This is a genomic window from Comamonas denitrificans (genome assembly GCF_017368815.1).
GTDB classification, from domain to species: Bacteria; Pseudomonadota; Gammaproteobacteria; order Burkholderiales; family Burkholderiaceae_C; genus Comamonas; species Comamonas denitrificans.
The window spans coordinates 1-57,091 of the sequence record NZ_JAFNME010000017.1; the positions used below are offsets into that span (position 1 = coordinate 1).

Genomic DNA, 57,091 nt, shown 5'->3' on the forward strand with positions numbered 1-57,091 from the left:
CGCTGAAAATGCGCTCGCCTCGGGAGTTCAGGAGGCAGCGGGCTGCACAAGTGCGCCAGGAACCGGCGATGGACCAGGCGCTTTATTGCGACTAGGACGGGGACGGGAATACGGGGACAACATCAGGTGCTGGCCTGGTGGTGCTTCTTTTAAAAGAGCTGTTTGCGCTGATATTTATTGATGTTTTATGGTTTTAATGCTTTAAAGCTTATGTTTGTTGGCGGTAACAGCTTTGTTTTTTGATTTTTGGGGCTGCTGGCCGGGTTTCGCCCCGGCAGGCGACTAACTTTCTTGCGCGCGCAAGAAAGTCAGCAAAGAAAGCGTGCTGCGCAGCTTGGGCACCGCAGAACTCGCTACGCGCCCGTTGGGCGCTGCGCTCGGACAACTGCGGTGAGTCAGACGGGAGGCGACTTGCCTGTTAGTGGGGCTGCGCTCTGACGGTGAGGTTGGGGTAACGAAAGCCGCCTCGCTTGCTGCGCAGCTTCGGTTGTCGGTGGTGGCTCAGTAGCCCAGGGTGAGCCCGTCGGGGTTGCGCGGGTCGGAGTAGCCCCACAGCGCCTGGCCTTGCACTTGAATGGTTTGGGTGCGGCCCATGGCGGGTTTGACGACCACGTTCTGGCCCTTTTGGCGCAGCAGGTGCAGCGTGTCGGGCGAGAAGCCTTTTTCCACGCGCAGCTCGTCGGGCATCCACTGGTGGTGAAAGCGCACGGTGGCGGCGGCCTCGGCCGGGTTCATGCCAAAGTCGATGCCATTGACGATTTGCTGCAGCACGGTGGTGATGATGCGCGCGCCGCCGGGGCTGCCGGTGACCAGCCAGGGCTGCTGGTCTTTGAGCACCAGGGTGGGCGTCATGGACGACAGCGGGCGTTTGCCGGGCGCCACGGCGTTGGCAGCGCCGCCGACCAGGCCGTAGGCGTTGGGCACGCCAGGTTTGGCGGAGAAATCATCCATTTCGTTGTTCAGCAAAATGCCGGTGCCTGCGGCCACGATGCCACTGCCAAAGTTGGTGTTCAGCGTGTAGGTCACGGCCACCATGTTGCCCGCCTGGTCCACCACCGAGTAGTGGGTGGTTTGGTCGCTCTCAAAGGGCAGCGGCTGGCCGGGCTTGATCGTCTGGGCGCTGCGGGCACTGTCCGGGCGAATCTGCTGCGCTAGCGTATCGGCGTATTTTTTCGAGGTCAGACCGGCCAGTGGGACGCTGACAAAGGCCGGATCGCCCAGGTACTCGGCGCGGTCGGCGTAGGCCAGTTTCATCGCTTCGGCCATGTGGTGAACGGTTTGGGCGCTGTTGGGCCCCCAGTCCCTGAGCGGCCAGCGCTCCAAAATATTCAGCATTTGCACCAGGTGGGCACCGCCGGAGGAGGGCGGCGGCATGGTCACGATCTGGTAGCCCCGGTAGCTGCCACGCACCGGTTCGCGCTCTACCACCCGGTAGCTGCGCAGGTCGTGCAGGGTCATGGGGCTGCCGTGCCGGGCCATTTCGGCAGCGATTTTCTGGGCGATCTCACCTTCGTAGAACGCCTTGGCCCCGTTCTGGGCGATCAGGCGCAGCGAATGCGCCAAGTCTTTTTGCACCAGCCGCTCGCCCGCGCGCAGCGGAGCGCCGTTTTTCCAGAAGATGGCCTGGGTGGCGGGCCAGCGACCCATGGTGGTTTGGGCCCGTTCCAGCGCTTGGGCCAAGGTGGTGCTGACCGGGTAGCCCTGTTCGGCCAAATCAATGGCCGGTTGCAGCACATGCGCCAGCGGCAGCGTGCCCCATTGCTGCAGGGCGTGGGTCAGGCCCGCCACGGTGCCGGGCACGCCAACGGCATGGTGGGTGTAGAGCGATTTGCCGTCGATCACCTGGCCTTGGGCATCCAGGTACATGGTGCGCTGGGCGCTGGCCGGGGCGGTTTCGCGAAAATCCAGCGCCACGCTTTGGCCGCTGGCCGCCTCATGCACCAGCATGAAGCCGCCGCCGCCAATGTTGCCCGCGTTGGGCAGGGCCACGGCCAGGGCAAAGCCAACGGCCACGGCGGCATCTACGGCGTTGCCACCGCTCTGGAGCACCTCTAGGCCAATGCGCGTGGCCAGGGCCTGCTCGGTGGCGACCATGCCATTTTTTGCCACCACGGGGTGGAACACGTCCATGCCCGCGTCGTAGGCTGCGGCGGCCTGGGCCGTGGCTGGGGTGGGGGGCAGCAGCGCTGCCGAGGGCGGCCGGGGCGCCGTGCTGCAGGCCGTCAGCAGGGCCAGCGCCAGAGCGCAAAGCGTGCGGGAGGGGGTGGACGGGCGCATACAACTCCTGTTATTTCAAATTTTTCACCAGCACCTGGCTTTTGCGGCTCCAGTTGTACTTGGCCTTGCGCTCTTGCGGCAGCCAATCGGGGCTGACCGGTTCAAAGCCGCGCTTGATGAACCAGTGCATGGTGCGGGTGGTCAGCACAAACAGCGTTTTCGCCCCCTGGGCGCGGGCGCGTTGCTCGATGCGCTTGAGCAGCTTTTCCCCATCGCCCGTGCCCTGGCTTTTGGGGGAGACGGTGACGGCGGCCATTTCAGCGGTCATTTCGCCGTCCGCCCCGTGGGGGTAAAGGTGCAGGGCGGCGCAGCCAAAGATCACCCCGTCGTGCTCGATGACGGTGTAGTTGGCAATGTCTTGCTCGATTTCGGTGCGGTCGCGCTTGACCAGGGTGCCGTCGTTCTCAAAGGGCTCGATCAGCTGGATGATGCTGCCCACGTCGTCAATGGTGGCCTCGCGCAGCTCTTCAAGCTTTTCATCAATCACCATGGTGCCGATGCCGTCGTGGACGTAAATCTCTAGCAGCAGGGCACCATCAACGGCAAAGGGCAGGATGTGGCTGCGCTCTACGCCATGCTCGCAGGCCCGCACGCAATGGCGCAGGTAAAAGCTGGTGTCGGTGGGCTTTTCCGCAGGGGGCAGTTGCGCCAGCATGCGCCGCGCGGTGGCCAGGGAAATTTCGGTATCAATCGGGTTGTCGTCGCTGATGGGCAGCAGCGGGTCGGTGGCAACGCCGGGCACTTCGGTCAGAAAAATCAGCTTGTGCGCTTGCAGCTCGCTGGCCACGCGGGTGGCTACCTCCTCCATCGACAGGTTGAAGGCTTCGCCCGTGGGCGAAAAACCAAAGGGCGAGATCAGCGCCATGGCATCCGACTCCAACGCCCGGCGGATGCCTTCAACATCGACCTTGCGCACCAGCCCGGTGTGCTGAAAATCCACCCCATCGACGATGCCCACCGGACGGGCGGTCAAAAAGTTGCCCGACATGACCCGCACCCGCGCCCCGGCCATGGGGGTGTTGGGCAGCCCTTGGCTAAAGGCAGCTTCGATTTCGTAGCGCAGTTGGCCGGCAGCCTCTTGGGCGCAATCCAGGGCGATGCTGTCGGTAATGCGCATGCCGGCGGCGTACTGCGGCTCGTGGTTTTTCAGGCGCAGTTGTTCGTTCACCTGTGGGCGAAAACCGTGTACCAGCACAATTTTTACGCCCATGGCCTGGATCATGGCCAGGTCTTGCACGATGGCTTGCAGCTTGCCCGCAGCAATGGCTTCGCCGGTGATGCCGACGACAAAAGTTTGCTGGCGAAACTTATGGATGTAGGGTGCCACCGAGCGAAACCAGGGCACAAAGGTGAAATTAAAGACGGTAGACATGGAGGAGGGCATGATGGCTGCCAAGTGTAGCGACCTGCGCTGCCCCCCTTGTTGCCTGAATAAAAAAAACAGTCAAATAGTGCTTTGACGCTTACTGGTAAAGCGCGTCTAGCTCTTTATTTTGCGTGCTTGCCAGGCCATGATGGCCAGCACGATCACCACCAGGGGCTGCATGCCGATGTTGATGCCGCTCCAGCCCACGCTGTGCAGCAATTGCCCTGAGCCAAACGAGGCTATGGCCACCGTGCCAAACACCAAAAAGTCATTCAACGCCTGCACCTTGGTGCGCTCGGCCGGGGTGTAGCAGGCGGTGAGCATGGCCGTGGCCCCAATGAAGCCAAAATTCCACCCCACGCCCAGCAAAATCAGCGAGCCCCAAAACTCCGACAGCCCTTCGCCCATCAGCGCCAGCAGGCCCGAGGCGGCAATCATCACCAAGCCCAAGGCGGTGATTTTGCGCTGGCCAAAGCGGCCAATCAGCCGCCCGGTAAAAAAGCTGGGGCCAAACATGGCCAGCACATGCCACTGGATGCCCAGGGCAGCCTCGCCCACGCTGTGCCCGCAGCCCACCATGGCCATGGGGGCGGCGGTCATCAAAAAAGCCATCAACCCATAGCTGATCACGCCTGCGGCGGCGGCCTCGATGAATTGCGGCGTGGCGGCAATCGCTTTTAACGGTCGGGCCGTGCCGACAATGGCTTGCTTTTGCGGCGCGGGCAGGCGCAAAAGCAGCAAGATGGGCAACGCCAGCGCTGCCAATGCCGCCTGGCTGTAAAAGCTGCCGGCAAAAGGTGTGGCTGGCAGGGCATCGCGCGTCCAGATCACCACCTGGGGGCCGATGATGGCGGCAATTAAGCCCCCAACCATGATGCGCGAGATGGCCTTGGCCTGCAGGTGGGGCGCGCCCACCGCATCCGCAGCGGCAAAGCGGTAACTTTGCACACAGGCGGCGTAAAACCCGGCCAAGGCGGTGCCAATGCAAAAGGTCACAAAGTCCGACTGTGCAATGCCCTGCGCAGCGATGATGCCCGAGACCACGCCCAGCACCGCCCCCAGCACATAGGCCCAGCGCCGCCCCAGCCGCTGCATGAGCCAAGCGGCCGGCAAAGTGGACAGCGCCAAGCCCAGTTGGTAGATGCTGACGGGCAAGGTGGTGGCCGTTGGGTTGCTCGAAAGCTGCTGCCCCACCAAGCCCCCCAAAGAAATGATGATCGGGGGCGATGCCCCACCCAACGCCTGCGCGGCGACCAGCAAGCTCAGGTTGCGGGCTTGAAAGGACGAGGGGGTAGCGGTGGTGGAGGGCGTTGGGGAGACCATAGATCAAATTGCAAATTATTTAACTATTTAATTATATAGTTAAATAAGTTTTCCTTGCCCGATGGCCATCACCCGGGCGCTAGGGAGCATCCCAGCCGCGCGTTCGGAGCTTGTCGCTTTTAACTTGTACAGAGCCTTAGAACGTGTTCATGATCTCGAATGAAGGTGTGGGGACGCGGTTCGGGATGGGTTGCGAGGCGCAAACCACAGCAATAGCTTGGCTATTGCGAGGATTTGCAACGACGCAGACCGCCCGAAGCCGCGCCCACACACCCATGAGGAGATCGTGAACACGTTCTTACTGCGTGCTGCGCAAAACCAGCACATCAATCGCTGCAGGCACCCCCAGCCGCTGGGTAAAACCGGCCCACAATCCTGCGCCGTTGCTGACGAACAAGGTCATATCCCCCACGGTGTAACGACCTCGGACAAACCCCTTGTTAAACGGGGCAACCACCCATTGGTCAAACCCACGAATGTGCCCCCCATGGGTATGGCCTGCAATGTGCAAATGCACGCTGTGCTGGGCGGCGTACTCACGCGCCATTTTGGGCTGGTGGCCCAGCAAAATATGAAACTGCGCTTGCTGCGCCTGGGCCTGCTGCGCCACGCTCACGATATCGGGGGGGACACCACCACCATTGTTGTGGCTTTGGGCATACGCCGGGTCGCCCACGCCAGAAAGCGTTAAGCGCTTGCCACGCACCTGCACCGTATGGGCCTGATTGACCAAATAGGGCAGACCCAATTGCCCAAACACCTTGGCCCAGTCGTCAAAGCCGCTGTAGTACTCGTGGTTGCCGGGGGCGACCCAAACGCCATGCGGTGCATACAAATCGGCCAACGGGGCAATGTTTTGCGCTTGGGTGGCCACATCGCCATCCACCAAGTCCCCGGGCAAGACGATGAGATCGGGCTTGGCCGCATTGGTGCGCTCGACCACCTCGCGCACATAAAACGCGTTGTTGATGGGGCTGGCGTGCAAATCGGCAATCACCGCAATGCGCAAGCCATCGAGTTCGCGCGGCAGTTTGGCCAGGGGCAGCTCTTGCTCACGCACTGCGGGCACCCGCAGGCCCTGAATGGCCCCATGGCCGCAGACCAGCAGCATGGCGCTCATCACAATCAAGGTGTAGTGCGGCTGCCAAAGGATTTTGGCCACCCCGGGGTAGCGCAACATCTTGCCCAGCACAGCCACCGTATCGCGCAGCACCGCCACGGCCCAGGCACCGGCGATGCTGGCAAACAACCAACCAGCGGGTACTTGCAAATAAGCAATGGCGGTATAGCTCACTGTTGTGTTGCGAATGGCCCAAATGAGCATCGCAGGCAAAGCCCCCAAAATGGCGGTGGCGATGACGGCGATGGCGTAATATTTTTTCCCCGTGCGCAGCAGCGGGTGCCATAGCCACAGTGCTGCCAGCAAGGCAAGCGGGGCGAGAAAAATCAGCATGAATAGGCAGTGGTCCGTCGTGTGCTTGGCTTTGTAAGATCAAAGCGTGCGTTGTAAGATTTTTTTAAAAAAAGCGGCGACAAATCTGCGGGGGAGTGTAGAGAAGATTTCTTTCAAAACAATTTATAACGGGTGTAATCGGTGTAATTACTTGTAATTGCTTGAAAATAATCCGCAAAAATAGGATAGGCAATTAATTCCTTAGATCACGTAACAGCACGCGAGCCATCCCGGTCGCGTGCTTTATTGTTTGCACACTGCAATAGCCTGGCTGGCGCAATTAGACTCGGGCGAACTCATTAATAAAATTTATGCAACAACAAGACATCCTCATCAACTGGGCTCCCCAGGAAACCCGCGTCGCCATCGTGGAAAGCGGCGCGGTGCAAGAGCTGCACATGGAGCGCACTCTGGAGCGCGGCCTGGTCGGCAACATCTACCTGGGCAAGGTGGCGCGGGTTCTGCCGGGGATGCAATCGGCGTTTATTGATATTGGCCTGGAGCGGGCCGCCTTTTTGCATGTGGCCGATGTCTGGCACCGCCAAGAGGGCGGCGAAGCGCCCATGTTCGCCCGCGAAGCGCCCGAGCCAATTGAGCGCCAAGTGTTTGAAGGCCAGCCCATCATGGTGCAGGTGATTAAAGACCCCATTGGCAGCAAGGGGGCGCGGCTCTCGACTCAGATCAGCATTGCCGGGCGGTTGCTGGTGTTTTTGCCCCAAGATGACCACATTGGTGTGTCCCAAAAAATCCCGGCCCCAGAGCGCGATGCTTTGCGCAAACGGGTGCAAGCTTTGGCCGAAAGCAGCTGTGCCCAAACGCCTTGCGGAGGGTTTATCTTGCGCACCAATGGCGAAGATGCCCAGGATGATGAATTGGCCGAGGACATCGCCTACCTGCGCAAAGCCTGGGCACAAATCAAGGCCAGTGCCCAGCGCTTGCCGCCGCTATCGCTTCTGTACCAAGATTTAAACCTGCTGCAGCGTGTACTGCGTGACATGGTCGGCGAGCACACCAACAGCATCCGCATTGATTCGCGCGAGCAATTCGATCATTTGCTGGCATTTGGCCAAGAATTTATGCCGGCTGCGGCAGCAAAACTGCAGCTCTACAAGGGCGAACGCCCCATTTTTGACCTGTACTCGATTGACCAAGAAATCACCAAAGCCCTGGGCAAACGCGTTGATCTGAAGTCGGGCGGTTACCTCATCATTGACCAGACCGAGGCACTGACCACTGTGGACGTGAACACCGGCGGCTTTGTCGGTGCCCGCAATTTTGACGACACCATCTTCAAAACCAATTTGGAAGCCGCGCAGGCCATCGCCCGGCAGCTGCGGCTGCGCAATCTGGGCGGCATCATCATCGTGGACTTTATTGACATGAGCCGCGACGATCACCGCACCCAGGTATTGGCGGAATTTAAAAAGCAGTTGGCCCGCGATCGTGTGAAAACCATGGCGGGCAATTTCTCGCACCTCGGGCTGGTGGAGATGACACGCAAGCGCACGCGTGAATCTTTGGCACATTTGCTGTGCGAGGCCTGCCCAACCTGCCAAGGCAAGGGCAGCGTTAAAACCATACGCACTGTGTGCTATGAAATTCTGCGCGAAATTCTGCGCGAATCGCGCCAGTTCAACCCCAAAGAGTTTCGCATCGTCGCCCATGCCGATGTAATTGATCTGCTCCTGGAAGAAGAAAGCCAGCATCTGGCGGGCCTGATCGACTTCATTGGCAAACCCATTTCCCTGCAGGCTGAAGTCGGCTTGGGTCAAGAGCAGTACGACATTGTTTTGTTGTGAGTAGGGCAAAACAGGGCCATTACTCATTACTATCCCCATCCGCTTTTTTTGTTGCGCTTCGCTGTTTTCTTGTATGCCAGCCTGACTGACGTGAACGCCAACAAAAAAGGCGGCCTCAAGAGGTCGCCTTTTTGTATGCAGGGGTTGTGGGGCTAATCGGCCAACAACTGGCGCAGCACAAATGGCAGGATGCCGCCGTGGCGGTAGTACTGCACTTCGATGGGGGTGTCGATGCGCAGTTTCACGCTCAGTGGCTGCTGCGTGCCATCGGCGCGGTGGATGATGAGCTGGGCCAGACTTTGCGGGGCCAGGTCGGCCTGGGGGATGACATCGACGCGTTCGTTGCCTTGCAGGTTCAGGCTTTCCCAGCTGTCGCCGGGTAGAAACTGCAGGGGCAGCACGCCCATGCCAACGAGGTTGGAGCGGTGAATGCGCTCAAAACTCTTGGCAATCACCGCCTGAATGCCCAGCAGCTGCGTGCCCTTGGCGGCCCAATCGCGGCTGGAGCCGGTGCCGTATTCCTCGCCCGCAAAAATCACCGTGGGCGTGCCGGCCGCCTGGTAGAGCATGGCGGCATCGTAGATGGGCATTTTTTCGCTTTTGATGCCGCCCTTGCCATCGCCGCTGTAGTACAGCGTCACGCCGCCTTCCTCGCGCGATCCGCCTGCTAGCGGGGGAATCATCAGGTTTTTAATGCGCACGTTGGCAAAGGTGCCGCGCATCATCACCTCGTGGTTGCCCCGGCGCGAGCCGTAGCTGTTGAAATCGGCTTTGGCTACGCCGTGCGCTTTGAGCCATTGGCCTGCGGGCGAGCTTTCCTTGATGGCCCCAGCGGGAGAGATGTGGTCAGTGGTGATCGAGTCGCCAAACAGCGCCATGATGCGGGCACTGCGAATGGGCTGTGCGGGCGAGGTGGTGTCCGGCGTGAGGGTGAAATCGTCAAAAAACGGCGGCTGCGCAATATAGGTGCTGGTGGGCCAATCGTAAGTGTCGCCGGTGACACCCGTGATGGCTTCCCACAGAGCGCCAGGTTCGGTCTTGACCTTGGCGTAGTTGGCGCGGAAGGCCTCGCCCTGCATGGCGCTGGCGACCAGGGCCTGCACCTCTTGGTTGCTGGGCCAGATGTCGCGCAGGTACACCGGCTGCCCATCTTTGCCAATGCCCAGCGGATCTTTTTGCAGATCAAGGCGCACCGTGCCGGCAATGGCGTAGGCCACCACCAACGGCGGGCTCATGAGAAAGTTGGCCTTGATGTTGGGGTGAATCCGTGCCTCGAAATTGCGGTTGCCCGACAACACCGAGGCGCACACCAGGTTGTTGCGGGTAATCACATCGTTCAGCTCAGGCGTTAAATCGCCCGCATTGCCAATGCAGGTGGTGCAGCCGTAACCGGCCAGGGCAAAGCCGAGTTTTTCCAGCGCAGGCAGCAAGCCGGTCTCGGTCAAATACTGGGTGACGACGCGCGAGCCGGGGGCCAGCGAAGTCTTGATGTGCGGCTGCACCGTCAGGCCTGCTGCCACCGCCTTTTGCGCCAGCAACCCGGCGGCCAGCAGCACGCTGGGGTTGCTGGTGTTGGTGCAGCTGGTGATGGCGGCAATGAGTACATCGCCATCGGCAATGCCCTGGCTGGCGGCCTGAGAGCCGTCGATTTCGCACGCCGAAGGCTTGTGCTCAGCGCTGTGGGCGCTGCTGAGGGTAGGGCGGTTGCTGTCCATTTCGACCACGGAGCGCGGGGCACCCAGGTCGGCGCTGGCGCTGTTGTCTGCTGGGCCGCCTGCGCCGCATTCGATGGGAAAGCGCTGGCCCAGCCGTGCTGCGGGCAGGTTAAAGCCGTTGTCGGCCATCGGGGCGCTAAAGAGTTGGTCGAATTGGCGGGCCACGTTCTCCAGCGCAATGCGGTCTTGCGGGCGTTTGGGGCCGGCCACGCTGGGGTGGACAGTGGACAAATCCAGCGTCACCACGCGCGAGTAGTTCAGCTCGCCCGCCTGGGGCACGCCAAACAGGCCCTGGGCGCGGAAGTAGGCTTCAAAGTCGGCAATGGCCTGCGCACTGCGGCCTGTGCCCCGGAAGTAGTCCAGGGTTTTGTCATCGACCGGGAAAAAGCCCATGGTGGCACCGTATTCCGGCGACATATTGCCGATGGTGGCGCGGTCGGGCACCGACAGGCTGGCCGTGCCCGCGCCAAAGAATTCGACGAACTGGCCGACGACCTTTTCCTGGCGCAGGCGCTCGGTAATGGTCAGCACCAGGTCGGTGGCCGTCACGCCCTCGCGCAGTTGGCCGGTCAGCTCAAAGCCGACCACATCCGGGGTGAGGATGTACACCGGCTGGCCCAGCATGGCCGCTTCGGCCTCGATGCCGCCCACGCCCCAGCCGACCACGCCGATGCCGTTGATCATGGTGGTGTGGCTGTCGGTTCCGACCAGAGAGTCGGGGTAGCAGATGCCGTCTTTGGTCTGGTGGATGCCGGGGGCCAGGTACTCCAAATTCACCTGGTGGACGATGCCAAAGCCCGGCGGCACCACGCCAAAGGTGTCAAAGGCCTGCATGCCCCATTTCATGAACTGGTAGCGCTCGTGGTTGCGCTGAAATTCGAGCTGCATGTTCTGCTCCAGCGCCTGCGGGGTGCCGTAGTGGTCCACCATGATCGAGTGATCGACCACCAGATCGACCGGCACCAGCGGCTCAACCGCCTGGGGCGCTTTGCCCAGTTGCTGGGCAGCGGCCCGCATGGCGGCCAAATCCACCAGCAAGGGCACGCCGGTGAAGTCTTGCAGCACGACGCGGGCGACGACAAAGGGAATTTCCTCGGTGCGCTCGGCCTGGGGCTGCCAGTTGGCCAGCTGGGCAACGTGCTCGGGCAGCACCTTGGCCCCATCACAGTGGCGCAGCACGGCTTCGAGCACGATGCGCAGCGACACCGGCAACCGCGCCACGTTGGGAAACTGTTTGGCCAGCTCGGGCAGGGAATACAGCTGGCCCTGGCGACCTTGGCCCAAGGCCAGCGGCTGGAGGGTGGCAGCAAATGCGTGGGGAGTGTGGGACATGGTCGAAATCCTTTCTGAGGGGCGTTGGAAAGAAATGGGCCAGGCCATTGTGCCCCTTGCTATCCATAGCACCCCTATTGAAAAACCATTGACCCAGTGCCAGCAATAAAAACCAGGGAGTTTTACGATTGACGGCATCTCAATAAGCCGATATAGCGTTTTCAAAGGGCTATGAACTATCTTTTAAAGAGCTGCTTGCGCTTATTAAATAACATTTAATTAAATATTTAACCCAACTATGCAAGCTTTATGGATGGTGGCAGCTGCTTTTTTATTTGCCACTATGGGCGTGTTTGTGAAATACGCCAGTGCCTCGTTCACCACGGCCGAGGTGGTTTTTTACCGGGGCATCATCGGCATGGCCATTGTGTGGTGGCTGGCCCGCCGCCAAGGCATTGGCTTGGCCACCCGCCACCCGGTGATGCATGGCTGGCGCTCACTGGTGGGGGTGCTGGCCATGTCGGGCTGGTTTTATGCCGTCACCAAAATGCCGCTGGCCACGGGCATGACGTTTAACTACATGAGCAGCCTATGGATCGCCTCGTTTTTGGTGGCCGGCGCGCTGTGGACGTGGCGGCCCGGTTATGCCGGGCCACGGCGCTCGCTCAATATTGCGTTGTTGGGGGCCATCGTGCTCGGGTTTGTCGGCGTGCTGCTCATGCTGCGGCCCAATATCGCCCAGCCCCACGGGCTGGCGGGGGTGATCGGTTTGTCCTCGGGCGTTTTGACGGCCATGGCGTACATGCAGGTGTCCGCCCTGGCGCGGGCGGGCGAGCCAGAATCGCGCACAGTGTTTTATTTTTGCCTGGGCTGTGCCGTGGGTGGCGGTGCCGTCATGCTGGGGTGGGGCGTGTCACCGTGGCCCGGGCTGGGCCCAAGCTTGCTGCTCTTGCCCGTGGGCATCTTGGCCGCAGGCGGGCAACTGTGCATGACGCGGGCGTACTCATTGGCGCAAACCCCTCGGGCCACCTTGGTTGTGGCCAACTTGCAGTACACCGGGCTGATTTTTGCCAGCCTCTACAGCCTAGTCTGGTTTGATGATGCCATCCCCTGGCAGGGCTGGGCCGGCATGGCGTTGGTCGCCACCAGCGGCATTGCCGCCACGGTGCTGCGCACCCGCGAGAAAGCGCTTGCAACCCCAGCGGCGGTTCCTGCCAGCGTAGTCGCAGGGCGTTAAAACGGGGGGCACAATCAGCAGCGTTCGTACCCTTTCGCGCCATCCCATGCGCAAACCCACACCGAAAGCTTGTTGATGACCTCTGCCCCTTCTTTCCCCCTGTTGATTTCTGCCGTCCAACTGCAAAGCCTGCAGGCCAGCGGTCGGCCGTTGATGGTGTTCGATTGCAGCTTTGATCTGGCCCAGCCCAGCGCTGGCATGGCCCAATACCAAGAGGCCCATATCCCCGGTGCCCTCTATGCCGATCTGGACAAGCACCTCAGTGCCCGCCCCGGTGACCCCGCCGCCAGCGGGGGCCGCCACCCCCTGCCCAGCCGCGAAGCGTTTGCGGCGTGGCTGCGCTCCGTCGGCTTTAACAACGCCATGCAAGCCGTGGTGTACGACCGCCAGGGGGTGAACTACTGTGGCCGCCTGTGGTGGATGCTGAAATGGGCCGGGCACGAGGCCGTGGCCGTGCTCGATGGGGGCTTGCCCGTGTGGCAAGCCGCTGGCGGTGCCGTGCAAAGCGGTAGCAGCCCGGTGCCCACAGCGCCCGGCGACTTTGCCTTGCAAACGCCGCTGCGCCGCCTGGTCAGCGTCGATACCGTGCAAGCGCAGCTAGGCAGCGCGGCCCAAACCATTGTGGATGCCCGCGCCCCCGCGCGTTTTCGCGGTGAAGTAGAGCCGCTGGACCCCGTGGCAGGCCACATCCCCGGTGCGCTGAACCGCCCGTTCAGCGACAACATTGCGCTGGATGCCCGCTTCAAGCCCGCCGAGTTGCTCAAAGCCGAGTTCGATGCGCTGCTTGCCGGGCGCGATCCGGCCAGCGTGGTGCACCAGTGCGGCAGCGGGGTCAGCGCCGTGCCCAATCTGATTGCCATGGAAGTGGCCGGCTTTGCCCCCACCGCCTTGTTTGCCGGCAGCTGGAGCCAATGGTGCAGTGACCCCAGCCGCCCGTGTGCCCAAGGAGCCTGAAAAGGGCTGTGAGGGCAGGGCAGGCGCAAAGGACCGCAGTCGGCAAGAGTGGGGCGTAAGCGCCCCGCTTTTTCCCCGACAAACTTTGACCACCTGGGCGATGATGCGCAGCGTGCTAACAATAGATTTAAAACTGATAGCAAGGCCCGCAGTAAAAGGGCAAGGCTGGGGGCGAAAGCACTGTTTATTCCAGCCTTTCAGCGTTAGCAGCTACGGTTACAGTAGCACTACAAAATAAAACAGCAGCAGGCAGTGGCGCTTGCTCTTTGTAAGAAAAAATCTGACACGCCACCTTCTCCGCATCTGACAAACCCCCTTCCGCATTTCTGACAGGCGGTATGGGCCAGCGCCGACTTAAGTTATCCCCCCTGTTTGGCCACAATTGCTTCCAACAACAGCGCGGAACCAATACCGCACCACAGGCAGGCCGACCTGCCATTTTTTCAAGACAGGAAGCACCATGACCAACGAACAAATCCTTGCCGAGATTCGCGAAGCCAACCTCACCTACCTGATGCTGGCGCAAAACCTGATTCGCCAGGACAAGGCCGAAGCCATCTTCCGCCTGGGCCTGAGTGAAGAAGCCTGCGATTTGCTGGTGACCCTGTCGGCAGGTCAGGTGCTGAAATTGGCCTCACGCAACACCTTGCTGTGCAGCTTCCGCGCTGACGATGAAATGGTCTGGAGCTTGCTGACCAACCACAGCAGCAACAAAAACACCAACGACGCTTTGAACACCCTGCACGCCAACATCGTCATGGCAGGCCGTGTTTCCGAAGTTTTGTAAGCCCCCTTGCACCATTTCCCGAAGGAGTCCGCCATGTCTGCCACCACAGCCAGCGCAAATGCCAGCACCAGCGCCAAAAGCGTGCTCAATGAATCGCGCCAGATTGAGCGCGCCGCCATGCTCATCGAAATGGGGGCCCGCATGCAGGTGTTGGAATCGGAAACCAGCTTGTCGTATGAGCGTTTGATCCGCCTGTACAAAGAAATCGCGGGCAAATCCCCCTCCAAGGGCCAACTGCCGTTTTCTACCGACTGGTTCTTGACCTGGCAGGAAAACATCCACAGCTCGCTGTTCCTGAATATTTACGAATACCTCTCCAAAGGCGTAGATGCCGATGCGATTGAGGTACTCACCAAAGCCTACCGCCTGTATAACGAACAGGTGCAGGCGCTGGACTTGGAGCCCCTGCTGTCCTTTACCCGCGCCTGGCGCTTGGTGAAATTTGTCGATGCACAAATGCTCACCCGCACCCAGTGCAGCAAGTGCACCGGCATGTTTGTCAGCGAAATGTATGAAAACGCCAAACACTACGAATGCGGCCTGTGCAATCCACCCGCACGTGCTGGCAAAAGCAAGGCCGCTGGCTCGCTAGCGCTGCACTAATACGGCCACCGCTGATTTTTTGTTTACCCTTCTTGATGCCCGGCTTTGCCGGGCTTTTTTTATCGTTGCGAAGGATGCCAGCATGGTTTGTGCAAGCAACTTGGAGTTTTGTTGTTGCTACACTTTTAAAAATACAATGTGCATTATGTCAAATGTAGAAAAAGGCAAAGAATCACGCACAAATGCAGCGCTCAGAAAGCAAAGACCTGAATCGCCCAGGGTTTTGTAGACAGTTGAGAGCCTCCTATTTCCTGTCCAATAGGAGCCCGTATGAGCAGTCAACGTTACCCCGAAGAATTCAAGACCGAGGCGGTCAAACAAATCCTTGACCACGGCCACAGCGTGGCCGATGTCTCCAACCGCCTGGGCGTAAGCACCCACAGCCTGTACAAATGGGTGCGTGAACGCCAAATGCCGCTGGCAGCACGCACCCAGCAACTGAGCCAAAGCGATGAACTGCGCCGCCTGAAGGCCGAGCTCAAACGGGTCACCGAGGAGCGTGACATCCTAAAAAAAGCGGCGGCGTACTTCGCGCGGCAGTCCCGCTGAAGTACGCATTCATCGCTCAGCACCAAGCTCTGTACAGCGTGCGACGCATGTGCCGTGCTTTGCGGCTGCACCCCAGCGGGTACTACGCTTGGAAGTCGCAGCCGCAAAGTGCCCGCACCCAGGACGACCGCAGGTTACTGGGCTTGCTCAAGCACGCCTAGCTGGAAAGCGGTGGGGTGTACGGTTACCGCAAACTCACCCTGGACATGCGTGAGCTGGGCGAGCAGTGCAGCAAACACCGGGTGGCCAAGCTGCTCAAGCAAGAAAGCTTGCAGGCCCAGCGGGGTTACCGCAGGCGCTCGAGCTCCCGAGGCGGCCAGCCTGCTGTGGTCGCACCCAATGTGCTGGAGCAGCAGTTCTCGGTGGAAATGCCCAACCAGGCGTGGGTGACGGACATCACCTACATCCGCACTCACGAAGGCTGGCTGTACCTGTCGGTGGTTATTGACCTGTTCTCGCGTCAGGTGGTGGGTTGGTCCATGGGCAACCGCATCGACACCCAATTGGCTTTGGATGCCTTGCTGATGGCCGTCTGGCGGCGCAGGCCCAGCAAAACGGTGCTGGTTCATTCCGACCAGGGCTGCCAATTCACTAGCCATGAATGGCAAGACTTCCTCAAGAGCCACAAACTGCAGCCCAGCATGAGCCGACGGGGCAACTGCCATGACAACGCTGTCGCAGAGAGTTTCTTCCAGTTGCTCAAACGTGAGCGCATCCGCCGTAAAACCTATGCCACCCGGCAAGCTGCCCGCAGCGATGTCTTCAACTACATCGAAATGTTCTATAACCCCAGACGTCGTCATTCCAGTGCTGACGGCCTGCCGCCTGCCGAGTTTGAGCGGCGTCACTTCCTGAGGCTCCAAGGTGTCTAGGAAATCCTGGGCGATTCAGTGTGATCTGGGCTGCTCAACAACTGGGCAGTCACTTTATTCAGAGCAAAAGTGCCGACTATATATGGCACAAAAAGCTATCAAAGCTGTAGCAGTCCGTTAGACAATTGCAAATCCGTTAGACAAAAGGGTTTGCACCAAAACGATGCAAACCCTTGATTTTATTGGTCGGAGCGGCGGGATTCGAACTCGCGACCCTCTGCTCCCAAAGCAGATGCGCTACCAGGCTGCGCTACGCTCCGACTAAGCTAGTATTCTAACCACTTTTTAAGCTACTTTTTTAAATTTTTAAATTTTCTTGTACCAGTCGCTGCGTCATCTCGGCGGCAGTGATGGGTTTGCAGTACCAATAACCTTGCCCAAAATCGCAACCTGCTTCCAGCAAGATGCTGTGCTGCTCTTGGGTCTCCACCCCTTCTGCAACCACTTGGATGCCCAGCTGGTGCGCCATGACGATGATGGCTTGGCACAAGGCAACATCTTCTGAAGCACGGTGCAAGTTGCATACAAAACTGCGGTCAATTTTGATGTAATTAATATCAAAACGTTTTAAATACGACAGCGAAGAATAGCCCGTTCCAAAATCATCAAGCGCCAGTTCAATACCTGCAGTTTGCAAGGTGTTGATGTTTTCATCACTAATTTTGTCGGATTCGAGTAGCATGCGCTCGGTAATTTCTATGACCAAGGCTTGGCTTGGAATTTTAAGTTGTGCAAGTTTTTCCAACCACTGCTTGCAATCTAAATCGGTGCTTAATAATTGAACCGGTGAGACGTTCACACTAATTGAAAAATCGGACTTATATTGAGTACGCCATACAGCCAATTGCTGCATCGCTTCATTAAAAATCCAATTTCCCAAAGGAACGATCATCCCGGACTCTTCAGCCAGAGGAATAAAATCCCCGGGATTGACCCGGCCTCGCAAAGGTTGATCCCAGCGGATCAAAGCCTCTGCCTTGACTATTTTCCCTGTCTGCATTGCCACAATGGGTTGGTAATAAAGCAAAAACTCTTTTTTGTCCAAACCTTTTTGCAAATCACGTAGCAGCATACGACGACTTTGTGCTTCTTGCTCCATCTCAATATCAAATACGGCAAATTGATTACGTCCTTTATCTTTTGCTGCGTACATCGCCAAATCCGCATGTTTGAGCAAAGTCCGCCCATCTTGCCCGTCTTCAGGATAAAAAGTAATTCCAGCACTGACAGAAATATTAACAATATTATTGGTTAAGTTGTAAGGCTTAGAAATATTTTCTAAAACTTTTTTGCAGATAGAAAATATATCTTCCCTGCTCTTTGTATTGTGTAATATCAAAACAAACTCATCACCGCCGAGGCGAGCAACCAAGTCTGTGCTGCGAACACAGGATTGCAGTCGGGAAGCCACTTGGCGAAGCAGCTCGTCACCCTCATCATGCCCAAAGGTGTCATTGACTTCTTTAAAAAAGTCTAAATCCAAAAACACCAAAGCAAATATTTTTTGCTCACGTCGAGAAAATTCAATTGTACTCAGTAAACTTTCCTGGAACATTTGGCGATTAGGCAGCTGGGTTAAATTATCAAAATGGGCCTGTCGCCAAATAACAGCCTCCCGCTGTCGTAATTTTGTTACATCGGTAAAAAGTCCAATATGGCTATTAATAGAGCCATCGGTGTTGAAGGAAGTGGTAATTGTGAGGCGCTCAATGTATTCTTCACCATTTTTTCGGATATTGTAAATATCTCCAGACCATGTGCCCGATTTTTTCAAAGCATCCCACATAGTTTTGTAAAAATCACGGTCATGCCGCCCTGAACTGATAATATTTAGTCGGCGACCAATAATTTCATCTGCACGGTAGCCCGTGATAGTGGTAAAGGCAGGGTTAATGTCCAGCACCACACCATTAGGGTCCGTCACGACCATGGCTTCGCTGGTGTGCTGATAGACAAGGGCTGCGCGGCGCATGGAGTCTTCGGTGCGCTTGCGGGCACTAATATCAATCAGCATGCCAATGATAGCGGGCTGCCCTTGGTACATCATGGATGTACCGAAAATTTCAACGTCAAATGTTGTTCCATTTGCGTGAGCTGCTATGGTTTCATAGCGCGTAGAATGCGCACGCCCTTCGAGACGATCAAGAATCTTGGCCCGTACCAGAACGCCGCTTTTGGGTGCAAACATGCGTACTGCCTCGAAATTGCTGGTGAGGTCTTCTTTCGAGTAGCCGAGCATTGTTGCCAGCTGATCATTGGCATAAATTAACTTCATTTCAGAAGAAATCATATAAATGCCAGCCACATCATTTTCAGCCAGACCATTGAACATGGCCTGCATTTGCGCTACTGCGCTGCGTTCGGTAGCGATATCGAGCAATAATTTTTCGATTTGTTCTGCGGCCTGATTTAATACTGCGGCCAATTGTCCCAGCTCATCGCTGGCAGTTATTTTATTTCGTATGCTGTAGTTACCTACGATCATTTCTGCACATTGGGCAGAAATTTCTTGCACAGGGCGCAAAACCCGCAATTGAATTATAAAAAATCCAATCAATAAGACAAAAATATCGATTCCAAACAGCAAAAAACTAGCCCATAAAGCACGCTGTTGAACTTGGCCAGAAAATTCAACTAATTGATTCAGTAAATTCTCAGAATGTGCCCATAAATCATCGCTGGCGGCCATGATTTCCAGTACTTGGATGCGTGAAAGGTTGTTTTGTGCGTGAATGGTGGCGTGGGCGGCATTGACGACCGTCTGGAAATGCTGCCAAGCGTGGTGCAATTGATCCAAAGTGGGGGTAAATAGCGGATCAACCGGGCGCACTGCCAAGCCATAGGCTATACCCCCCTGGCGCAAGGCGGTATAAGACTCCGTAAAACTTGCGTAGCGCTCCTGCACTTCGGGCCAATTGCCCCCTTGGGCGAGATTCTCGGCCAATGCCTCTAACGCAATGCGCTGGCTGAGCATGCGCATTTTTCCAGCCAAGTTCACCGTAGCGCCAATGTCATCAAATCGGCGCAGCATGGCTTGCAGGGTCACAACGTTGCCCAGCGCTAACAAGGCAACCAACACCACTACCAAAATGGTTTTTTGCTTGAGCGTGCGCGGCCACAAAGACATAGCTTGATTCATCCAACAAAAGTTCGGCTGCAGTGTAATCGTTTGCAACTAAAAAATACTTTTTTTGTCTTTTTCAGACATAAAAAAACCCCAACTGAAGTTGAGGTTTGCGCATTGGAAATGCAAAAAGGTTTTACCGTGGCGATGGGCCTGGGCCACGACCTGCCAAGTGGCGGAAAGTAATGCGGCCTTTAGAAAGGTCATAAGGCGACATTTCAAGAGAAACTTTGTCGCCGGCCAGAATGCGAATATGGTGTTTGCGCATTTTTCCACCGGTGTAGGCGATCAACTGGTGGCCATTTTCCAAGGTGACGCGAAAGCGCGAGTCAGGCAGCACCTCGGTGACTTGCCCTTGCATTTCAATCAATTCTTCTTTTGCCATGTGCAATCTCTTTAATCAGGAATAGCTGCCTTGACTGAGAACCTTGCGCATAGCAGTTGCTCAAGATGAGCATTGCAAGCAAGCGGCTGGTGTCTGCCAGCGCCATCATCAGAAAGGCCAAGTACTACAAGCACGAAAACCGTAGATTATAACCTTGTTCCTGATTTGTGCTGTGCCTAAGCCACAAGGTTTACTTGCCGCACTGCCCTTGCTGGCACACGGTAGTGCGTTCGGCCACGCGCTTGCGGTAGTTTTGTCCCGGTTGCCCAAAGCGGCCCAGTTGTTCGCAAACATCACCACTGGCATCAAAGGCATAGCCTTGTTGGCCATCAACTGCCAGCAGCTCAACCTTGCCCAAGTTCCACGCCGCAAAGCGGGCCGGGTCGCGCCATTGCTCAGAGCACAAACCGTGCATGACGAAATTGTTGTAATCCAATTCAGAAATAGTGGCTTTTTTGCTGCGCAGGTGCAGCACGCCTTGGGCATCCATCTCAGCGGCCAGCAAACCATTGCCTTGCAGAGGGCGCTCTAGGCTTGGCGGCAGGTTTTTCACCACCAACTCTGCGGAAGCAAGCGTACAAATACCAGCCAGTAAACAGGCCAAGCGTTTTTTCATAGGGTCCCCAACCGGCTAAAAAAGAAGAACAGAAGCCGCGCATTGTGCGCGGAAAACCAGGGGTTTCTACTATTTATCGACGTTGTTTGGGGTTTTTGGGGCGGCTGCAAGTGGGCTTGCTGCCTGTGTCTGGCTGCCATGCAATGTCGGCCCGGGCAATTTCCCGCCATTGGCCCGGTAGCAAGCCGGCCAAGCTGAGATTCGCCAGGCTTTGCCGGACTAGGCGCAAGGTGGGGTGGCCAATGGCGGCCGTCATTTTGCGCACTTGGCGGTTTTTCCCCTCCACCAGGGTAATTTCCAGCCAGACATCCTGCACCGTTTTACGCACCCGCACGGGGGGCGTGCGCGGCGGCACTTCGGGCTGGGGGGCCAAAATTTTGGCCTCGCAGGGCCGGGTTTGGTAGTCCTCGATGCGCAGGCCGCTGCGCAGGCGTTGCAAGGCGGCTTCGTCGGGAACGCGCTCGACCAAGGCCCAATAGGTTTTGGGCTTGGCGTTGCGCGGGTTGAGCAATTGCTCAATCAGCGGGCCGTCATCGGTTAAAAGCAGCAGCCCTTCGGAGTCTTTGTCTAGTCGCCCTGCGGGGTAGATGCCGCTGGGCAGGTCAAACTCGGCCAGGCTGCGGGCACCGTCCTCGGGGGTGAATTGCGAGAGCACCCCGTATGGCTTGTGAAACAGTACGTAGCGCGGCATTTAGCGGCTGGGGCGCACAAGCAAAACGGCCAAAACAATGGCAAAGGCACCAAACCACAGGAAAGACCAATTGGCAATGCTGCCGCCTAAAAATGTCCAATCGACGGCCGAGCAGTCGCCCGAGCCGCGAAAGAGCATGGGCAGCGCACGGCTAAAGGAATAGTTTTCGACGATGCCGTAAAAATCGCGGCCGCAGGTGGAAAACTCGGGCGGATTCCACTGCAGCCAGCTTTGGCGGGCGGCTGTAAAGGCGCCAAAACCGGCCAGCAGCAAGGCCAGAGCGGCCCATATTTTTTGCCATGTTTTTTGCGGCCTTAGGCTTGCCAGTCCTGTGGTGATAGCTACACCAACCAGAGCGTACCGCTGCACGATGCACATCGGGCAGGGGTCCAGCCCCACCGCGTGTTGCAGGTACAAACCAAAAGCCAGCATGGCCACACAGGCGGCGCTCATCAAGGCCAAGCTGCGGCGCGGTGCCGCAAAAATCCATTGCATAAAAATCCTTTAACGAATGCCTGAAAAATGGGACGCGACAGGCCTTCGTTAAACGCTGCGCCTGCCTTAAATTCCGGCCCCCTGATCGACAAACACTTTGGCGCGGCGTGGCGTGACCAGCAAGGTTTCCCCTTCGCGCAGCCCCAGGGTGTGAAACTCGTGGGCCGAGATGTGTGCCTCGATTAATTTTTCAGAGGCGTGATTGTGGGCCACTTCGGGTGCCTGCTGGGCAATAAGTTCCAGCCGTGCCACCGGGCCGACCACAATGGCGCGGTCCAGTTGCGCCAGCAAGCCCCCGGCCACACGGGTGACCCCTGCGGCGGGGCGGCTGACATCGAGCTCGTGCGGGCGGATATACGCCCAGGCCTGGGCATCGTTGGCCCCTTGCGCCTCGGTGCTGGCCAGCTCCAGGCCGGTGGCAAATTTCACGCTGCCATCGTGGGCGCGGCCTTGGAACAGATTGACATCGCCCAAAAAACCATAGACAAAGGGGCTGGCCGGGTTGTCCCAAACCTCTTGCGGGGTGCCGACTTGTTCGATTTTGCCCTGGTTGATGACGACCACGCGGTCGGCCACTTCCAGCGCTTCTTCTTGGTCGTGGGTGACAAAGATGCTGGTCACATGCAGCTCATCGTGCAGGCGGCGCAGCCAGCGGCGCAGCTCTTTGCGCACCTTGGCATCCAGAGCGCCAAAGGGTTCATCCAACAGCAGCACCTGCGGCTGCACGGCCAGGGCGCGGGCCAAGGCGATGCGCTGGCGCTGGCCGCCCGACAGTTGGGCCGGAAAGCGCTCGGCCACCCAGTCCAGCTGCACCAGCGAGAGCAGCTCCAGCACCCGGGCGCGGATTTGCGCCTCGCTGGGGCGCTCTTTTTTGGGCTTCATGCGCAGGCCAAAGGCGACGTTGTCAAACACGGTCATGTGCTTGAACAGGGCGTAGTGCTGAAACACAAAACCCACGCCGCGCTCGCGCACGTGGACGCCGGTGGTGTCCTGCCCGGCAAAGTGGATGCTGCCGCTGTCCGGCGCTTCCAGCCCGGCGATGATGCGCAGCAGCGTGGTCTTGCCGCAGCCCGACGGCCCCAGCAAAGCCACCAGTTCGCCTGAGGCGATGTTCAAATTGACATTGCGCAGGGCGTGAAAATTGCCAAAGCGTTTGTCGATGTTGCGTACTTCAATGCTCATTTTTAATAGCTCTTACCGCTTTGTTTTCAATATATTGAGATAGTTTTCTACCTGAAAGCTTTTAAACACTTGCGGTAGCTGCTGCACTAATAGTAGGCCGCTCGGCGGGCAATTCGGCGATGGCTTTCATCTGTTGCTCGGCTTTCCACTCCGCCACGGTTTTGATCGCCAAGGTCACCAGGGCCAACAAGGCCAGCAGCGAGGCGGCGGCAAAGGCGGCCACGGACTGGTATTCGTTGTAGAGAATTTCCACGTGCAGCGGGATGGTGTTGGTCTGCCCCCGGATGTGGCCGCTGACCACTGACACCGCGCCAAACTCGCCCATCGCCCGGGCGTTGCACAGAATCACGCCATAGACCAGGCCCCATTTGATATTGGGCAGCGTGACATACCAAAAAGTCTGCCAGCCATTGGCCCCCAGCACCACGGCGGCTTGCTCCTCGTCAGTGCCCTGGGCTTGCATCAGCGGAATCAGCTCCCGCGCAATAAAGGGGAAGGTGACAAACACCGTGGCCAGCACAATGCCGGGCACCGCAAAAATGATTTTGATGTCGTGCGCGGCCAGCCAGCTGCCAAACCAGCCATTGGCACCAAACACCAGCACGTACATCAGGCCGGCGACCACCGGCGAGATGGAAAACGGCAGGTCAATCAAGGTGATGAGAAAGGCCTTGCCCGGAAACTCAAACTTAGCCACACACCAGGCTGCGGCCACGCCAAACACCAGGTTCAGCGGCACAGCAATCACGGCGGTGAGCAAGGTCAGCTTAATGGCCGACCAAGCATCGGGGTCCGTCAGGCCCTCAACATAGGCATCCCAGCCTTGGCGCAAGGCTTCGGTAAACACGGCGGCCAGCGGCAGCACCAAAAACAGCAGCAAAAACGCCAGGGCCAGGCCAATCAGCAGGTTGCGCAGCCAGGTGGCCTCGGTGGTGCCCGCCTGGGCACGGCGCAGGGCGCGGGTATCAGTGGTGGGGGAACTCATGCTTGCATCCCTGCGTGGCGGCGCTGCCAGGCTTGTAAAAGGTTGATCACCAGCAGCATGATGAAAGAGATCACCAGCATCACCACCGCCACCGCAGTGGCCCCGGCCACGTCGTATTGTTCGAGCTTGCCGATGATGATCAGCGGGGTAATTTCAGACACCATGGGCATGTTGCCGGCGATAAAAATCACCGAGCCGTATTCGCCCAGCGCCCGGGCAAAGGCCATGGCAAAGCCGGTGAGCAGGGCCGGGATGATGCTGGGCAAAATCACCAGCCGAAAAATCTGCCAGCGGTTGGCCCCCAGGCTGGTGGCGGCCTCTTCCAGCTCTTTTTCAAAATCTTGCAGCACCGGTTGCACCGTGCGCACGACAAAAGGCAGGCCAATAAAAATCAGCGCAATCACAATGCCGCCGGGCTGAAAGGCCAGCTCAATGCCCAAGGGCTCCAGGTACTGGCCGACCCAGCCGTTACCGGCCAACAGCGCCGTCAGCGAAATCCCAGCGACGGCGGTGGGCAGGGCAAAAGGCAAATCCACCAGCGCATCCACCAGCTTTTTGCCAACAAAGTCATAGCGCACCAACACCCAGGCAATCAGCAGGCCAAACACCAAGTTCACACTGGCGGCCAACAGCGAAGCGCCCAGCGAGAGTTTGTAGGCCGCCAGCACGCGCGGGGCGGTGGTGGCCTGAACGAAGTCGGCCCAGCTCATGGTGAAGGTCTTGGCCAGCAGTGCCAGCAGCGGAATCAACACAATGATGCTCAGGTAAAACAGGGTGTAGCCCAAGCTCAGGCCAAAACCGGGCAGCACCCGGCCGGGGCCTTTGCGGGGGGAGCGCGGCGGGGCACCGAGCACAATCGAAGTCATGGCAAGCCTTTATGCGTGCGTTTGAATGCTGGGTTGCTGCGCGGGCTTTACTTGCCGACTTGGTAGAGCTTGTCGAACTGGCCGCCGTCGTTAAAGTGCACTTTTTGCGCTTCGGCCAAAGAGCCAAAGTATTTGCTCACGGCAAATTGCGCAATGGGCTTGAACTGGTCTTGGTGCTTGGCCAAGATGGCTTCCGAACGGGGGCGCAGCGCATGCTTGGCGGCAATTTCTTGCGCTTCATCGGAGTACAGATAGTCCAAATACGTTTTGGCCAAGGCGCTGGAGCCTTTTTTGGCTGCCGTGCGCTGCACGATGGCCACGGGGTTTTCAGTGCTGATGCTTGTCGATGGGTACACCGAATCGACTTTGCCTTTGCCAAATTCACGCTCAACCGAAACCACTTCGGATTCAAACGTAATCAGCACATCGCCAATATTGCGCTGCAAGAAAGTGGCCGTGGCATCGCGCCCGCCCTTGGCCAGCACGGGGACGTTTTTGTACAGCTTGCCAACAAACTCTGCCGCTTGCGCATCGGTGCCGCCTTTTTCACGCACGCTGCCCCAGGCACCCAAATACGCGTAACGGCCATTGCCCCCGGTTTTGGGATTGACGACGATGACTTTCACATCGGGGCGAATCAAATCGTCCCAGTCCTTGATGTTTTTTGGGTTGCCTTTGCGCACCAAGAACAGCATGGTCGAGGTGGTGGGCGAGGCTGCGTGCGGAAATTGGGTCGCCCAGTCTTTGGCTACCACGCCGTTGTCGGCCAAAAATTGCACATCCGTGGTGGTGTTGAAGGTCACCACGTCGGCCTCTAAGCCATCATTGACCGCACGCGCTTGGGCGCTGGAGCCAGCGTGCGACTGGTCAATCTTCACGTCTTTGCCGGTGGTTTTTTTGTAGTGGGCCACGAACGCGGCGTTGTAGTCTTTGTAGAACTCACGGGCCACGTCGTACGAGACGTTCAGTAGCTTGTCTTGCGCCAAAGCGGTGCCGCCCAGGGCCAGGGCAGTGGCAACAACAATCGATTTCACAGTGGTGGAGAACATGGCAGGCATCCCTGATGGTGTTATGAAGAATGCCGTGATTGTGCGAATGTGCTCTTAAAACTCAAAACAATATATATTTTTTTGTTTATTTCAAATCGATCTAAAGGATTGGTGAAAAGACAAAAACCATGCACAGCCGTGTCCGCAGCCCATGGCGCATCCCTAGGTAGAATCCCGCGCTTTTGCACACTTTCGGATTGTTATTTATGCCTGCCCACCCTCGTCCCTGCACGCTGTGCCTTGCCACCCACTTTGCCTGCCCTGCGGCCCACCGCCCCGGTGCCAAGCCCCCCTTGTTGTTCTAAGCCAAGAAAGGCACCATCGTGAGCACACAGCCCCCCTCCTCGACCGCCGCCGCGGCCACCCACCCCGCCCATGGCATCGCCCGCCTGCAAAAAACACTGGTGATGTGGCAAGTCATCATGATTGGCCTGGCCTATATCCAGCCCATGACGCTGCTGGACACCTTTGGCATGGTCTCGCGCGACAGCATCCAGCACGTGCCAACGGCGTATATGTTTGCGCTGGCAGCCGTGCTGCTGACCTCAATCAGCTACGGGCACATGATTCGCAAGTACCCCTCCTCCGGCTCGGCCTACACCTATGTGCAAAAGTCGATTCACCCCAATGCCGGGTTCATGGTGGGCTGGTCATCGCTGCTGGATTATTTGCTCTCGCCCATGGTGAATATTTTGCTGGCCCGCATTTATTTGACCGATATGTTCCCTGAAGTGAACCACTGGGTATGGATCATCGGGCTGACCATGCTCATGGTGGCCATCAACCTGCGTGGTATTCGCTTTGTGGCCAACTTCAATAGCCTGATTGTGTTTTTGCAGATTTTGATCATCGGCATCTTCACATTCTTGATTTACGAAAAACTGGCCGCCGGTCAAAACGCGTTGGGAGGCATTGACGGCCAAACCGCCGATGGCTTGTGGAGTTTTAGCCCTTTTTGGAGCGAAAAAACCGAAGTCGGGGCCCTGATCACCGGGGCGACGATTTTGTGCTTTTCCTTTACCGGCTTTGATTCGCTCAGCTCTTTGGCCGAAGAAACCAAGGACACGAAAAAAACGCTGCCCCGCGCCATGTTTTTAACGGCCTTGATCTCGGGCCTGCTGTTTATTTTCTGCACCTACTTTTTGCAGCTGTTTTTTCCGGGTGACCCCAGCCAATATTTCAAACTGGTGGATGAAACCCAACCAGAAATTTTGCTCCTGGTCGGCGGTGCGCTGTTCCAGTCGGTGGTGCTCAGTTTTGCGATTGTCACCGTCCTGGCTTCGGGCATTGCCGCCCATGCCGGCGTGTCGCGCCTGATGTATGTGATGGGGCGCGATGGCGTGCTGCCCAAACGCTTTTTCGGTCATATCTCGCCCAAGGGCTACACCCCCTCGTACAACATTTGGCTGGCCGGGGTGGTTTGCCTGTCTGCCGGTTTTTTAAGCTTGGAATTTGTTGTCGCCCTGATCAGCTTTGGGGCGCTTACGGCCTTTAGCTTTGTCAATTTATCGGTCATCAGCAGTTACGGTTTTCGCGATGGCCGCTTGAAACACCCCAAGGATTTTTGGCAGTTTTTTGTGCTGCCGCTGCTGGGCTTTGCCTCGATTGGTGCGCTGTGGCTGGAGGTGGAGGAAACCTCGCTCAAAGCCGGTATCTCCTGGGCCGCAGTGGGCTTGATTTACCTGGGCTGGCTCACCAAAGGCTTTCGCCGCGCGGCACCCCAACTGCACGAAGAGGATTTTGAGCGGTAAAAGTTGCCACGGTCATCTGGCAATCCCGTCTTCCCCCCAAAAAAAGGCCGGCGTCAAGCCTTTCGTGCAAATCACGTGGGGCTTGAAAGCATATACGGGGCAATAGGTTAGCTCTGTTCCGTGCCGCTTGCAGGAGATGCGGCGTTGTAGGCTGGGAGCCACATGAGAGTCTTGGGGAAGTAAGCCACATCGTACTGTGACGGTGAAAACTATCCAGACAGCGGGCTTGACTTGTTCGTCATAGTAGCCCATTCCTTCGCGCACCACCCAAACCCGAACGGACGCTAAACCAGCTCCGAAGACAGGATGTCTGACCTTGAACCGTGGATGCCAGAGGCATTTCGGTTGATAGTTTTCGTCAGCAGAGCGAATAGGCACAACTAGATCATGTTCGGGAAGTGCACGGAGGCGATCGCTGCGGTTGACGACTTGCCAGGCACAGCGCGCTAGAGTCCAGGAAAGCTACACGCTGAAAAAAGCTGGGCTACTAACGCCGTTTAAACTTGCTTCCGCAATAATTCCTTGCATACTTGGCGGGCAGCTATTTTAAACGATAAAATCCGCCATTTCCCATCAATCAAAATATGGAAGCTAAAAATGATAAAAGAAAATGAAATCAATATTGATTCTTATATAAAAGCAATATCCGATAGGAAAATAATCTACGAAGAAAACGTGGCTTACATCATGCCGGAAGGCAGCGCCGATGGCATTGATATCCTGAATGAGTATTCGCCAGACTTAAGGAAAGATTTAGAAGAATTTGGCGTAAATTCGGTGGTTGTCAAAGGAGATGAGCATACTTACAAAGCATTAAGAAGTGCAGACATAATTTTGCCTTTAATTCTTGGAATCCCATTTGCTGTACTTGCTAATTTTCTAACAGATTGGTTGCGATCCAATATAGAAAAAGGCAAGACGGTTTCTGTAAAATTCATAAAGAAGGATGGGGAAAAATATAAAGAAATAACCATAGAAGGATTGGGTGAGGATGTTGAAAAAATCATCGAAAGCCTGAAGGATCACTAATGGGAAGAGATGAGGACGACGAGCCAGCCTACGAGGCTATACTGATGACATCGGGAAGAGTCAATCTCTCCGAAATGGAAAAGAACAGCTTTAACGAAGCGCAAAATATTATTCAAGCTTATAACGCAGGGGAACTAGAGAATCCAGAACCCGCGCTCAGAAGCGCATTGGATATGCTGCTGAATGTTTTCTGGATCAACAAAGATTTACGTATTCCAGTTTCAAGGCAAATGCACTCTATAGGAAAGGTGCTGCATGAAACATATGGGTGTGCATTCGGATTTGAAAATGGGCTTTATTACACAAAGTGCCCAAACATGCTTTTACATCGTGATTTTGGATTTAGCATGCGAGGGTTTGAAAAATACAAATGCTCCATATGCAACATAGATCCTGTAGACTGCCTTCATAGGACTGGGCGAAAGTACAATAATGTTGAGTGCAATAGGTTTGGCGGGCGTTGCAATATATGCTGTGAAGAAAATTCCTCATGTAGTCATAATTTGGGCGAAGCATATGATAACGTCGAGGCCATAAAAATCGTCTACGACATGCAGATAACTACATTTGATGTGGTTAGGGAGCCTGATTTTGCACTTGCAAGAGTGACTAAAATACCTTTCTCAAAGCAATTCATAACAAAAGGTATCGGTGAAGATCCGCACTCTTCTGAGTTTATATACGGCAGTACAGTACTTAACTGCGATCATTGTATTGGTTGCACGGAATACAGCCCAAATGCGAATGGTGGACTTTGGGTGAAACCATAACGGCAGCCATATTATTGGCAAGAATTGAGACGCCTAAACTCTTTCCTGAACCCCCGATCCCCCGCCATGAACGCTTCCAGCATGTGCGGGATCAGCGTCGTGGCATCGACCGCCTCGCCATACGCCTGCGCGTGCAGCGCGGCGTAGCGGTCGAGGTCGGCTTTCAGGCTGGCCGGGCAAGCGAAGGTCAGCTTGACGCTTTCGGTCTTGGGTAACGGCCCCAGCCGCAGTTTCCTGGTCGTGCTCATCGTGAAGTCCCCTTGTTGAAGAACAACGGCTGATAGGGCCGCAGCACCAGATCACGGTTGACGATGATGCGCACCGGCAAGCCAGGGCGGCTGGTCAGCGTGGGCTGGATGTTGAGGTTGCGCCGGGTCACTTCCTGGCCGACCTGGTTCACGGTGTCCTGCAGGCTGTCGCGCCCAGCGATGATGACGCGATCACCGTCCTGGCGGTTCTCGGGTGCAGCCAGTTCGGCACCGACGCCCAGCAGTGTGGTCAGCACGGCACCTGCAAAGATCCGATCCCAGTGCCAGTCCACGTCGTCTTCCAGACCGGCATAGCCCGCCGGGTCGGTGCCGATCAGGTCGTCGAGCGTGAGCGATGACGTATCCGGCAGGATGATGCGGTTCCACATCACCTGCACGCGGCTCTGGCCGTAGCTGACTTGGCTGTTGTACTTGCCCAGGATGCGCGAACCCTGCGGGATCAGTAGGAATTTGCCAGTGGCCGTGTCATAGATCGGCTCCGTCACCGTGGCGATCACGTCGCCCGGCAGGTCGGACTTGATGCCCGTGACCAGTGCCCCGGCAATGACCGTTCCGGCCATCACCTGATACGGCGAGGTGGGCATTTGCAGGTTGCCGGAGTTACGGGTTTCCGTAGAACCACCTATCAGGAACGCCTCTTTCTGGTCTTGCCGGTTCTGCACGGCAGTCGGATCGGCGGGCTGGGCCGCCGTCGAGGCCGGGCCGGCGGCCATCGGGTCGAAGGCCGCATTGGCGGCAAAGCCCGGTGCGGCAGTGACCTGCGACTGCGCCACGGGCGTTGCCTGCGGGGAGCCGGTGCGGAAGAATACCGAAGAAGCTGCCGCAGCTTCTGCTTCCTTGCGCAGCGCATCGTTAGGATCGTAGCCGGGCGCGGCATAGGAGGCGGCAACTGGCTGCTGCGAATTGACGATGGCTGGCCCCAGATCCCCCGGCAGCGGTGGCCCCAGCCCCGGCACATCGGGCGGCAGCGCTGGCAACTTGGAATAGTCGGTAGGAAGTTGGTCGAGGCCTTCCGAGCGCGACACACGATCCACGTTGTACAGCTCCGTGGATTCGCCCGCACCGCGTTGCTGCGGTTGCAGCGACCAGATCAGTGCGCCCATCACGCCAACCGACAGGCCGCCGGCGAGGATGGCCAGCGTGCGCCGGTTCAGGCGCGTGACCGGGCGCGGTTGGGCGCGCAGCGCCACCGCCTCGGGTGCCACCTTGTCCACCTTCGGCGTGGCAAGGTCGGGGGTATCGTCCTGGCTCATGCTCAGTTCCTCCCGGCAATGCCATCGGTGCGCTCGATGCGCACTACATCGCCCTTGTCAGCGCCCAGGCGCAGTTCGGCCGCACCGAACAGGCGATCCACGATGTAGTACGGCGAACGGAAGCGGTAGTTCACCAATTGTCCGTCGCCCTGTGCACCGATGACGAACAGCGGCGGCAGCTCGCCCTGGGCGATGCCTGCCGGGAACTGGATATAAACCTTCTCGCCATCATCGAACGCCCGCAGCGGCTTCCACGGCGGATTGCTGCCGCTGATTGCATAGCGAAAGCGGATGTTCTCCAACGACAGACCCGCATCGACCGGAGCGACAGCGTTGGCAGCCTGTGCCTGGCGCTGCAAGGCCAGCATTCGATCCTTGGGGTAGTCCCAGGACACCGACGCCATCCATGTCTTGTCGGTCGAAGTCAGTTCCAGCAGGTACGTCCTGCGGCTGGTGGTGATGACCAGATTGGTCTTCAACCCGGAACGGATTGGTTTGACCAGCACATTGACGCGCAGATCGGCCCCGCTGCCGCTGGAGGTGTCGCCCACGATCCAGCGCACCGTGTCGCCAGCAGCGACCGTCACCAGTTCCTCGCCGGGCTGGAGCGCGATCACCGTCACGCGGCCCACGGACGCATAGACCTGGTACAACGCACCATCGGTAAAAGGCCAGACCTGGATCGCATTGACGTAGCCCTCGCGGGTCGGCGCGATCCGCGCTTCGGCATTGGCGCGGGAGACGCGCACCTTCTCGTCGGCAGGCTCCGGCGTGGTCGGGGCCGCAACAACGTCCGGCAGCGGCTTCAACTGTGCGGGCAATGCCAACGGCTCGGGCACAGCCACGACTTCGATGGGTTTGGGCGGCTCGGGCAATGGCTGCGCCTGCACCGGCTCATCGAGCGAAATGACCGGCGGCGGTTTGCCCTGCGTGGCGCAGCCCGCAAACAGAACAGTCGATGCCAGCAGGATCACCGGCAATGCGGTTTTACGGAAATGTGCATTCATGGTTTGGCTCCTTCAGAAGAATCCAGTTCACGGCTCCACGACAAGCCATTGACGTAGATGCCCAGCGGGTTACGGCGCAGGCGTTCTTCGGTGCGCGGGGTCTGCTGCACGATGGACACCACCGCCGTCCATCGCTCCAGCCCGGCCGCCGCGCCATTGACGTAGCGGCGTTCTGTCCAGCGCACGTTGAACGACGCATCGCTGGCGCGAACCACACTGGTGATCTGCACCGTCACCGACTCCTTGCCGATGCGGGCGAACGGGTCATTCACCCGCGCGTAGTCGTTGAGCACCGCCGCGCCCCGGTCGGTGGTGTAGTCGTAGGCGTCGAGCCAGTTCTGGCGCACAACGATGGGGTCGATGGACAGCGAGCGCACCAGCGTCACGAAGCGCGCGATGTGGTGTGCCGTCTGGGCATCAGTGGGCCGGTACGGCGTGGCCGCTTCGCCCACGGTGCGCACCTGGCCGGACTGATCGACCTCGATGACGTAGGGCGTGACGATGGACTGTGCTGAGCGCCACACCAGGCCACCGGCCATCAGCAGCGCGAGCACCAGGCAGCCAAAGGCCATCAGCCGCCAGTTTTTCGCCTGCACGCGGGCCGAGCCGATGCGCTCGTCCCACACTTGGGCAGCGGCTTGATACGGAGTGGCAGGCTGTGGCGTATCGGCATAGCGCACCTGCGGTCGTTTGAATCGCATGGAGTTCTCCTTGAAAGTCAGCTATCGGAATCCCGCAGGCTCGGGCCTTGGCCCGAACCGCCGCCGTCGCCACCGCGCAGCGTGTGCGCGGCCGTGGTGGTGGCCTGGGTGAGTTGTTGGCGGCGTTGCAGGCGCTTGGCCCAGCCGGGTTGTTCCTGCTTCTGCGCGTTGGCATCGCCAGCGGCGGCTTGCCCGGAAGCGGCAGTGCCACCGCCTGAGCCGCCATCGGCGCCAGAGCCTTGCCAGCCTGCTTTGAGTGGCGCGGCCGCCTTGGCCGCCGCTGTCTTGATGCCCGCACCGGCGCGTTGGCCTGCCGCCTGTGCGCCGCCCTTGGCGACATTGCCCAGCCCCGCCATCGCGCCCTTGGCTCCGCCGCCCGCAGCGGCAGAACCGGCCTGGAATGCCGACTTCGCGCTGCCCGCCGCCGATGTCGCAGCCCGCGCACCAGACCCGGCGAGCTTGGCGGCAGCCGGTGCCATGCGCGCTCCAGCCATCACGGCACCGCCCACGCCGGTGGCCGCAGCACCTACGGCCACCGCCGCGCCTGCGGCACCAATCGCAGCACCAGCCATTGCCCCGGCACCCAACTGCGGTGCGCCGGAGACCAGCCCGGTGGCGATGCCTGGGCCGAAGATCCCCAGCGCCAGCAGCGTGAGCGAGGCCAGCATGATGACCACCGCATGGTCGATGGACGGCTCGGCTGGATGCACCTGGAACTCTGCAAATAGGCCCGAGCCGATGCCGACGATGACGGCCAGCACCAGCACCTTGATGCCCGAAGACACCACGTTGCCCAGCACTTTCTCGGCGAGGAAGCTGGTCTTGTTCCACAGCGCAAACGGCACCAGCACGAAGCCCGCGAGCGTGGTCAGCTTGAACTCGATCAGCGTGATGAAAAGCTGGATCGCCAGCACGAAGAAACACAGGATCACCACCGCCCAAGCCAGGAACATGACCACGATGGGCGTCATGTTCACGAACACTTCGGGGAAGCCCGCCATGTCGCTGATCTGCTCAAGGATGGGGGCCGCCGCGTCAATGCCGGTCTTGGCCAGGCGGCCTGGTTGCAGGAACTCGCCCATGCTCATCGTCGAGCCGCTGGCCGTCAGGCCCAGGCCCGCGAATGAGCGGAAGACGATGCTGGCCAGCCAGTTGAAGTTGTTGATGATGTAGGCGAAGGCGCCGACGTACAGCACCTTGCGCAGCAGCTTGGCGATCACGTCCTCGCCCTGGCCGGTGGCATGGCTCATCGCCCAGTACAGCCCGGCAATCGTCATGTCGATGACGATCAGCGTGGCGGTGAGGAACGCGACTTCGCCCTGCAGCAGCCCAAAGCCCGAGTCGATGTAGCGCGAGAAGGTAGCGAGGAAGCGGTCGATGACCGTCACGTCATTCATGGCGGCGCTCCGTCAGTTGCCGTAGAAATCCACGCGCTGCGGCGTGTAGGGCGTGCCATCACCCAGGAAGCGGCGCGTCACTTCACGGCCACGTTCGACAGCCGCCGCTTGGCGTGCCAGTTCCAGCACGGCGGCGCGTTCCTGCGTGATCTGGAGTTGCTGCGCCTGGATGGACTGCTTGGCCTGCAAGGCCAGAAGCTGGTTGGTCGCCTGCATGGCTTGCAGCGCGCCGGTGGCGGACTGGCTCTGGCTGACCAGATCGGACAGCGCGCTTTCGTCTTGCGCCAGGTTCTGCGACACCTGCGCCTGCATCCGCATCGCGGTATGCAGGCCGTTCAAGGTGTTCTTCCAGCGTTCCTGCGCGTCGCGCAGCATCTGGTCGCCGCTGACGGTCGCGGCGTACTGCTCCGGGTACAGCCGGGCGAAGGTGGCATCCATGCTCTGCACGTCGTAGGCCAGGCCGCGAGCCTCGGCGATCAGCCGCTCGGTGGTCGCCAGTGTCGAACGCAAGCGATTGACGACGTTGAAGTCCAGATTCGCCAGATTACGCGCCTGGTTCATCAGCATCTGGGCTTCGTTCTGGAGTTGGTTGATCTGGTTGTTGATCTGCTCCAGCGTGCGCACGGCGGTCAGCGTGTTCTGCACGAAGTTGGACGGGTCGAACACCGTCAGCGCGGATGCAGGCTGTGAGGCCAGCAGCGATACCGACAGCACGGCGGCGAGCGAGACGGACAGCAAACGGGGTTGGGTCTTCATGGTGAAACCTCCGGTCGTTGAGAAGCGAGGAAGGACGCTGCTGCCGGTGAGGACGGCAACAGGTCGGCAGCCCAATCGAGGCCGCGATGGCGCAACCAGGCACCGGCGAAGCCCGGTGTGCCGGCATCCAGCAGCACGCGATCCATGTCGCGTTGGTCTTGCGGGGTGGATGCACTCGCGAAGGCCAGCGTGGCTGGCCCCAGGTCGAGGTCGAACAGGCGATTGCCCAGGCGCGATTGGTAGTAGTAATCGCGCTTGGGCTGCGCGGTCGCCACAATCTCGATCTGGCGCGAGTTCAGCCCAAAGCCTTCGTAGATCGTGCGAATCTGCGGCTCGGTCGCCTGTGGGTTAGGGAGAAAAATCCGACTGGCGCAGCTTTCGATCACCGCCGGGGCAATGCTCGAATCCTTGATGTCGGCCAGCGACTGCGTGGCGAAGATGACGCTGACATTCTTCTTGCGCAGCGTCTTGAGCCACTGGCGGATGCGGGCGGCAAACACCGGGTCATCGAGGAACAACCAGGCTTCATCGAGGATCAGCAGCGTGGGCGCACCGTCGAAGCGTTCATCGAAGCGGGCGAACAGGTAGCCCAGCACGGCCAGCACCGCCGCCTTGCTGTGCATCAGTTCTTCCATCTCGAAGCCCTGCACGCTGCCGGAACCCAGGCGGTCGGCATCGGCATCGAGCAGCTTGCCGTGGGCACCACCTAACACATAGGGCGCGAGCGCCTGGCGCAGCGCGTTCGATTGCAGCAGCACCGACAGGCCGGTCAGCGTGCGCTGCTCCACCGGTGCGCCGGCGAGGCTGCCGAGTGCCGACCAGATCGCAGCCTTCTCGTCCGGGCCGATGGCGACACCTTCGTGCAGCAGGCGGCCTTCCACCCATTCGGCGGCCCAGGTGCGATAGCCTTCCTGGTCAATGCGGGCCAGTGGCTGGAAGGCAATCGCCCCGTCGTTGCCGAGGTCGTAGTGCTCGCCGCCCAGCCCCAGGATGGTGGCGCGCATGGAGCGGCCCATATCGAAGGCGAAGATGCGCGAGCCGGGATAGCGGCGAAACTGCATCGCCAGCGTGGCCAGCAGCACCGACTTGCCCATGCCGGTCGGCCCGGCGACCAGCGTGTGGCCCACGTCGCCAATGTGCGTCACCAGCCGAAACGGCGTTGCGCCATCGGTGCGGGTGACGATCAGCGATGGGCCGTCAAGGTGGTGGTTCTTCTCCGGGCCAGCCCACACGGCGGACAGCGGCATCATGTGCGCCAGGTTCAGCGTCGAGACGATGGGCTGGCGCACGTTGGCGTAGGCATTGCCGGGAATGGACGATAGCCAGGCATCCACCGCATTCAAGGTTTCGGGGATAGTGACGAAGCCCCGGCCCTGAATGACGCGCTCCACCATGCGCAGCTTTTCGTCGGCAGCGGCGGCATCCGTGTCCATGACGGTGACGATGGCCGTCAGGTATCCGAAGGACACCTGATCGCTGCCCAGCTCCTGCAAGGCGGCATCGGCGTCGGCGGCCTTGTTGTTGGCGTCGGTATCGACCAGCGGGCTTTCCTGCTGGAAGATCGTTTCGCGCAGCAGCGCGACGACGTTCTTCCGTTTGGCGAACCACTGGCGACGCAGGCGACCGAGTTCTTTTTCCGCCTCGGCTTTGTCCAAGCACAGAAAGCGCGTGCTCCAGCGGTAGCCAAAGCCCAGGCGGTTGAGGTCGTCCAGAACCCCCGGCCAAGTCGAGGTCGGAAAGCCGCGCACCGATACCACGCGCAGGTGCTGGTCGCCCAGCATGGGCGCCAGACCACCGACCAGCGCAGAGTCGGTCAGCAGCGCGTCGATATGGAACGGCACTTCGGGCACGCCGACGCGGTAGCGCTGCGTCGATATGGTGGCGTGCAGGTAGGTCAGCGTCTGGCTGTCATCGAGCCAAGCGATTTCCGGCATCACGCCATCGAGCAGGTCAAAGACGCGATCCGTCTCCGCGACGAAGGCTTGCAGCCGCTCGCGCCAGTCCACGCCTTCGGTGGGCCGGTTCTCGTACAGCATCCCCGCCGCGCGGGCACGCGATTCCTCGGGCGGCAGGTACACCAGCGTCAGGTGATAGCCGCTCTCGAAGTCGTTGCCCGATTCCTCGAAGGTGGCTCGGCGCTCCTCCTCCACGAGCCACGACAGCGGCTCGGGAAACTCCGAGTGCGGATAGTCGGCAGCGGGTCGGCGCTCGGCCTCAATGAACAGCGCCCAGCCCGAACCCATGCGACGCAGCGCGTTGTTCAAGCGCGCCGACGTGGCGATCAACTCGCCTTGCGTCGCACTGTCGAGGTCAGGCCCGCGAAACCGGGCCGTGCGCTGGAAACTACCGTCCTTGTTCAAGATGACGCCCGGCGCGACCAACCCGGCCCACGGTAGCCAGTCGGCGAGCAGTGCGGGCCGCTGGCGGTATTCGGCAAGGTTCAGCATGGCGGCGTCCCCTCACACGTCCAGCAGCGGGCGGTGCTTGATGTGCCGCGCGAACACGGTCATGAACTGCGGATCGACGCGCGCGCCCCATACCGCCAGCGAGTGGCCGACGATCCAGAGCACGACACCGGGAATCCACAGTTGCAGGCCCAGCCCCACTGCGGCAGCGAGCGTGCCGTTGGCGATCGCCACGGTGCGTGGCGCACCGCCCAGCAGGATCGGCTCGGTCAGCGAGCGATGCAGCGGCACTTCAAACCCGGCCGCAAAGGCATCCGGGGCACTCATACGACGGCCCCGCCGGAGAAGCTGAAGAACGACAGGAAGAAGCTCGAAGCCGCGAAGGCGATGGTCAGGCCGAAGACGATCTGGATCAGCTTGCGAAAGCCGCCCGACGTGTCGCCGAAGGCGAGCGCGAGGCCCGTGGCGATGATGATGATGACCGCGACGATGCGCGCCACCGGCCCCTGGATGGATTCGAGGATGGATTGCAGCGGGCCTTCCCACGGCATCGAGGAACCGGCGGCCTGCGCGGTTCCGGCCATGAACAGCAGCAGCGCGGCCAGCAGCAGTCCTTGCCCCGCAGGGCGTGCCAGGCTGCGCAGCCGTGCCAAGCCGGTCAGGTGAGGAAGCGGATCTACGAAAATACGGAAAGCAGGAACGTGCATCTGCGTCATGGCAGTTCTCCAGGGTGGTTGAGGGACGGGGAAGAAAGGTCGGACTGCGATGGCAGCTCGGGAAATGGCGCATCCATCGCGTCCGCCAGTTGGTAGCCCACGCCGTCGAAGCCGACGACGCGGGCGATGCTCTCGATGCGGCGCTTGCGCCCACGCCCGGCGATGTAGATCACCACGTTGACCGCCTCAGCGATCAGCGCACGCGGCGGGTTCACGGCCACTTCGAGAATCAGTTGCTCCAAGCGCAGCAGCGCGCCGAGCGCGGAACCGGCGTGGATCGTGGCGATGCCGCCGGGGTGGCCCGTTCCCCACACCTTGATGAGATCCAGTGCTTCGGCGCCGCGCACCTCGCCGACGACGACGCGATCAGGTCGCAGGCGCATGGATGAACGCACCAGCTCGGTCATGGACACCACGCCTGCGCGCGTGCGCAGCGGAACGTGGTCGCGGGCCGCGCATTGCAGTTCCACCGTGTCTTCGAGCACGAGAACGCGGTCGCCCGTGGCGGCGATCTCGGCCAGGAGAGCATTGGCCAAGGTCGTCTTGCCGCTGCTGGTGGCACCGGCGATCAGGATGTTCTGCCGCTCGCGCACGGCCCGTACCAGAAAGCCCGCCTGCGCGCTGGTCATCATCCCGTCGATGACGTACCGCTCCAGCGGGATCACGCCGATGGCGCGCTTACGCAGCGCGAAGGCTGGCCCCGGCGCGGCGGGCGGCAAGATGCCCTCGAAGCGTTCGCCGGTCTCGGGCAGCTCGGCCGACAGCAGCGGCTGGCCGCGATGCACTTCCGCGCCGACGTGGGCCGCCACAAGACGGATGATTCGCTCGCCGTCCGCTTCGGACAGCTCCACGCCCATCGGCGCACGCCCCGATGAAAGCCGATCCACCCAAAGGGTGCGGTCGGGATTCAGCATGACTTCCACCACGTCCGGGTCTTCGAGCGCGGCGGCGATCAGCGGCCCCATCGCCGTGCGCAACATCTGGATGCGCCGGTCGAGCGACGTGGCGGTCATGGATTGCGGAACGGCGCTCATGACGCACGCTCCTGTGCTTGGGCGACTGCCGCCGCGTCCTCCATCCGCATCGGATCGGGGTGCAGTTCCTCCACCACGTCGCGCACCAGGCTGCGTCCGCGTAGCAGGTGGCGCCCAAGCTGCTCCACGAACTGCTCGAAGCGTGCTTTGCCCTGGGCGCGAGCCGCGTCTTGGTGCGCCTCGGGAACGGGCGTGCTCACGGTCAGGTAGTAGCGGATGAACAGCGCCAGCGTTTCGATGGCGATGTTCTGGTCGCGCTCCATGCGCTCCGCCTGCCGCGACAGGCGATCAAGCCGCTTGGCGATGGCCGCCTCGCGCTGGTCGGCGGCATCAGGCGACAACCACGATGCGAGCGCCGCCGCGACGATGGACGACTTGGACACGCCTTTCTTGGCGGCCAGCTCGTCCAGGCGCTTGGCGTGCTCCGGCTGGATGAACAGGTTGAGGCGGTAGTGGCTCATAGCTCGATTCCGTCGTTGGGGTCGAGGGAAGCCAGCCGCGCCGTGCGCTGCATGGCTGGATCGAGCTGGCGAGGAAGGGGAAGCGGCAAATCGTCGTCGTCATCGAGTAGCCCAAGGTCGGCCGCGGGCGCGGCCAGCTCGGGGTCGTAGGCGACGGTTTCGGAGAGTTCGGGCTGACGGCGCGGGCCGCCGTCGTCGGCCGAAGCCGAGTTCTCCAGGCCATCGGCGGATGCCGTGGCAGGTGCAGCGGGCACGGACGGAATCGCCAGCCCGCTCCAGTCGTCGGGCCGCGACGGCGGCGCGTCGGCGTACTGCTGGTTCGCCAGCGTGGGCGGTGGCAGCACGCGACGCTTGAAATTGGCGTCCGCGTAGTAGCGCAGTTTCTTCGCCTTGATCGGCGCCACGCTGGACACCATCACCACGGCCTCGTCGGGCGGAAGCTGCATCACCTCGCCGGGCGTGAGGAGCGGTCGGGCCGTTTCCTGGCGCGACACCATGAGATGCCCGAGCCACGGCGCCAGCCGGTGGCCCGCATAGTTGCGCTGGGCGCGCAGCTCGGTGGCCGTACCCAGCGTCTCGGAGATGCGCTTGGCGGTGCGTTCGTCGTTCGTGGCGAACGTCACGCGCACATGGCAGTTGTCGAGGATGGAGTGGTTTTGCCCATACGCCTTGTCGATCTGATTGAGCGACTGCGCAATGAGGAAGCTGCGGATGCCATAGCCGGCCATGAAGGCCAGCGCCGTCTCGAAGAAGTCCAGGCGCCCCAGCGCCGGGAACTCATCGAGCATCAACAGCAGCTTGTGGCGGCGCTCGATGCCGTCGGAGCCATCAAGCGATTCGGTTAGGCGCCGCCCGATCTGGTTGAGGATCAGGCGAATCAGCGGTTTCGTCCGCGAAATGTCCGAAGGCGGCACCACCAGATACAGCGACACCGGATGTTCGGCCGCGATCAGGTCGGCAATGCGCCAGTCGCAGCGCGAAGTGACTTCGGCCACCGTGGGATCGCGGTACAGGCCGAGGAACGACATGGCGGTGCTCAACACGCCGGAGCGCTCGTTATCCGACTTGTTGAGCACTTCGCGCGCAGCCGATGCGACTACCGGATGCGGGCCATCGCCCAGGTGGGGCGTGGTCATCATCCGGTGCAAGGTCAGCTCGAAAGGGCTGGCCGGATCGGACAGGAAGTTGGCAACGCCGCGCAGCGTCTTGTCTTCGCCCGCGTAGAGCACATGCAGGATGGCCCCGACCAGCAGCGCGTGCGAAGTCTTTTCCCAATGGTTGCGCTTCTCCAGCGCGCCTTCGGGATCGACCAGAATGTCCGCGATGTTCTGAACGTCGCGCACTTCATGCGCGCCGCGCCGCACCTCCAGCAGTGGGTTGTAGGCTGCCGACTTCGCATCGGTCGGGTTGAACAGCAGGCAGTGCGAGAAACGCGAACGCCAGCCGGCGGTGATGCTCCAGTTCTCGCCCTTGATGTCATGGATGACGGCGGATGCCGGCCAACTCAAGAGTGTGGGAATGACTAGGCCCACGCCTTTACCCGAGCGCGTGGGCGCGAAGGTCAGGACGTGTTCCGGTCCTTCATGACGTAGGTACTGGTGATCGTGCTGACCGAGGAACACGCCGGCAGGCTGTGTGAGGCCGGCCTTGCGAATGTCGTGCGCATTCGCCCATCGCGCCGAGCCGTAGGTCGTGACCATGCGTGCCTGGCGCGAGCGCCAGACCGACATGGCGATGGCAACGACCACGGCGACCATGCCGCTGGCGCCGGCAATGGCACCGCCGGTGTCGAAGACCTCCGGCGCATAGGCGCCGAAGAAGAACCACCACTCAAACAGCTTCCACGGGTGGTAGATCGACGTGCCAAGAAAGTCGAACCAGGGCGAGCCAAGGCGTACTTGATAGCCAAGGGCCGCCGCTGTCCATTGTGTGGCACCCCACACACCGGCGATCACGATGCCGAATACCACGGCTATCTGACCGAACAGCACATTCGTACCTTGCATAGCCCCGCCTCCAATCTCTCCTACGCTGATTCCCTTGGGAAACGCGGCTTAGAAATGTGCCGCAGGCGTCAGGATCGGTGCTGGCTTAGTGCCGGTCAAAGACCGTTTGGGGCAGAAAGGTCGATAAGAAAGAATGAATTCGCGCTGTGTCTAGCCAGGGAGTGACTCCGTAAGCGCCGGCGAATATCAGCGTGCCGAACAGAAGATTCAGGCAGACTAGCGAATTGCTGAATTGCTGAATTGCTGAATTGCTGAATTTCAGAATTTGGGGGATTCTTTGGGCGGTGTGTATGGCGTTTTTCCGTCACCGTAGAACCGCTTACGTGTTGCCTCCGCTACCCGGTTGCAAAGCAGTTCGCCCAAAGTAGGCCGATCCGTCTTGCATTGCTGGCGCAACTTCTTGAGCTGTTCCGGGTCTGCCACCAGCTCTTCTACTGTCGGGGTTTTCTTTTCTGCACTAGTGGCTTTGTGCGGTTTATCAGATTGACCGCATGCGACTAGCATTGCAGCGACGAGCGTGATGGCGAGTCTCATGGCATCAATTCCTCCGGAAGATCGGGATTTCGGCTTTTTGTTGACCTGAGAAACTCTGGCAATTCGATGGCCTGTACTCGCTGAATGAAGCGCGCAAGCTCGTCAAACGGATCGCCTTCAAGTCTGAGTAGATAGGTCGTCAAAGGTGGTACGCGTGTCGAAAGCGGCCTCGCCACGACTCCTGGCTCTCGGGAGGCTGCAATGTGTGCAGCCCCTGTAAGTCCGAGTGCAAAACCGGCAGATACCAACGCCATCATCAGGTCGAAAGTGGTAACCCGCTCGGCAACTAGAGGCTGCATTTCAGCCCGGCTAAGTACTCGCTCAATGTGCTTGGCGTGGCCCTCGCACACTTGAGGATCAGATAGCACTAGCGGGTAGCGCAGCAGTTCATCCAATGGAATTCGCTTAAGAGCCAGCAACGGATGCCGAGCTGGCAGCGCCACCATAAGCGTGTCAGTCCACGCGGGAAGTGCGACGATTCCATCACCTACGTCGTCGGACTGTGCAAAGCCGACGTCATACAGGTCGTCGTGCAATCCTTTGATTTGTTGGGATAGTGGCACCTCAAAAAAGCGAATCTCAACCTCGGGCTCCTCCTCGCGACACAACGCCAATAGGGCTGGTAAGCACAGTAGTGTTGCGCCGTCTGACAAGGCGACGCGGAGTTGTCCATGAAAGCCATTTTTTGCTGCCTTCACGCAGTCCCGCGCCTGTTGCAAGGATGCGAACACCCGAGGTGCGTGCTCCATGAGCATCAACCCAGCTCGTGTCAAACGCGTGCTTCTCGTGTTCCGAATAAAGAGCTGTGCTCCTAACTCCTCTTCGAGTTCTTTGATCGTGCGAGACAGTGGGGACTGCTCAATATGCAGTTTCGCAGCGGCGCGAGCGAAGTGAAGTTCCTCGGCGAGCGCCATAAAACAACGTAGATGTCGAATTTCCATGCGTCCCCTACTAATCGTCGATCTATTCAGTATTTAAAACTCGCTGCCATGCTGCGTTCTTCCAACTCAAGGACTCAGGGTGAAGATTGCAGATTCACATGCTCTGGCGAACCAGAAAGCGCTTTAGCGAGAACACCCCATTGCACGGCTGCGTCGGCGCGAGCACGGACCAGAGCCGCTCGCTGGGACAAGGTGCCACGCTCCGCTTCTGCAACAACGGTCGCATCCACCTGTCCCGCCTCAAAGAGGCGTCGACTGCGGTCAAGGAGTCGATCAGCGACGACAAGACCATCGACCTGATGCTGCAGAGAAGTCCGCTGGGTCTGCCAGCCCAGATAAGCGTTCTCCACATCCTGAAGCGCAAGCAAAACCGTGCGTTCCAGGTCAGCCTGTGCGCCGCGACTGCGTGCTGAGCCCTCGTCGATTCCCGCTTGTATTGCTCCACCGTCAAAGATCGGAAGCGTCACACCCAAGCCCAGAGAGAAAATGTTCCCTGCCACACGTGTTCCGTTGTTCTCGAAGCGTTGGCGCCCACCACTCAAATCGAGCACAAGTTTGGGGAACCGCTCGCCTTCTGCTGCGTTCCATCGCGCCGTCGCCGCTGCAAGACGCGCCTGCGCGGCTCTGACGTCGGGGCGCTGCTGCAGCAATTCGCCTGGCACGCTTCTGGGAGTCCAATCGGGCATGGTGAGAGAGGCAAGCGCAGGACCGCTGCCAAGCGCCCCCGGAATCCGGCCAACGAGCACATCCAAGGCATGCGTTGCTTCGCCGCGTACGCGTCGCAACTGCTCTTGCTCCACCCGGAGGGCGATGACCTCGGAACGCGTGCGTTCAATGTCAAAGCCCGTAGCTTGACCTGCCTTGAACTTCTGCTCTGTCAGACGCTCAAGGCGCTCGGCGACTTGAAGTCGCTCTTTTGCCAGATCTTCCAGCTCTGCCGCCTGCCGCTGCTGCAGTGCAGCGGACACTGTCTCAAAGGCGATCTGCCAACGTGTCGCGAACCAGTTCTGTTCGACAGCAACTGCGTCCATCCGTGCGCCATCAGCGGCATGCGAGAGGCGGCCCGCTAGATCAACTTCCCATGAAGCCGACAGCGGAAGCCTGGCATCGCTGCTGATGGTCGGTGCCAAAGAAAAGTCGCGCGCGCGCGTTGCTTGGGGCGTGAGCGCCAAGCTAGGGAACATTGAAGCGCGTGTACGTCGGGTGATCGCCACAGCTTCATCAATCCGCGCTCTTGCAATAGCGAGATCGGTGTTGTGCTCCAGCGCGTTGCGCACCAGCGCGTCAATCAGCGGATCACCGTACGCCGTCCACCACTCGGCCGGGAGTGCTTGTGCTGGCACCTGCTGCACAGCCAGACCCGCTTCGTTCATGAATTTGGCCGGAACCTCAACGCGTGATGTCTCCACCCTGTGAGGCGAGTGGCTGCACGCGGCGAGAAGCGTGATCGATAGGAATGCAACAGCAGTAAGGCCGCGGCGGGCGTAGGGATCGGACATGTTGAGCCACTAGGTTGTGAATTGAGGAGGCCGTCTTGACGGGCATAGTTCATGGCGTGTACTATACCGTCCAGACGGTTCAAAAATCAAGCATCTTTGGAGTTTCACCATGGCAACTCGTATGAAATCAAGCCCAGAGGAGTCGCATTCGGCGGACAACGGCGCTGAAGCCCCCTCCATCTCTAAGAAAGCGCAACAAACACGGGAGCGCATCCTTCAAGCTGCGCGTGACGTAGTCATGGAGGGAGGTGCCGGGCACCTAACGCTTGACGCGGTCGTTGCACGGGCAGGAATGAGCAAAGGTGTGTTCCTGTACCACTTCAAGACCAAGCGCGATCTGCTCCTCACGATGATTGATGACCAGGTCTCGGCGTTTGATGGCGGGCAGGAAGAGCGAGAGCTGCCATTCGTCGGCGATCCAGACCCTTGGCTATCCAGCCAGGTCTCGGCTATGCCTGACGGCGGGATGCAAAAGATGAGCGCTGCATTGCTGGCGGCCGTGGCTGAAGACCCCACGCTGCTTGAGCCTGTGCGCGGCTGGTACCGCAGGCAGTACGAGAACGCGAGCAAATCTCCACGCGGCACCGATATCGCCGGAATCGTTCTATTTGCCTTGGACGGAGTCTTCCTCGCCGAAATGATGGGTTTTCCGACGTTTGCTGCCGAAGACCTTTCTCGACTCATGCACACCCTCCAGGCGCTCGCCCGCGGCGAACTGGAACTCACCCCTATTGATAAACGCTGATGAAAGGCCTTCCCGTGTCTTGCACTCCCTTTAAATCCCAGTCCTGGCAAATGCAGAAAGTCGGCCTCGCGTTTGTTCTGCTCGCATCGCTTGCCGGCTGTGGTAGTCAGAAGGAGCCTGCTTCCGATCCACCGCGAGCGGTCAAGCTGCTCACGGTGGGGGATGTAGGTTCTGTGGCCAATCGCATTGAATTGAGTGGTCTAGCTCGCTCCAGTGAGCGGAGTACCTTGGGGTTCGAGACTGGCGGGCGTATCAGCAAGCTTCATGTGGACGTGGGAGATCGCTTCTCTCGCGGACAGCTTCTGGCTGAGTTGGATGTTCAGCCCGAGCAACTCCGCCTAGAACAGGCTCGGGCGACACTCGCTGCTGCGGAAGCCGCATTGGCAGACAGAATCGTGCAGACAACGCAGCAAAGGGGGCTGCTTGAGGGCAACGTAATCTCCCCGGCTGCATTCGAGAGTGTGAAAGCACAGTTGGTTGCAGCTGAAGGCCAGGTGCGCAATGCAAAGGCCGCATTCGGCCTTGCCGAGCGTGCGCGAAGGGGGGCCGCCATTCATGCGCCATTCGACGGCGTCGTCGCGGAGAAACTCGCTCTGCCGTTCACAGATATTGCAGCCGGAGCGCCGGTGCTTCAAGTGGATGGACTACGCAGCGGCGTAGAAGTCCTTGCGACTGCATCGACGACCCAGGCGGCAAATATCAAAATTGGGCAGGTCGCCGAACTGCGCCTGAGCGAGTCAGCAAGTCCCGTTCGTGCTTCGGTACAACGCATCGGCTTGCGTGCTGAAAATGGCTCACTTTTACCTGTCGTGCTCGTTCCTCAAGATGCTACTCTTGCGCGCAGTCTTCGACCCGGGTCTGCCGTTCAAGTATTGCTGAAGGCACCGGAAGCGAAGGATGCCTCACCAGATCGTCTGATGCTTCCCTATTCGGCACTGGTGCTCAGTGAGAAAGCAGGACAAGCCGCAGTGTTTGTATATGACGTGACCGGAAAGAAGGTGCACCGCCGGGAAGTGCAATTCCAGAGCGAGCCAGGCGGCGACAACGTTCGCGTTGTGGGCGGCCTGAAGCGCGGCGAGATGGTAGTCGCGGCTGGCGCGAGTTGGCTGACGAACGAGCAACAAGTCACCCCACTCAAGGCCACGACCCAATTGGCCGGACGCTGACCCGCTACAGGAAGACTTCGCTATGAAGATCACAGAAATGGCGCTGCGCGCCAGCAGACTCACCTACCTTGCCGCGGTCATCATTCTTGTTGCCGGCATTGCCACGTTTCTCAATTTCCCTTCGCAGGAAGAGCCATCGGTCACGATTCGAGATGCGGTTGTTGCCGTTCTGAACCCTGGCATGCCAGCCGAACGTGTTGAGCAGTTGATCGCGCGTCCGATCGAGGAGCGTTTGCGGGAGCTGGCCGAGGTCAAGCGTGTAACCACAACCGTTCGCGCGGGCGGGGCCGTCATACAGGTCACGATCTGGGAGCGGTACACCGACCTAGCCCCCATATGGCAGCGCGTTCGCGCGAAGGTTGCCGATGCTCAGCCTCTGCTTCCACAGGGTACGTTGGGGCCATTTGTCAACGACGACTTCGGCCGTGTTGCCGTGGCCTCCATTGCGGTGACCGCGCCGGGCTACTCCATGGGCGAAATGCGTGTGTCGTTGAAAGAGATGCGCGATCGCCTATACGCGCTTCCCGGCGTTGATCGCATCAGCTTCTACGGCTTGCAGGAAGAGCGCGTCTATCTCGAATTTGATCGACCAAAACTAGCCCAGCTTGGATTGACCCCACAAGGGGTGATCGATCAACTCGTTAAACAAAACGTCGTGCTTTCAGGCGGGCAAATCGCCATCGGTGGCATCAACGCTTCGCTGGCTGTTAGTGGAGAGGTTCGCGACGCCGCTTCGCTGCGCGCGTTGCCGATCATGATGGCGCAAGCTCAGGGTGCGCGCGGTGCTTCGCCTGCTCCTTCAATCTCACTGGGAGAGCTTGCGCGCGTGCAGGTACAACCTGCAGATCCTCCCGAGTCTGCTGCAGTCTATAAGGGCCAGCCTGCCGTAGTGATGGCAGTGTCCATGACCTCGGGCCAGAACGTGGAGCAATTCGGCGTAGCCCTCAAATCCCGTGTGGCCGAGCTTGAGAAACTTCTGCCCGCAGGTTTCGAGCTCTCCTATGTGACATTCCAGGCAGACGTCGTCAAACGTGAAATGGGCAAGATGAACCAGGTGATGATCGAAACGATTGTCATCGTGCTCGGCGTCGTCGTCCTTTTCCTGGGATGGCGCACAGGATTCATCGTCGGGATGATCGTGCCGCTTACCATTCTGGGGGCACTGATCGTGATGCGCGCGCTGAACATCGAGCTGCAAAGTGTTTCGATGGCAGCCATCATCATCGCTTTGGGGCTCTTGGTAGACAACGGCATCGTGATTGCCGAAGACATTGAACGGCGCTTGGCAGCCGGTGAAGACCGCAAACAGGCTTGTCTCGAAGCGGGTCGTACCCTCGCACTGCCGCTGCTGACGTCCTCATTGGTTATCGTCATCGCCTTCTCCCCGTTCTTCTTCGGCCAGAGTGCGACGAGTGAGTATCTGCGCTCTCTCGTCATTGTCCTCGCGCTCACGTTACTCGGATCTTGGCTGTTGTGTCTGACCGTCACTCCACTGCTGTGCTACCACTTCACCAAAGTGCATCATCAACCGGCGAATGACGCGCAAACCTACAACACACGCTTCTATCGCGGCTATCGCAAGTTGCTTGAGTGGGTGCTTGACCACAAGGCGATCTACGTTGGTGTGATGACGGGTGCATTGGCCGTAGCTCTGTACGGATTCACGACACTGCCATACGACTTCTTGCCGAAGTCCGACCGAGTTCAATTCCAAATACCGGTGCAGCTCGCCCCTGGAACGGATTCACGGCTCACTCTTGCCAAAGTGAAGGAAGTGAGCGGCTGGCTCGGTGATCAAGAAATCAACCCCGAAATCACGGATCACATTGGCTACGTCGCTGACGGTGGGCCGCGCTTCATCCTTGGGCTCAATCCCCCATTGCCAGCATCGAACATCGCGTACTTTGTCGTGACGGTCAAGGCAGGCACCAACATTGACGTCGTGATTGCCCGAACTCGGGCTTACTTCGCGCAGCATCATGGAGATGTACGCGCAGAGCCTCAGCGGTTCTCGCTAGGCACTACCGAAGCCGGCACAGCCGTCTACCGGGTCAGTGGGCCGGATCATGAGGTGCTGATGAATGCGGCGGCGAAAATTGAGTCCGCGCTACGGGAGCTGCCAGGTACGGCCAACATCAAGAACAACTGGGATACCCGTGTCGGCCGTCTCGATGTTCGGGTCGATCAAGATCGTGCGCGACGTGCTGGCGTCACCACCGACGACATAGCTGCCTGGCTTGGCACCCGCTACATCGGCCAGTCGATCTCTGTGATCCGAGATGGCGATACCAGCGTGCCAATCGTGATGCGCGGGACGTCCAATGATCGGCGCAGCACTGCGGACGTTGGTTCGACGACCATCTATCCAGCGTCGGGTGGCCAGCCGGTTTCCCTGGCGCAAGTGGCCGATGTCACGCTCGCTAGCGAGCCGTCTGTGATCCAGCGCCGCAATCTCATTCGTACAGTCACAGTTCAGGGGCAGAACACCGCATACACCGCGCAAGAGATCGTGGATCACCTCGCACCTCGGATCGCCGCAATTGAACTACCTGCAGGCTATGCCATAGAGCTTGGTGGAGAAATTGAGGAATCGGCTGAATCGAATGCATCGCTCACGCACTACATGCCGTTCGCTCTTCTGGCGATGTTGCTGCTATTCATCTGGCAGTTCAACTCCTTCCGCAAGCTGATCGTGATTCTCGCAACGATTCCCTTCACGTTGATTGGGGTCGTGATTGCACTGAAGGCAACAGGCACTCCTTTCAGCTTCATGGCGACATTCGGGGTGCTTGCGCTGTTCGGAATCATCGTCAACAACGCCGTTCTTCTGCTCGAACAAATTGAACACGGCCTCTCGGAAGGTCTCGCCCGACATGAAGCCCTGGTGGGAGCTGCGATGCAGCGGCTGCGTCCAATCGTGATGACCAAGGTGACCTGTATCGCGGGTCTCGTGCCCCTGATGTTGTTTGCGGGGCCGCTGTGGAAGGGCATGGCCATCGGCATGATCGGTGGTCTCGCACTTGGCACGCTCGTGACGCTTGGCCTGATTCCGTTGCTCTACGAGGTGCTGTTCGGAATGAAGTGGCCGGGCAGCAAACGGAGTCACGAGGCGGTACAACAACCAGTGCAACCGGTCTGATCCCTCAGCGTAACTGTCCACACGCTTCCCCCGATCTCTCTCGTGGCCGGAGAGATCGGGGAGACAGATTCTCGCCATCAGAGAGTTTAAGAAGAAATCAGAAGCAGAGCGAATTGACCGCCTACTGCCTATTCTTTGATGCTTTGATGCTTTGATAATCAATTTTCACTGAATAGATTTGGAGAAATATATGAACCCGTTGTCATGGAATCCATGGTTGGTTCTACTGATTGCCGGCCTGTTCGAAATCGGTTGGCCACTAGGCCTCAAGATGGGTGCGGCCAATGCAGCGATGCGCTACGTGGGGCCGGCGATTGCAGTTGCCTGTATGGCAGCCAGCGGCTTTTTCCTATGGTTATCTCTTAAACAGATCCCCATAGGAACAGCTTATGCGGTCTGGACCGGCATCGGTTCGCTGGGCGCGTTTTTCGTGGGCGTGTATGTGTTCGGCGATACCGCCTCCTTGATACGTTGGGTTGGAATTGCGCTGGTTGTTGCTGGCATCGTCTGTCTGAAAATGGGATAAATGAAAATATATATGAAACGCCCTATTTCATTAATCCATTTTGTGCTGCTGGCAGGCCTCACGGCAACCTTATCTGGCTGTGCTTCAAACGGAATGACTCGATCAGGGTTTCTTGGTGATTACGATGTATTGGGAAAAACGAAGTACGAAAATGTTCTGCTCTTCAAGGCGCCAGGCTTTGAACCCAGTCGTTACCGGGAAATATTAGTCGAGGATGCTCAGGTAGTGACGGCAACTGGACGCATAGGTGGGCTTGAAGCTGAGCAAGTGCGAGAGCTTCTCGATCACGTCAACAGTGAACTGCGACATCTCCAAACTAAGTCCGAAGCTCCCGCATCGTCAGGCCGCATACGTGTGCGTGTGGCAATTACGACCATTGAGACGCCCAATAGAGCAGTCAACACCCTAACGACGTTGCTTGTTGGACCAGTGACAACTGGGGGAGCTAGTTTGGAGTTTGAGGCAGTAGATGAACAAACAGATCGTCGGGTGGCTGCTGCTAGCTGCTTCGAGCACGGCAACGCTCTCGCGGATTTCAAAGGCTCCTACACACTGCTCGGGCATGCAAAGTCTGCAATCACCACCTGCCTTGAACGGATCAATAGCGCTTGGAGAAGTGCTGGCTCGTGAATAGCTGCTATTCCATAACTTCGCGCGGATCGCGAGGAGCCTCATCAAGGGGATTCGTAGGGTGCCGTTCTTGTAACGTCTGCAGCATTCTGGAGTGGCTCTGCTTCGTCGCAAAATTGCCGGCGTTTCTCGTTCTTGTCTATTCGAAACGCTGCGTGGTGCTGCTTGCAGAGGTAAAGCGCCTGGAGGTGTGTAAATTCACACGATGGAGTTTGGCCGGTGTGCTGGCAACGGTAGTTCTGACAGGGTGTTCCACTTACCGTCCTTGGATCAACCCGACACTTTCCGACGCCGCCTTAATGTCTCTCGCCGAGAACGACCAACGCATCAGGCCGTCGGAGGTCAACCAACCGGTGGTTGTAGCGGTGACACTGTCAGGCGGGGGCGCTCGGGCGGCGGCCTTCGGCCTGGGCGTGCTGCGCGAACTCAAGGCCACACGCTTCGCGCTAGAGGGCCAGGAGACCACTCTGTTGGATCAGGTGTTCCTGGTCAGCGGAGTGTCGGGGGGCAGCATCCTTGCCGCGCACTTCGCGGCCTTCGGCGATGCCACGCTGACTCGTTTCGAGCCGGATTTTCTGCTTGTGCCTTTTGAGGGGCGACTCATACGTGAAGCTCTGTGGCCTGAGCGTCTTTATAGACTAACTTCACCTTGGTTTGGGCGCAGCCAGATCCTGGCTCAACGCTTGGACGAACTTTTTGAAGGCCGCACCTTTGGTGACGTGCGCCGACGACCGGGCGCGCCCGAACTGATGATCACGGCAACCGACCTCACGACCGGTGCCCCTTTCGATTTCACCACCGAGCAATTCCGGCTAATCTGTTCCGACCTCGATGCAACGCCGCTGTCTTTCGCGGTGGCGGCCTCGTCGGCAGTACCGCTGGTGCTGTCGCCCGTAACGGTGCGAAACAACGCCAATACCTGTCCGCCGCCTCTCCGATCTTTGCCTGTCAGAGGGCAAAATTACAGATCACGCATCCTGCAAAGCGGCATAGACAGCTACCTCAATGCGCACGATCGGCCCTATATCCACCTCGTGGACGGTGGTGTCTCCGACAACCTCGGCGTACGTCTGATGCTAGACCGGCTAGTAGCTTCGGGCTCAATGAGCGCCAATTTCTCGGAGGTCAAGCCCGGAAGCTTGCGCCGACTCGTGTTGGTGACGGTGAACTCCGAACGAGGACTGAGCGAGAGAGTGGACAGTAGCGACCGAGTTCCCAGCACGACGCAAGTACTTGAGTCGCTGATCTTCGGTGCCGGCGCTCGCGAGACCCAGGTGACGCTGGCCATGCTTAACGACGACCTGCAACACTGGCGTTCCGAGATTGTCCGCACCCGTGGCCAAGCGGACAGCCCCTTTGCGGCCGACGCAGAAATCTACGTAGTAAGCGTAAGTCTGAACGACGTGCCGGACGACAAGATCCGGCATTCGCTGCTGCGCGTGCCCACAGCCTTCACGATCGAGGCTACGGATGTCTTGGACCTGCAAACTGCGGGAGGCGAAGCACTGAGGCAATCCAAGGAGTTTATGGCATTGATTGAATCTCTAAGAAGAATCACAGCAGCCAAGCAGACTGCGCCTGGTACTCAGCTTCCCTTGATATCTAACTGATACCGATACTGGGCTTTCGTCCAAGTTCCCAAGAGGCACTTCCGCCGATAACCTTTGCGGCAAGCTGTTGTCCCAGTCGCGGCTCAATTACCGGCCGCCACGGCACAAGGCTGAACCCCATGCCGTCATCGAGCATCGCGTAGCGCCCGCTGGCGAGCATAATGGAACGCCGGTAGATACCGGCTACGCGCTGCCCGTCGGCCACCGGGCGATGCTCTAGGCCGGTTTCCGCCGCAATGTCTTTCGCGGCCTGCACTAGTTCCCGATTGCGTAGCGTGCCCAGCAGGTTGCGCGCGAGGATGACGCGCTGCCCGCGGCGCTGTGCCAGCCCCTGTTCTTCGAGGAAATCGGCTCGCTGCTGTATGGCCTGCTTGGTATCACCGCCAAAGCCCAAGTTGCCCAGCCCACGGCCACCGCCGATCAGTTGCTGGTCAAGCCAAGTCGCGCCGATGACGCGGGCCTGCCGTTCAATAGGAAGGTGTGATTTCAGCTCTACGGCTACATCGCCCAGCCGTTGCGCGTCGTATTGGCGGCCACGCTCGGCCAGGTCGTCCGGTACCTTCCATAGCCCTTCGGCCACGCGCTCCACGATGCAAGCCCGGCGCAGGGCTTCCAGCCGCCGGACATGAGCGGCGACGACTTCCTGCGGGTCGCGTCCGGGCGTAGCCCGGCCCTGCTCGATTACCAGGTGATGATCGGTGCGGTACAGGCCATCGCTCGCCAGCGAGGCGATGTTCTTGTCGGCCGTGCGCACCTCAGTCGAACCCTTCACCTCTACCACAGCGCCCGTGGGATAGTTCGCCAGTTCGTCGCGGGCGTTCAGTGCAACGTAGTGGGCCTTACCGTCCGTGCCGTCGATGATCAGATAGCCTCGGTCGTGCAACTCATCGGCAAGCCCCTTCGCGGCCACGCGGCCGATGAGGCTGCGACCATCGTCGCCCGGCTCGAACACCGCCAGCTCACGCGGCTGGCCGCTCATGGCCCGCTGCATCGTTCGGATGATGTCGCCACGCTCACCCAGGGCACGCAAGGTCTTCTCGGCATCGGCATGAATGGCCCAGGTGCCGGGCTGCACCTCGTCGGCTAGGCCCAGGCGCTGCAAGCGTTGCAGGCGGCCGATCAGCAGCAGGCGCTGGCGTTGCAACCTCGGCTCGTTGAGCCGTTCGACATGCACCCGGCCATCCTCGCCGGTCTCGCGCTGCAAGGTGCGATCCAGGCTCGTCCACCGCTCCTGTTCCACCTCGCGCCTCAAGGTCTGCTGAATCTCCAGTTCGGTGCGCGGCCCCAGCCACTCGGTCGCCAGCTCGGCGGCGCGATGGCGGAAGCCGTGGGCGATGTAGTCACCCGCGATGATGAGGTCTTTGCCGGTGTCGTCGCGCCCGCGCACGATCAGGTGGGTGTGCGGGTTGTCGGTGTTCCAGTGATCCACCGCCACCCAATCCAGCCGCGTGCCCAGGTCGGCTTCCATGCGGCTCACCAGATGCCGGGTGTAGGTGCGCAGGTCGTCCAGCTCGGCCCCGTCCTCGGGCGAGACGATGAAGCGGAAATGGTGCCGGTCGTCGGCGCAGCGTTCCTTGAAGGCGTCCAGATCGGCTTCGTCGGCCTGTGGCCCGTAGCCCCGGCCCGGTTCGCCATCGCGACCCGCGCCGTCGCGCTCGATGTAGCGCAGGTGCTTGGCGAGCGATTGCGGGCTGGCCCGCTGGTGATTGACCAGCAAGGTCTTGATGGTCACGCGCCGCGACATGGGCATTAGCTTCGCCCCGGCGAAGCGCGCCGCCGTGTGGCCACGTCCGAGCCGAGAGCCGGGCCGCTGGCCGGTGCCAGCCGCGCCAGGACGGCGTACTGCCGACTTGCCGCTGCTGGCTTTGCCGGCCTGCTTGAGCACCTTGGAAACGAAGCTCTGCCCCTGGCCCTTGCCCCGGTTCTTCGGGGCGCTGGGGCGCACGCGAAAGTCGTCGTCGCGGCTGTCGGTCATGGCTGCGCTCCCCGCAAGCTTGGGCGTGTCCTGTCGTGCGAAGCACGCGGACATGCCAGCATTGGCGCGACCCTCGCGCCAAACGCGGCACGGTGGCGAAGCCGCTCCGTGCCGCGTTCCCCCCATGTGCTGACTGGCTTTCGACGCGGCCAGGTGCCGCGTCCTTTTGTCTTGCCTTCCGCCTTTGCCCTTCGCTGTCGCTCCAGGCAACGGCGGCCCGGCGGCGCTGCTGCGTGAACAGACAGCGCGCCGGCGAAAGCGCCAATGGCCGCAGGCCGGGCGCGTTCGAGGCAAGACGCCTGAACGTTGGACGGCTGCGCCGGATGCTGCGCGACGTGCGGTGCGAATGCACCGGCACGACAGGCGCAGCGACACTGAAGCAGCCAGCAGAACGACATGCCCGATGGCACGTCAGAGCGCAGCGAATCGGCGGCCATCATGGGCGTATCTCCGGCCACACCGGATGCGCAACGCCGATCACGGCGGATGCGCTGACCGGGCCGAAATAGCGGCTGTCGAACGATGCTGGATTCGTCACGCTCAACAGGAGCAGTTCGCCCGGTTCAAGGCGGCGGCAAAGCTGCAAGGACGGCAGCGCCCGGCCCAGCCGGTCGGCGGGCAGTACGGCGGCCGAAGGCACGCCGTCGATGCGTACCTGACCGGCGACGATGCAGACGTGTTGCGGCGCGACCGCGCCCACACGTTTGAGCAGCGGAACGCGCGTCGGCAGGTAGCCGCGCTGCGCAGCGAGCGCGGCAGCCGTGGCCGGAAGCGGCACCAGCACGATGCTGTCCACGGACAACGGACGTGGCAGCGAGGCGGTGCGCGGGTCGAACGGGTCAATGCGATACCAGCCGACCGCCACGCTGTCGGACGGGTTGTAGGTCAGACGCGGCAGCGGCGACACGAAAGCCGCCCAGGCCAGCGCAGCGAAGCCGATGGCGGCCAGTGTCGCCAGCACGATGCGAGCGCGCAGGCGTGAGCGAGGACGCGGCGCCACGTCGGGCGCGTTGGGTGTGGTGGTCGGGGCGGTCATGGCAGCACCTTCCCGGCCAGCCAGGCGGTATGCCGCTCGGTGGTGTATTCGGGCAGCGCAAGGCGAGCCGCAAGACGGTTGCCCAGCGTGCGCCAGTACGCCGGCGACACGTCGATGGCAGCGATGCCCAGCGCCTCGATGCCGTCGATGCGCTCCAGCACGGCGCGCACGTTGGCATCGCCTTCGGTGTGTAGGAGCAAGCGCGCGCCCGGCTGAACACCGGGGATGCGCTGCGCCGCGTCCAGCGGTGTGCAAGCCTGCATCACCATGAGTTGCCAGCGGATCGTGCCGTAGTCGTTGGCCTGCCAGCGGATGCGGCAGAGCATCGCGCCCGGCAGGAACACCGCGCAGCGCCGCCAGCGGTCGAGCTGAAGCGTGCGCGCGGGTTCGCCAAAGCGCAGGTAGAGCTTGAAGCGCGGTTCGATATAGGCCAGCGCCACGCGCGTCAGCGGTACGCTGGCAGGCTGGCCGGAAGGTGCTGCGAGCGCAGCCGTGGCCGCACCAGCGGCAGGCGAAGCGGATGCAGTCATGGGGTGTTCTCCCTGCGTTGCTCTGGAAACTCGCGCTCCAACAGGCCACGCAGCAGATCGGCCACCGTCACGCCTTGACCGAAGGCGGCGATCTTGATGCGAGCGCGTAGCGCGGGCGTCACGTCGAGGGTCAGGCGGGCGGTGTAGAGGTCGCCCTTGTTGAGCGCATCGGCGTCGCCCTGGCGAATCCACGCCTCGACGTGCGGATTCGCGGGCGGACGCGCACCGATGCCGACGCGCTTTGCCGTGCGCTTGCTGTTCGGTGGCGGCCTCGCGGTCATGTCGGCCACCGCAGCAGTTCGTCCACCAGCGCGGTAATTTCGCGCGCGGCGGCGCTGTCCGGCGCCGTCTCGCGTGCGAGCCGGCCAGCGGCCACGCTGTCGGCGAAGACGATGCGCTGATGCACTTCCGCGCGCAGCGCAGGGAGCGGCTGGTCGGCCAGCGCCTGGCGCGCTTCGCGCCCGATCACGGTGGTACTGACGCGCCGATTGATGACAAAGGCCGCGCGCAGCGCAGGTCGGAAGACTTGCGCCTCGCGGATCAGCGCCACCATCTCGGCGCTGGCCCACAGGTCGTAAGGGCTGGGCTGCACCGGGATCAGCACGCGCTCGGCCGCCAGCAGCGCGGAGCGCGCCAAGGCGGCGATGCGCGGCGGGCCGTCAATGACGACGTGATCGGCCCGCCTTGCGAGTTCTGGCGCCTCCTGATGCAGCGTCTCGCGTGCCAGGCCCACGGCGCTGAACAGCCGTGGCAAGCCTTGCTGGCTTCTGCGCTGCGTCCAATCCAGCGATGAACCCTGCGGGTCGGCGTCCAGCAGCACGACGTGCTGGCCGCGCATCGCCAGCTCGCCGGCGATGTGCGTGGCGAGTGTGGTCTTGCCGACACCACCTTTCTGGTTCAGCAGAGCGACGATCATGGCGCGGCCCTCCAAGCTGGAAAGCCTTGCTTCGAGTCGCCTGCAAAACCTGATTTCTGGCGGCTTGGATTGCCTGCCGTTTGTGGCCGCGTGGCGGTTGTCCACCGCAGCGGCGCTTCTCTACAACAAGTTAGAGAAATTAAGTTAGGGAAGTTAGAGGGCGAGGAAACCCAAAGCTGGCGCGGGTTTGCGGCCGATCGGCACGCCTGATAGCACGATAGTCCCACGCCTGATAGCACGATACCCCGCACGCCTGATAGCACGACACCATCCACAGGCTCTCCCGGAGTTATCCCCGTGCCGTATGCGGCACGGGCCGGAACGTCAGCAGTTCCATGCCGTTGTCCGGCATCCGCTCGATGCCCAGGACGTAGCCGGGCAGCGACTGCCGTGCGACCAGCGCGCGCAGGTCGCAGGCGAAGTCGTAGGGCTTGGCGGTGCTGCCCGATTTCTGGTGCAGGTAGCGAAAGTCGAACTGCCAGCCGTATGCCTGCTTGCCGCCGTGCTTGCGCACCAGGCGGTACAGCCACCGCTCGATGCCGCCAGTGAGCCGGAAGTACGCCGGGTCGATGGTCAGCACCAGGGCGGCGTCGAGCACGCCCGCATAGAACCAGTCCGGCAGGATCAGCTCGATGCCCAGCGGCGTGCCGCTGGCATCGGCCAGTTCCTTCCATTCGTTGATCCACGAG

Annotated in this window: 50 protein-coding genes, 1 tRNA gene and 1 pseudogene (1 of these 52 cut by a window edge); 16 read left to right on the forward strand and 36 right to left on the reverse strand. The window is 60.0% G+C overall.

The window, feature by feature from the left end; genetic code table 11:
- Nucleotides 1-501: 501 nt before the first annotated feature.
- The 4 genes from ggt to J1777_RS08795 form a co-directional block, all read right to left on the reverse strand.
- On the reverse strand, nucleotides 502-2,277 hold the full coding sequence (gene ggt / locus J1777_RS08780; RefSeq protein WP_207575380.1) for a gamma-glutamyltransferase: 1,776 nt from the start codon (nucleotides 2,275-2,277) through the stop codon (nucleotides 502-504).
- 10 nt (nucleotides 2,278-2,287) lie between these two features.
- Nucleotides 2,288-3,649: an amino-acid N-acetyltransferase gene (gene argA / locus J1777_RS08785; protein ID WP_207575413.1), complete on the reverse strand. Its 1,362-nt coding sequence runs from the start codon at nucleotides 3,647-3,649 to the stop codon at nucleotides 2,288-2,290.
- A 108-nt stretch (nucleotides 3,650-3,757) separates the two neighbouring features.
- Entirely contained in the window at nucleotides 3,758-4,966 is a 1,209-nt protein-coding gene (locus J1777_RS08790) for an MFS transporter (protein WP_207575381.1), read from the reverse strand.
- 298 nt (nucleotides 4,967-5,264) lie between these two features.
- The gene (locus J1777_RS08795) at nucleotides 5,265-6,419 is read right to left on the reverse strand and encodes a metallophosphoesterase (protein WP_242700467.1); all 1,155 of its coding nucleotides are present in this window, start codon (nucleotides 6,417-6,419) and stop codon (nucleotides 5,265-5,267) included.
- 311 nt (nucleotides 6,420-6,730) lie between these two features.
- Between J1777_RS08795 and rng the strand changes: the two genes are divergently transcribed.
- Nucleotides 6,731-8,218, forward strand: coding sequence for a ribonuclease G (gene rng, locus J1777_RS08800; RefSeq protein ID WP_207575382.1), 1,488 nt, complete (start codon nucleotides 6,731-6,733; stop codon nucleotides 8,216-8,218).
- 152 nt (nucleotides 8,219-8,370) lie between these two features.
- On the opposite strand, the gene J1777_RS08805 is transcribed toward rng, so the two are convergent.
- Nucleotides 8,371-11,265 (reverse strand): aconitate hydratase, encoded by a 2,895-nt coding sequence (locus J1777_RS08805; protein ID WP_207575383.1) that lies wholly within the window; start codon nucleotides 11,263-11,265, stop codon nucleotides 8,371-8,373.
- Between the two features lie 238 nt (nucleotides 11,266-11,503).
- Between J1777_RS08805 and J1777_RS08810 the strand changes: the two genes are divergently transcribed.
- The 5 genes and pseudogenes from J1777_RS08810 to J1777_RS08830 all read left to right on the forward strand — a co-directional run bounded on the left by J1777_RS08810 (nucleotide 11,504) and on the right by J1777_RS08830 (nucleotide 16,207).
- Nucleotides 11,504-12,442: a DMT family transporter gene (locus J1777_RS08810; RefSeq protein ID WP_207575384.1), complete on the forward strand. Its 939-nt coding sequence runs from the start codon at nucleotides 11,504-11,506 to the stop codon at nucleotides 12,440-12,442.
- 75 nt (nucleotides 12,443-12,517) lie between these two features.
- Nucleotides 12,518-13,396, forward strand: coding sequence for a sulfurtransferase (locus J1777_RS08815; RefSeq protein WP_207575385.1), 879 nt, complete (start codon nucleotides 12,518-12,520; stop codon nucleotides 13,394-13,396).
- A gap of 460 nt (nucleotides 13,397-13,856) precedes the next feature.
- Nucleotides 13,857-14,183 carry a flagellar transcriptional regulator FlhD gene (gene flhD, locus J1777_RS08820; protein WP_207575386.1) on the forward strand — a complete coding sequence of 109 codons (327 nt, stop codon included), beginning with the start codon at nucleotides 13,857-13,859 and terminating at the stop codon, nucleotides 14,181-14,183.
- Nucleotides 14,184-14,216: 33 nt separating this feature from the next.
- The gene (flhC, locus tag J1777_RS08825; protein ID WP_207575387.1) at nucleotides 14,217-14,786 is read left to right on the forward strand and encodes a flagellar transcriptional regulator FlhC; all 570 of its coding nucleotides are present in this window, start codon (nucleotides 14,217-14,219) and stop codon (nucleotides 14,784-14,786) included.
- A 270-nt stretch (nucleotides 14,787-15,056) separates the two neighbouring features.
- Nucleotides 15,057-16,207 (forward strand): annotated as a pseudogene (locus J1777_RS08830) (IS3 family transposase).
- A gap of 183 nt (nucleotides 16,208-16,390) precedes the next feature.
- Here J1777_RS08830 and J1777_RS08835 read toward each other — a convergent pair.
- The 10 genes from J1777_RS08835 to J1777_RS08880 all read right to left on the reverse strand — a co-directional run bounded on the left by J1777_RS08835 (nucleotide 16,391) and on the right by J1777_RS08880 (nucleotide 25,600).
- A tRNA-Pro gene (locus J1777_RS08835) sits at nucleotides 16,391-16,467 on the reverse strand.
- A gap of 38 nt (nucleotides 16,468-16,505) precedes the next feature.
- On the reverse strand, nucleotides 16,506-19,334 hold the full coding sequence (locus J1777_RS08840) for an EAL domain-containing protein (protein WP_242700468.1): 2,829 nt from the start codon (nucleotides 19,332-19,334) through the stop codon (nucleotides 16,506-16,508).
- 133 nt (nucleotides 19,335-19,467) lie between these two features.
- A complete protein-coding gene (gene infA / locus J1777_RS08845; protein ID WP_207575388.1) occupies nucleotides 19,468-19,716 on the reverse strand; it encodes a translation initiation factor IF-1 in 249 nt (82 codons plus the stop codon).
- 190 nt (nucleotides 19,717-19,906) lie between these two features.
- Nucleotides 19,907-20,332, reverse strand: a complete 426-nt coding sequence (locus J1777_RS08850; protein ID WP_207575389.1) for a hypothetical protein — start codon at nucleotides 20,330-20,332, stop codon at nucleotides 19,907-19,909.
- 73 nt (nucleotides 20,333-20,405) lie between these two features.
- The gene (locus J1777_RS08855) at nucleotides 20,406-21,023 is read right to left on the reverse strand and encodes a pseudouridine synthase (protein ID WP_207575390.1); all 618 of its coding nucleotides are present in this window, start codon (nucleotides 21,021-21,023) and stop codon (nucleotides 20,406-20,408) included.
- The gene (locus tag J1777_RS08860; RefSeq protein WP_242700469.1) at nucleotides 21,024-21,518 is read right to left on the reverse strand and encodes a disulfide bond formation protein B; all 495 of its coding nucleotides are present in this window, start codon (nucleotides 21,516-21,518) and stop codon (nucleotides 21,024-21,026) included.
- 66 nt (nucleotides 21,519-21,584) lie between these two features.
- The gene (locus tag J1777_RS08865) at nucleotides 21,585-22,700 is read right to left on the reverse strand and encodes a sulfate/molybdate ABC transporter ATP-binding protein (RefSeq protein WP_207575391.1); all 1,116 of its coding nucleotides are present in this window, start codon (nucleotides 22,698-22,700) and stop codon (nucleotides 21,585-21,587) included.
- Nucleotides 22,701-22,761: 61 nt separating this feature from the next.
- Nucleotides 22,762-23,685, reverse strand: coding sequence for a sulfate ABC transporter permease subunit CysW (cysW, locus tag J1777_RS08870; protein WP_207575392.1), 924 nt, complete (start codon nucleotides 23,683-23,685; stop codon nucleotides 22,762-22,764).
- Nucleotides 23,682-24,551: a sulfate ABC transporter permease subunit CysT gene (gene cysT, locus J1777_RS08875; RefSeq protein WP_207575393.1), complete on the reverse strand. Its 870-nt coding sequence runs from the start codon at nucleotides 24,549-24,551 to the stop codon at nucleotides 23,682-23,684. Before cysT ends, cysW begins: the two co-directional genes overlap by 4 nt.
- A gap of 47 nt (nucleotides 24,552-24,598) precedes the next feature.
- Nucleotides 24,599-25,600 (reverse strand): sulfate ABC transporter substrate-binding protein, encoded by a 1,002-nt coding sequence (locus J1777_RS08880; RefSeq protein WP_207575394.1) that lies wholly within the window; start codon nucleotides 25,598-25,600, stop codon nucleotides 24,599-24,601.
- A gap of 323 nt (nucleotides 25,601-25,923) precedes the next feature.
- Here J1777_RS08880 and J1777_RS08885 point away from each other — a divergent pair, with 323 nt between their 5' ends.
- From J1777_RS08885 to J1777_RS08895, 3 genes are all read left to right on the forward strand, one after another.
- Complete coding sequence (locus J1777_RS08885; protein ID WP_341352952.1) at nucleotides 25,924-27,351, forward strand: APC family permease; 1,428 nt, start codon at nucleotides 25,924-25,926, stop codon at nucleotides 27,349-27,351.
- Between the two features lie 597 nt (nucleotides 27,352-27,948).
- Complete coding sequence (locus tag J1777_RS08890; protein ID WP_207575395.1) at nucleotides 27,949-28,380, forward strand: hypothetical protein; 432 nt, start codon at nucleotides 27,949-27,951, stop codon at nucleotides 28,378-28,380.
- Complete coding sequence (locus J1777_RS08895) at nucleotides 28,380-29,150, forward strand: hypothetical protein (protein WP_207575396.1); 771 nt, start codon at nucleotides 28,380-28,382, stop codon at nucleotides 29,148-29,150. Before J1777_RS08890 ends, J1777_RS08895 begins: the two co-directional genes overlap by 1 nt.
- Before the next feature lie 11 nt (nucleotides 29,151-29,161).
- Here J1777_RS08895 and J1777_RS08900 read toward each other — a convergent pair whose 3' ends face one another.
- The 15 genes from J1777_RS08900 to J1777_RS08970 all read right to left on the reverse strand — a co-directional run bounded on the left by J1777_RS08900 (nucleotide 29,162) and on the right by J1777_RS08970 (nucleotide 44,129).
- Nucleotides 29,162-29,398, reverse strand: coding sequence for a DUF2274 domain-containing protein (locus tag J1777_RS08900; RefSeq protein WP_207575397.1), 237 nt, complete (start codon nucleotides 29,396-29,398; stop codon nucleotides 29,162-29,164).
- Entirely contained in the window at nucleotides 29,395-30,672 is a 1,278-nt protein-coding gene (locus J1777_RS08905; protein WP_207575398.1) for a TraB/TrbI/VirB10 family type IV secretion system protein, read from the reverse strand. Before J1777_RS08905 ends, J1777_RS08900 begins: the two co-directional genes overlap by 4 nt.
- A gap of 2 nt (nucleotides 30,673-30,674) precedes the next feature.
- On the reverse strand, nucleotides 30,675-31,679 hold the full coding sequence (trbG, locus tag J1777_RS08910) for a P-type conjugative transfer protein TrbG (RefSeq protein ID WP_207575399.1): 1,005 nt from the start codon (nucleotides 31,677-31,679) through the stop codon (nucleotides 30,675-30,677).
- Nucleotides 31,676-32,380 (reverse strand): conjugal transfer protein TrbF, encoded by a 705-nt coding sequence (gene trbF / locus J1777_RS08915; RefSeq protein ID WP_019439181.1) that lies wholly within the window; start codon nucleotides 32,378-32,380, stop codon nucleotides 31,676-31,678. The genes trbG and trbF overlap by 4 nt, the downstream gene beginning before the upstream one ends.
- Nucleotides 32,381-32,397: 17 nt before the next feature.
- Nucleotides 32,398-33,777, reverse strand: coding sequence for a P-type conjugative transfer protein TrbL (gene trbL / locus J1777_RS08920; RefSeq protein WP_207575400.1), 1,380 nt, complete (start codon nucleotides 33,775-33,777; stop codon nucleotides 32,398-32,400).
- 12 nt (nucleotides 33,778-33,789) lie between these two features.
- A complete protein-coding gene (gene trbJ, locus J1777_RS08925) occupies nucleotides 33,790-34,533 on the reverse strand; it encodes a P-type conjugative transfer protein TrbJ (protein WP_207575401.1) in 744 nt (247 codons plus the stop codon).
- Nucleotides 34,530-36,980, reverse strand: a complete 2,451-nt coding sequence (trbE, locus tag J1777_RS08930; RefSeq protein WP_207575402.1) for a conjugal transfer protein TrbE — start codon at nucleotides 36,978-36,980, stop codon at nucleotides 34,530-34,532. The genes trbJ and trbE overlap by 4 nt, the downstream gene beginning before the upstream one ends.
- A gap of 12 nt (nucleotides 36,981-36,992) precedes the next feature.
- The gene (locus tag J1777_RS08935) at nucleotides 36,993-37,265 is read right to left on the reverse strand and encodes a VirB3 family type IV secretion system protein (protein WP_031656903.1); all 273 of its coding nucleotides are present in this window, start codon (nucleotides 37,263-37,265) and stop codon (nucleotides 36,993-36,995) included.
- On the reverse strand, nucleotides 37,262-37,654 hold the full coding sequence (locus tag J1777_RS08940; RefSeq protein WP_031656904.1) for a TrbC/VirB2 family type IV secretion system protein: 393 nt from the start codon (nucleotides 37,652-37,654) through the stop codon (nucleotides 37,262-37,264). Before J1777_RS08940 ends, J1777_RS08935 begins: the two co-directional genes overlap by 4 nt.
- Entirely contained in the window at nucleotides 37,651-38,688 is a 1,038-nt protein-coding gene (gene trbB, locus J1777_RS08945) for a P-type conjugative transfer ATPase TrbB (RefSeq protein WP_159609007.1), read from the reverse strand. The genes J1777_RS08940 and trbB overlap by 4 nt, the downstream gene beginning before the upstream one ends.
- Entirely contained in the window at nucleotides 38,685-39,149 is a 465-nt protein-coding gene (locus J1777_RS08950) for a ribbon-helix-helix protein, CopG family (RefSeq protein ID WP_033475077.1), read from the reverse strand. The genes trbB and J1777_RS08950 overlap by 4 nt, the downstream gene beginning before the upstream one ends.
- On the reverse strand, nucleotides 39,146-41,155 hold the full coding sequence (locus tag J1777_RS08955; protein ID WP_207575403.1) for a conjugal transfer protein TraG: 2,010 nt from the start codon (nucleotides 41,153-41,155) through the stop codon (nucleotides 39,146-39,148). The genes J1777_RS08950 and J1777_RS08955 overlap by 4 nt, the downstream gene beginning before the upstream one ends.
- Nucleotides 41,156-41,413: 258 nt before the next feature.
- A complete protein-coding gene (locus J1777_RS08960) occupies nucleotides 41,414-41,689 on the reverse strand; it encodes an EexN family lipoprotein (protein WP_004883082.1) in 276 nt (91 codons plus the stop codon).
- Nucleotides 41,686-42,630 (reverse strand): LysR family transcriptional regulator, encoded by a 945-nt coding sequence (locus tag J1777_RS08965; protein ID WP_004883081.1) that lies wholly within the window; start codon nucleotides 42,628-42,630, stop codon nucleotides 41,686-41,688. The genes J1777_RS08960 and J1777_RS08965 overlap by 4 nt, the downstream gene beginning before the upstream one ends.
- Before the next feature lie 74 nt (nucleotides 42,631-42,704).
- Nucleotides 42,705-44,129, reverse strand: coding sequence for an efflux transporter outer membrane subunit (locus J1777_RS08970; protein WP_028699135.1), 1,425 nt, complete (start codon nucleotides 44,127-44,129; stop codon nucleotides 42,705-42,707).
- Between the two features lie 109 nt (nucleotides 44,130-44,238).
- On the opposite strand from J1777_RS08970, the gene J1777_RS08975 reads away from it, so the two are divergent.
- From J1777_RS08975 to J1777_RS09000, 6 genes are all read left to right on the forward strand, one after another.
- The gene (locus J1777_RS08975) at nucleotides 44,239-44,874 is read left to right on the forward strand and encodes a TetR/AcrR family transcriptional regulator (RefSeq protein WP_242700470.1); all 636 of its coding nucleotides are present in this window, start codon (nucleotides 44,239-44,241) and stop codon (nucleotides 44,872-44,874) included.
- On the forward strand, nucleotides 44,874-46,040 hold the full coding sequence (locus tag J1777_RS08980) for an efflux RND transporter periplasmic adaptor subunit (RefSeq protein ID WP_023123862.1): 1,167 nt from the start codon (nucleotides 44,874-44,876) through the stop codon (nucleotides 46,038-46,040). Before J1777_RS08975 ends, J1777_RS08980 begins: the two co-directional genes overlap by 1 nt.
- A 22-nt stretch (nucleotides 46,041-46,062) precedes the next feature.
- Complete coding sequence (locus J1777_RS08985) at nucleotides 46,063-49,179, forward strand: efflux RND transporter permease subunit (protein WP_004883075.1); 3,117 nt, start codon at nucleotides 46,063-46,065, stop codon at nucleotides 49,177-49,179.
- A gap of 190 nt (nucleotides 49,180-49,369) precedes the next feature.
- Nucleotides 49,370-49,705: a DMT family transporter gene (locus tag J1777_RS08990; protein WP_004883073.1), complete on the forward strand. Its 336-nt coding sequence runs from the start codon at nucleotides 49,370-49,372 to the stop codon at nucleotides 49,703-49,705.
- A gap of 12 nt (nucleotides 49,706-49,717) precedes the next feature.
- The gene (locus J1777_RS08995; protein ID WP_004883071.1) at nucleotides 49,718-50,335 is read left to right on the forward strand and encodes a DUF3313 family protein; all 618 of its coding nucleotides are present in this window, start codon (nucleotides 49,718-49,720) and stop codon (nucleotides 50,333-50,335) included.
- Nucleotides 50,336-50,451: 116 nt separating this feature from the next.
- A complete protein-coding gene (locus J1777_RS09000; protein WP_197069153.1) occupies nucleotides 50,452-51,945 on the forward strand; it encodes a patatin-like phospholipase family protein in 1,494 nt (497 codons plus the stop codon).
- On the opposite strand, the gene J1777_RS09005 is transcribed toward J1777_RS09000, so the two are convergent.
- The 5 genes from J1777_RS09005 to parA all read right to left on the reverse strand — a co-directional run bounded on the left by J1777_RS09005 (nucleotide 51,938) and on the right by parA (nucleotide 56,402).
- Entirely contained in the window at nucleotides 51,938-53,920 is a 1,983-nt protein-coding gene (locus tag J1777_RS09005; protein WP_004883068.1) for a relaxase/mobilization nuclease domain-containing protein, read from the reverse strand. The genes J1777_RS09000 and J1777_RS09005 overlap by 8 nt on opposite strands.
- 436 nt (nucleotides 53,921-54,356) lie before the next feature.
- Nucleotides 54,357-54,956 (reverse strand): S26 family signal peptidase, encoded by a 600-nt coding sequence (locus J1777_RS09010; RefSeq protein ID WP_004883067.1) that lies wholly within the window; start codon nucleotides 54,954-54,956, stop codon nucleotides 54,357-54,359.
- Nucleotides 54,953-55,486 (reverse strand): DUF2840 domain-containing protein, encoded by a 534-nt coding sequence (locus J1777_RS09015; RefSeq protein WP_207575405.1) that lies wholly within the window; start codon nucleotides 55,484-55,486, stop codon nucleotides 54,953-54,955. The genes J1777_RS09010 and J1777_RS09015 overlap by 4 nt, the downstream gene beginning before the upstream one ends.
- Nucleotides 55,483-55,767 (reverse strand): hypothetical protein, encoded by a 285-nt coding sequence (locus J1777_RS09020; protein WP_031656925.1) that lies wholly within the window; start codon nucleotides 55,765-55,767, stop codon nucleotides 55,483-55,485. Before J1777_RS09020 ends, J1777_RS09015 begins: the two co-directional genes overlap by 4 nt.
- Complete coding sequence (gene parA / locus J1777_RS09025) at nucleotides 55,764-56,402, reverse strand: ParA family partition ATPase (protein ID WP_023114174.1); 639 nt, start codon at nucleotides 56,400-56,402, stop codon at nucleotides 55,764-55,766. The genes J1777_RS09020 and parA overlap by 4 nt, the downstream gene beginning before the upstream one ends.
- Between parA and J1777_RS09030 the strand changes: the two genes are divergently transcribed.
- Nucleotides 56,401-56,550, forward strand: a complete 150-nt coding sequence (locus J1777_RS09030) for a hypothetical protein (protein ID WP_207575406.1) — start codon at nucleotides 56,401-56,403, stop codon at nucleotides 56,548-56,550. The genes parA and J1777_RS09030 overlap by 2 nt on opposite strands.
- Before the next feature lie 141 nt (nucleotides 56,551-56,691).
- Here the strand turns inward: J1777_RS09030 and J1777_RS09035 are convergent, their stop codons facing one another.
- Nucleotides 56,692-57,091 carry the 3' portion of a replication initiator protein A gene (locus J1777_RS09035; protein WP_031656926.1) on the reverse strand. The gene runs 458 nt beyond the window's last position, so the window shows 400 of its 858 coding nt (coding positions 459-858); its start codon lies beyond the right edge, outside the window; the stop codon is at nucleotides 56,692-56,694.

Coding starts and splice junctions, on each gene's coding strand:
- trbF (WP_019439181.1), bottom strand. CDS start 32,380: ATGCGATTCAAACGACCGCAGGTGCGCTATGCCGATACGCCACAGCCT.
- J1777_RS08995 (WP_004883071.1), top strand. CDS start 49,718: ATGAAACGCCCTATTTCATTAATCCATTTTGTGCTGCTGGCAGGCCTC.
- J1777_RS08990 (WP_004883073.1), top strand. CDS start 49,370: ATGAACCCGTTGTCATGGAATCCATGGTTGGTTCTACTGATTGCCGGC.
- J1777_RS09010 (WP_004883067.1), bottom strand. CDS start 54,956: ATGACCGCCCCGACCACCACACCCAACGCGCCCGACGTGGCGCCGCGT.
- J1777_RS08900 (WP_207575397.1), bottom strand. CDS start 29,398: ATGAGCACGACCAGGAAACTGCGGCTGGGGCCGTTACCCAAGACCGAA.
- J1777_RS08865 (WP_207575391.1), bottom strand. CDS start 22,700: ATGAGCATTGAAGTACGCAACATCGACAAACGCTTTGGCAATTTTCAC.
- trbJ (WP_207575401.1), bottom strand. CDS start 34,533: ATGAAGACCCAACCCCGTTTGCTGTCCGTCTCGCTCGCCGCCGTGCTG.
- J1777_RS08850 (WP_207575389.1), bottom strand. CDS start 20,332: ATGAAAAAACGCTTGGCCTGTTTACTGGCTGGTATTTGTACGCTTGCT.
- trbG (WP_207575399.1), bottom strand. CDS start 31,679: ATGAATGCACATTTCCGTAAAACCGCATTGCCGGTGATCCTGCTGGCA.
- rng (WP_207575382.1), top strand. CDS start 6,731: ATGCAACAACAAGACATCCTCATCAACTGGGCTCCCCAGGAAACCCGC.
- J1777_RS08805 (WP_207575383.1), bottom strand. CDS start 11,265: ATGTCCCACACTCCCCACGCATTTGCTGCCACCCTCCAGCCGCTGGCC.
- J1777_RS08855 (WP_207575390.1), bottom strand. CDS start 21,023: ATGCCGCGCTACGTACTGTTTCACAAGCCATACGGGGTGCTCTCGCAA.
- trbL (WP_207575400.1), bottom strand. CDS start 33,777: ATGAATGACGTGACGGTCATCGACCGCTTCCTCGCTACCTTCTCGCGC.
- trbB (WP_159609007.1), bottom strand. CDS start 38,688: ATGAGCGCCGTTCCGCAATCCATGACCGCCACGTCGCTCGACCGGCGC.
- parA (WP_023114174.1), bottom strand. CDS start 56,402: ATGATCGTCGCTCTGCTGAACCAGAAAGGTGGTGTCGGCAAGACCACA.
- J1777_RS09030 (WP_207575406.1), top strand. CDS start 56,401: ATGGCGCGGCCCTCCAAGCTGGAAAGCCTTGCTTCGAGTCGCCTGCAA.
- J1777_RS08950 (WP_033475077.1), bottom strand. CDS start 39,149: ATGAGCCACTACCGCCTCAACCTGTTCATCCAGCCGGAGCACGCCAAG.
- J1777_RS08940 (WP_031656904.1), bottom strand. CDS start 37,654: ATGACGCAGATGCACGTTCCTGCTTTCCGTATTTTCGTAGATCCGCTT.
- J1777_RS08810 (WP_207575384.1), top strand. CDS start 11,504: ATGCAAGCTTTATGGATGGTGGCAGCTGCTTTTTTATTTGCCACTATG.
- J1777_RS08980 (WP_023123862.1), top strand. CDS start 44,874: ATGAAAGGCCTTCCCGTGTCTTGCACTCCCTTTAAATCCCAGTCCTGG.
- J1777_RS08795 (WP_242700467.1), bottom strand. CDS start 6,419: ATGCTGATTTTTCTCGCCCCGCTTGCCTTGCTGGCAGCACTGTGGCTA.
- J1777_RS08880 (WP_207575394.1), bottom strand. CDS start 25,600: ATGTTCTCCACCACTGTGAAATCGATTGTTGTTGCCACTGCCCTGGCC.
- J1777_RS08935 (WP_031656903.1), bottom strand. CDS start 37,265: ATGAGTGCCCCGGATGCCTTTGCGGCCGGGTTTGAAGTGCCGCTGCAT.
- J1777_RS08905 (WP_207575398.1), bottom strand. CDS start 30,672: ATGAGCCAGGACGATACCCCCGACCTTGCCACGCCGAAGGTGGACAAG.
- J1777_RS08970 (WP_028699135.1), bottom strand. CDS start 44,129: ATGTCCGATCCCTACGCCCGCCGCGGCCTTACTGCTGTTGCATTCCTA.
- J1777_RS08840 (WP_242700468.1), bottom strand. CDS start 19,334: ATGTCTTTGTGGCCGCGCACGCTCAAGCAAAAAACCATTTTGGTAGTG.
- J1777_RS08975 (WP_242700470.1), top strand. CDS start 44,239: ATGGCAACTCGTATGAAATCAAGCCCAGAGGAGTCGCATTCGGCGGAC.
- infA (WP_207575388.1), bottom strand. CDS start 19,716: ATGGCAAAAGAAGAATTGATTGAAATGCAAGGGCAAGTCACCGAGGTG.
- J1777_RS08790 (WP_207575381.1), bottom strand. CDS start 4,966: ATGGTCTCCCCAACGCCCTCCACCACCGCTACCCCCTCGTCCTTTCAA.
- J1777_RS08890 (WP_207575395.1), top strand. CDS start 27,949: ATGATAAAAGAAAATGAAATCAATATTGATTCTTATATAAAAGCAATA.
- J1777_RS08960 (WP_004883082.1), bottom strand. CDS start 41,689: ATGAGACTCGCCATCACGCTCGTCGCTGCAATGCTAGTCGCATGCGGT.
- flhC (WP_207575387.1), top strand. CDS start 14,217: ATGTCTGCCACCACAGCCAGCGCAAATGCCAGCACCAGCGCCAAAAGC.
- J1777_RS09020 (WP_031656925.1), bottom strand. CDS start 55,767: ATGACCGCGAGGCCGCCACCGAACAGCAAGCGCACGGCAAAGCGCGTC.
- trbE (WP_207575402.1), bottom strand. CDS start 36,980: ATGCTGAACCTTGCCGAATACCGCCAGCGGCCCGCACTGCTCGCCGAC.
- J1777_RS09015 (WP_207575405.1), bottom strand. CDS start 55,486: ATGACTGCATCCGCTTCGCCTGCCGCTGGTGCGGCCACGGCTGCGCTC.
- J1777_RS09005 (WP_004883068.1), bottom strand. CDS start 53,920: ATGACCGACAGCCGCGACGACGACTTTCGCGTGCGCCCCAGCGCCCCG.
- cysW (WP_207575392.1), bottom strand. CDS start 23,685: ATGAGTTCCCCCACCACTGATACCCGCGCCCTGCGCCGTGCCCAGGCG.
- J1777_RS08860 (WP_242700469.1), bottom strand. CDS start 21,518: ATGCAATGGATTTTTGCGGCACCGCGCCGCAGCTTGGCCTTGATGAGC.
- argA (WP_207575413.1), bottom strand. CDS start 3,649: ATGTCTACCGTCTTTAATTTCACCTTTGTGCCCTGGTTTCGCTCGGTG.
- J1777_RS08965 (WP_004883081.1), bottom strand. CDS start 42,630: ATGGAAATTCGACATCTACGTTGTTTTATGGCGCTCGCCGAGGAACTT.
- ggt (WP_207575380.1), bottom strand. CDS start 2,277: ATGCGCCCGTCCACCCCCTCCCGCACGCTTTGCGCTCTGGCGCTGGCC.
- J1777_RS08815 (WP_207575385.1), top strand. CDS start 12,518: ATGACCTCTGCCCCTTCTTTCCCCCTGTTGATTTCTGCCGTCCAACTG.
- J1777_RS08985 (WP_004883075.1), top strand. CDS start 46,063: ATGAAGATCACAGAAATGGCGCTGCGCGCCAGCAGACTCACCTACCTT.
- J1777_RS08955 (WP_207575403.1), bottom strand. CDS start 41,155: ATGCAAGGTACGAATGTGCTGTTCGGTCAGATAGCCGTGGTATTCGGC.
- cysT (WP_207575393.1), bottom strand. CDS start 24,551: ATGACTTCGATTGTGCTCGGTGCCCCGCCGCGCTCCCCCCGCAAAGGC.
- flhD (WP_207575386.1), top strand. CDS start 13,857: ATGACCAACGAACAAATCCTTGCCGAGATTCGCGAAGCCAACCTCACC.
- J1777_RS08895 (WP_207575396.1), top strand. CDS start 28,380: ATGGGAAGAGATGAGGACGACGAGCCAGCCTACGAGGCTATACTGATG.